This is a genomic window from Paenibacillus macerans (assembly GCF_900454495.1).
In the GTDB taxonomy this organism is placed as follows: Bacteria; Bacillota; Bacilli; order Paenibacillales; family Paenibacillaceae; genus Fontibacillus; species Fontibacillus macerans.
The window spans coordinates 2,998,466-3,056,136 of sequence record NZ_UGSI01000001.1 but is presented as its reverse complement, the minus strand read 5'-3'; the positions used below and the strand labels follow the sequence as shown (position 1 = coordinate 3,056,136).

The 57,671-nt window shown below is 44.2% G+C and carries 64 protein-coding genes (3 of these 64 only partly in view); 57 read left to right on the top strand and 7 right to left on the bottom strand.

Annotated features, from left to right (window positions below):
* From DYE26_RS33150 to DYE26_RS13800, 5 genes are all read left to right on the top strand, one after another.
* Positions 1–208 carry the 3' portion of a hypothetical protein gene (locus DYE26_RS33150; protein ID WP_127463469.1) on the top strand. 113 nt of this gene lie to the left of the window's left edge, so the window shows 208 of its 321 coding nt (coding positions 114–321); its start codon lies off the left edge, out of view; the stop codon is at positions 206–208.
* Positions 209–247: 39 nt separating this feature from the next.
* Positions 248–469 carry a hypothetical protein gene (locus DYE26_RS13820; protein ID WP_036624726.1) on the top strand — a complete coding sequence of 74 codons (222 nt, stop codon included), beginning with the start codon at positions 248–250 and terminating at the stop codon, positions 467–469.
* A gap of 243 nt (positions 470–712) precedes the next feature.
* Positions 713–871: a DUF3970 family protein gene (locus DYE26_RS34860; RefSeq protein WP_115311225.1), complete on the top strand. Its 159-nt coding sequence runs from the start codon at positions 713–715 to the stop codon at positions 869–871.
* A gap of 41 nt (positions 872–912) precedes the next feature.
* A complete protein-coding gene (locus DYE26_RS13810) occupies positions 913–1,164 on the top strand; it encodes a hypothetical protein (RefSeq protein WP_036624723.1) in 252 nt (83 codons plus the stop codon).
* A gap of 388 nt (positions 1,165–1,552) precedes the next feature.
* Positions 1,553–1,834: a hypothetical protein gene (locus DYE26_RS13800; RefSeq protein ID WP_036624717.1), complete on the top strand. Its 282-nt coding sequence runs from the start codon at positions 1,553–1,555 to the stop codon at positions 1,832–1,834.
* Positions 1,835–1,866: 32 nt separating this feature from the next.
* Here the strand turns inward: DYE26_RS13800 and DYE26_RS13795 are convergent, their stop codons facing one another.
* Positions 1,867–2,532, bottom strand: a complete 666-nt coding sequence (locus DYE26_RS13795; RefSeq protein ID WP_036624714.1) for a hypothetical protein — start codon at positions 2,530–2,532, stop codon at positions 1,867–1,869.
* 182 nt (positions 2,533–2,714) lie between these two features.
* Between DYE26_RS13795 and DYE26_RS13785 the strand changes: the two genes are divergently transcribed.
* The 23 genes from DYE26_RS13785 to DYE26_RS13660 all read left to right on the top strand — a co-directional run bounded on the left by DYE26_RS13785 (position 2,715) and on the right by DYE26_RS13660 (position 20,392).
* Positions 2,715–3,443, top strand: coding sequence for a Rha family transcriptional regulator (locus DYE26_RS13785; protein WP_051985624.1), 729 nt, complete (start codon positions 2,715–2,717; stop codon positions 3,441–3,443).
* 70 nt (positions 3,444–3,513) lie between these two features.
* Positions 3,514–3,840: a hypothetical protein gene (locus DYE26_RS13780; RefSeq protein WP_036624712.1), complete on the top strand. Its 327-nt coding sequence runs from the start codon at positions 3,514–3,516 to the stop codon at positions 3,838–3,840.
* A 218-nt stretch (positions 3,841–4,058) separates the two neighbouring features.
* Positions 4,059–4,457 (top strand): hypothetical protein, encoded by a 399-nt coding sequence (locus DYE26_RS13775; protein WP_036624709.1) that lies wholly within the window; start codon positions 4,059–4,061, stop codon positions 4,455–4,457.
* Positions 4,458–4,761: 304 nt separating this feature from the next.
* A complete protein-coding gene (locus tag DYE26_RS13765; protein ID WP_051985623.1) occupies positions 4,762–5,808 on the top strand; it encodes a replication protein in 1,047 nt (348 codons plus the stop codon).
* Entirely contained in the window at positions 5,777–6,124 is a 348-nt protein-coding gene (locus DYE26_RS13760; RefSeq protein ID WP_036624706.1) for a hypothetical protein, read from the top strand. The genes DYE26_RS13765 and DYE26_RS13760 overlap by 32 nt, the downstream gene beginning before the upstream one ends.
* Positions 6,093–7,460: a replicative DNA helicase gene (gene dnaB, locus DYE26_RS13755; protein ID WP_036624703.1), complete on the top strand. Its 1,368-nt coding sequence runs from the start codon at positions 6,093–6,095 to the stop codon at positions 7,458–7,460. Before DYE26_RS13760 ends, dnaB begins: the two co-directional genes overlap by 32 nt.
* 86 nt (positions 7,461–7,546) lie before the next feature.
* The gene (locus DYE26_RS13750; RefSeq protein WP_036624700.1) at positions 7,547–7,900 is read left to right on the top strand and encodes a hypothetical protein; all 354 of its coding nucleotides are present in this window, start codon (positions 7,547–7,549) and stop codon (positions 7,898–7,900) included.
* Between the two features lie 9 nt (positions 7,901–7,909).
* A complete protein-coding gene (locus DYE26_RS13745; protein WP_051985622.1) occupies positions 7,910–9,130 on the top strand; it encodes a DNA methyltransferase in 1,221 nt (406 codons plus the stop codon).
* A gap of 12 nt (positions 9,131–9,142) precedes the next feature.
* Positions 9,143–9,544 carry a hypothetical protein gene (locus DYE26_RS13740; protein ID WP_051985621.1) on the top strand — a complete coding sequence of 134 codons (402 nt, stop codon included), beginning with the start codon at positions 9,143–9,145 and terminating at the stop codon, positions 9,542–9,544.
* On the top strand, positions 9,541–9,774 hold the full coding sequence (locus DYE26_RS13735; protein WP_036624698.1) for a hypothetical protein: 234 nt from the start codon (positions 9,541–9,543) through the stop codon (positions 9,772–9,774). The genes DYE26_RS13740 and DYE26_RS13735 overlap by 4 nt, the downstream gene beginning before the upstream one ends.
* 265 nt (positions 9,775–10,039) lie before the next feature.
* Positions 10,040–10,657 carry a hypothetical protein gene (locus tag DYE26_RS34210; protein ID WP_240534169.1) on the top strand — a complete coding sequence of 206 codons (618 nt, stop codon included), beginning with the start codon at positions 10,040–10,042 and terminating at the stop codon, positions 10,655–10,657.
* Between the two features lie 30 nt (positions 10,658–10,687).
* A complete protein-coding gene (locus DYE26_RS33145; RefSeq protein ID WP_127463470.1) occupies positions 10,688–11,008 on the top strand; it encodes a hypothetical protein in 321 nt (106 codons plus the stop codon).
* 910 nt (positions 11,009–11,918) lie between these two features.
* A complete protein-coding gene (locus DYE26_RS13715; protein ID WP_036624692.1) occupies positions 11,919–12,593 on the top strand; it encodes a hypothetical protein in 675 nt (224 codons plus the stop codon).
* A 57-nt stretch (positions 12,594–12,650) separates the two neighbouring features.
* Positions 12,651–13,226 carry a hypothetical protein gene (locus DYE26_RS13710; RefSeq protein WP_036624690.1) on the top strand — a complete coding sequence of 192 codons (576 nt, stop codon included), beginning with the start codon at positions 12,651–12,653 and terminating at the stop codon, positions 13,224–13,226.
* Between the two features lie 67 nt (positions 13,227–13,293).
* Complete coding sequence (locus DYE26_RS13705) at positions 13,294–13,590, top strand: hypothetical protein (RefSeq protein ID WP_127463471.1); 297 nt, start codon at positions 13,294–13,296, stop codon at positions 13,588–13,590.
* Between the two features lie 109 nt (positions 13,591–13,699).
* Complete coding sequence (locus DYE26_RS13700; protein ID WP_036624684.1) at positions 13,700–13,993, top strand: hypothetical protein; 294 nt, start codon at positions 13,700–13,702, stop codon at positions 13,991–13,993.
* Between the two features lie 150 nt (positions 13,994–14,143).
* Positions 14,144–14,833, top strand: a complete 690-nt coding sequence (locus DYE26_RS13695) for a DNA-methyltransferase (protein WP_051985620.1) — start codon at positions 14,144–14,146, stop codon at positions 14,831–14,833.
* 142 nt (positions 14,834–14,975) lie between these two features.
* Positions 14,976–15,962: a hypothetical protein gene (locus DYE26_RS13690; protein WP_036624681.1), complete on the top strand. Its 987-nt coding sequence runs from the start codon at positions 14,976–14,978 to the stop codon at positions 15,960–15,962.
* 20 nt (positions 15,963–15,982) lie between these two features.
* The gene (locus DYE26_RS13685; protein ID WP_036624679.1) at positions 15,983–16,768 is read left to right on the top strand and encodes a metal-dependent hydrolase; all 786 of its coding nucleotides are present in this window, start codon (positions 15,983–15,985) and stop codon (positions 16,766–16,768) included.
* A 16-nt stretch (positions 16,769–16,784) separates the two neighbouring features.
* On the top strand, positions 16,785–17,249 hold the full coding sequence (locus tag DYE26_RS13680; RefSeq protein ID WP_036624677.1) for a hypothetical protein: 465 nt from the start codon (positions 16,785–16,787) through the stop codon (positions 17,247–17,249).
* 24 nt (positions 17,250–17,273) lie between these two features.
* Positions 17,274–17,597: a hypothetical protein gene (locus tag DYE26_RS13675; RefSeq protein WP_036624675.1), complete on the top strand. Its 324-nt coding sequence runs from the start codon at positions 17,274–17,276 to the stop codon at positions 17,595–17,597.
* Positions 17,594–20,170: an MFS transporter gene (locus tag DYE26_RS13665; RefSeq protein ID WP_036624673.1), complete on the top strand. Its 2,577-nt coding sequence runs from the start codon at positions 17,594–17,596 to the stop codon at positions 20,168–20,170. Before DYE26_RS13675 ends, DYE26_RS13665 begins: the two co-directional genes overlap by 4 nt.
* 3 nt (positions 20,171–20,173) lie before the next feature.
* A complete protein-coding gene (locus tag DYE26_RS13660; protein WP_036624671.1) occupies positions 20,174–20,392 on the top strand; it encodes a hypothetical protein in 219 nt (72 codons plus the stop codon).
* Between the two features lie 24 nt (positions 20,393–20,416).
* Here the strand turns inward: DYE26_RS13660 and DYE26_RS13655 are convergent.
* Positions 20,417–21,567 (bottom strand): IS3 family transposase gene (locus DYE26_RS13655; RefSeq protein ID WP_248931314.1). Its coding sequence is split into 2 segments (ribosomal slippage): positions 20,417–21,312 and positions 21,312–21,567, totalling 1,152 coding nucleotides; the frame shifts between segments, so codons are not numbered across the junction.
* Between the two features lie 228 nt (positions 21,568–21,795).
* On the opposite strand from DYE26_RS13655, the gene DYE26_RS13650 reads away from it, so the two are divergent.
* The 20 genes from DYE26_RS13650 to DYE26_RS13555 all read left to right on the top strand — a co-directional run bounded on the left by DYE26_RS13650 (position 21,796) and on the right by DYE26_RS13555 (position 42,940).
* Positions 21,796–23,412: a hypothetical protein gene (locus tag DYE26_RS13650; RefSeq protein WP_127463443.1), complete on the top strand. Its 1,617-nt coding sequence runs from the start codon at positions 21,796–21,798 to the stop codon at positions 23,410–23,412.
* Positions 23,409–25,256 carry a VirB4 family type IV secretion system protein gene (locus DYE26_RS13645; protein WP_036624668.1) on the top strand — a complete coding sequence of 616 codons (1,848 nt, stop codon included), beginning with the start codon at positions 23,409–23,411 and terminating at the stop codon, positions 25,254–25,256. The genes DYE26_RS13650 and DYE26_RS13645 overlap by 4 nt, the downstream gene beginning before the upstream one ends.
* Before the next feature lie 14 nt (positions 25,257–25,270).
* Entirely contained in the window at positions 25,271–26,395 is a 1,125-nt protein-coding gene (locus DYE26_RS13640; protein ID WP_051985619.1) for a M23 family metallopeptidase, read from the top strand.
* 5 nt (positions 26,396–26,400) lie between these two features.
* Positions 26,401–26,661: a hypothetical protein gene (locus tag DYE26_RS13635; protein ID WP_036624665.1), complete on the top strand. Its 261-nt coding sequence runs from the start codon at positions 26,401–26,403 to the stop codon at positions 26,659–26,661.
* 8 nt (positions 26,662–26,669) lie between these two features.
* Complete coding sequence (locus DYE26_RS13630; RefSeq protein ID WP_051985618.1) at positions 26,670–28,913, top strand: FtsK/SpoIIIE domain-containing protein; 2,244 nt, start codon at positions 26,670–26,672, stop codon at positions 28,911–28,913.
* Positions 28,914–29,417: 504 nt separating this feature from the next.
* On the top strand, positions 29,418–29,837 hold the full coding sequence (locus DYE26_RS13625) for a hypothetical protein (RefSeq protein WP_036624662.1): 420 nt from the start codon (positions 29,418–29,420) through the stop codon (positions 29,835–29,837).
* The gene (locus DYE26_RS13620; RefSeq protein WP_036624659.1) at positions 29,834–30,226 is read left to right on the top strand and encodes a hypothetical protein; all 393 of its coding nucleotides are present in this window, start codon (positions 29,834–29,836) and stop codon (positions 30,224–30,226) included. Before DYE26_RS13625 ends, DYE26_RS13620 begins: the two co-directional genes overlap by 4 nt.
* Before the next feature lie 48 nt (positions 30,227–30,274).
* Positions 30,275–30,538 carry a hypothetical protein gene (locus DYE26_RS33440; RefSeq protein ID WP_051985617.1) on the top strand — a complete coding sequence of 88 codons (264 nt, stop codon included), beginning with the start codon at positions 30,275–30,277 and terminating at the stop codon, positions 30,536–30,538.
* A 28-nt stretch (positions 30,539–30,566) separates the two neighbouring features.
* The gene (locus DYE26_RS13615) at positions 30,567–32,645 is read left to right on the top strand and encodes an ATPase, T2SS/T4P/T4SS family (protein ID WP_164815254.1); all 2,079 of its coding nucleotides are present in this window, start codon (positions 30,567–30,569) and stop codon (positions 32,643–32,645) included.
* Positions 32,642–33,523, top strand: coding sequence for a type II secretion system F family protein (locus DYE26_RS13610; protein ID WP_036624653.1), 882 nt, complete (start codon positions 32,642–32,644; stop codon positions 33,521–33,523). The genes DYE26_RS13615 and DYE26_RS13610 overlap by 4 nt, the downstream gene beginning before the upstream one ends.
* Positions 33,524–33,559: 36 nt before the next feature.
* Positions 33,560–34,444 (top strand): type II secretion system F family protein, encoded by an 885-nt coding sequence (locus DYE26_RS13605; protein WP_036624650.1) that lies wholly within the window; start codon positions 33,560–33,562, stop codon positions 34,442–34,444.
* A gap of 24 nt (positions 34,445–34,468) precedes the next feature.
* Positions 34,469–34,702 (top strand): hypothetical protein, encoded by a 234-nt coding sequence (locus DYE26_RS13600; protein ID WP_036624647.1) that lies wholly within the window; start codon positions 34,469–34,471, stop codon positions 34,700–34,702.
* Positions 34,703–34,713: 11 nt separating this feature from the next.
* Positions 34,714–35,139, top strand: a complete 426-nt coding sequence (locus DYE26_RS13595; protein ID WP_036624644.1) for a DUF4320 family protein — start codon at positions 34,714–34,716, stop codon at positions 35,137–35,139.
* 4 nt (positions 35,140–35,143) lie between these two features.
* Positions 35,144–35,563, top strand: coding sequence for a hypothetical protein (locus DYE26_RS13590; RefSeq protein WP_036624641.1), 420 nt, complete (start codon positions 35,144–35,146; stop codon positions 35,561–35,563).
* A gap of 11 nt (positions 35,564–35,574) precedes the next feature.
* Positions 35,575–36,264: a Flp pilus assembly protein CpaB gene (gene cpaB / locus DYE26_RS13585; protein ID WP_036624638.1), complete on the top strand. Its 690-nt coding sequence runs from the start codon at positions 35,575–35,577 to the stop codon at positions 36,262–36,264.
* 43 nt (positions 36,265–36,307) lie between these two features.
* On the top strand, positions 36,308–40,474 hold the full coding sequence (locus tag DYE26_RS13580; protein WP_036624635.1) for a fibronectin type III domain-containing protein: 4,167 nt from the start codon (positions 36,308–36,310) through the stop codon (positions 40,472–40,474).
* 668 nt (positions 40,475–41,142) lie between these two features.
* Positions 41,143–41,373 carry a hypothetical protein gene (locus tag DYE26_RS13570; protein ID WP_036624629.1) on the top strand — a complete coding sequence of 77 codons (231 nt, stop codon included), beginning with the start codon at positions 41,143–41,145 and terminating at the stop codon, positions 41,371–41,373.
* Positions 41,374–41,419: 46 nt separating this feature from the next.
* Positions 41,420–41,734: a type II toxin-antitoxin system PemK/MazF family toxin gene (locus tag DYE26_RS13565; RefSeq protein ID WP_051985616.1), complete on the top strand. Its 315-nt coding sequence runs from the start codon at positions 41,420–41,422 to the stop codon at positions 41,732–41,734.
* A gap of 142 nt (positions 41,735–41,876) precedes the next feature.
* Positions 41,877–41,990 carry a putative holin-like toxin gene (locus DYE26_RS13560; protein ID WP_115311221.1) on the top strand — a complete coding sequence of 38 codons (114 nt, stop codon included), beginning with the start codon at positions 41,877–41,879 and terminating at the stop codon, positions 41,988–41,990.
* 266 nt (positions 41,991–42,256) lie between these two features.
* Positions 42,257–42,940 carry a SprT-like domain-containing protein gene (locus DYE26_RS13555; protein WP_036624627.1) on the top strand — a complete coding sequence of 228 codons (684 nt, stop codon included), beginning with the start codon at positions 42,257–42,259 and terminating at the stop codon, positions 42,938–42,940.
* A 178-nt stretch (positions 42,941–43,118) separates the two neighbouring features.
* Here the strand turns inward: DYE26_RS13555 and DYE26_RS13550 are convergent, their stop codons facing one another.
* Positions 43,119–43,901, bottom strand: a complete 783-nt coding sequence (locus DYE26_RS13550) for a BRO-N domain-containing protein (protein ID WP_051985615.1) — start codon at positions 43,899–43,901, stop codon at positions 43,119–43,121.
* Positions 43,902–44,028: 127 nt separating this feature from the next.
* The gene (locus tag DYE26_RS13545; protein WP_036624625.1) at positions 44,029–44,211 is read right to left on the bottom strand and encodes a hypothetical protein; all 183 of its coding nucleotides are present in this window, start codon (positions 44,209–44,211) and stop codon (positions 44,029–44,031) included.
* A 145-nt stretch (positions 44,212–44,356) separates the two neighbouring features.
* On the opposite strand from DYE26_RS13545, the gene DYE26_RS13540 reads away from it, so the two are divergent.
* From DYE26_RS13540 to DYE26_RS13515, 5 genes are all read left to right on the top strand, one after another.
* Positions 44,357–45,268 (top strand): copper amine oxidase N-terminal domain-containing protein, encoded by a 912-nt coding sequence (locus DYE26_RS13540; RefSeq protein WP_036624623.1) that lies wholly within the window; start codon positions 44,357–44,359, stop codon positions 45,266–45,268.
* Between the two features lie 82 nt (positions 45,269–45,350).
* A complete protein-coding gene (locus tag DYE26_RS13535) occupies positions 45,351–47,663 on the top strand; it encodes a CARDB domain-containing protein (protein WP_036624621.1) in 2,313 nt (770 codons plus the stop codon).
* 270 nt (positions 47,664–47,933) lie between these two features.
* On the top strand, positions 47,934–48,332 hold the full coding sequence (locus DYE26_RS13530; protein ID WP_164815255.1) for an A24 family peptidase: 399 nt from the start codon (positions 47,934–47,936) through the stop codon (positions 48,330–48,332).
* Between the two features lie 623 nt (positions 48,333–48,955).
* On the top strand, positions 48,956–49,618 hold the full coding sequence (locus DYE26_RS13520) for a nucleotidyltransferase family protein (protein ID WP_240534167.1): 663 nt from the start codon (positions 48,956–48,958) through the stop codon (positions 49,616–49,618).
* 6 nt (positions 49,619–49,624) lie between these two features.
* The gene (locus tag DYE26_RS13515) at positions 49,625–50,380 is read left to right on the top strand and encodes a Panacea domain-containing protein (RefSeq protein ID WP_036624614.1); all 756 of its coding nucleotides are present in this window, start codon (positions 49,625–49,627) and stop codon (positions 50,378–50,380) included.
* A 356-nt stretch (positions 50,381–50,736) separates the two neighbouring features.
* Here the strand turns inward: DYE26_RS13515 and DYE26_RS13510 are convergent, their stop codons facing one another.
* Positions 50,737–52,350 carry an SIR2 family protein gene (locus tag DYE26_RS13510; protein ID WP_036624612.1) on the bottom strand — a complete coding sequence of 538 codons (1,614 nt, stop codon included), beginning with the start codon at positions 52,348–52,350 and terminating at the stop codon, positions 50,737–50,739.
* Between the two features lie 767 nt (positions 52,351–53,117).
* Between DYE26_RS13510 and DYE26_RS13495 the strand changes: the two genes are divergently transcribed.
* Positions 53,118–54,014, top strand: coding sequence for a tyrosine-type recombinase/integrase (locus DYE26_RS13495; protein ID WP_036624608.1), 897 nt, complete (start codon positions 53,118–53,120; stop codon positions 54,012–54,014).
* Here DYE26_RS13495 and DYE26_RS13490 read toward each other — a convergent pair.
* Complete coding sequence (locus DYE26_RS13490; RefSeq protein WP_036624606.1) at positions 54,007–54,870, bottom strand: ATP-dependent DNA ligase; 864 nt, start codon at positions 54,868–54,870, stop codon at positions 54,007–54,009. The two genes, DYE26_RS13495 and DYE26_RS13490, sit on opposite strands and share 8 nt — an antisense overlap.
* A gap of 205 nt (positions 54,871–55,075) precedes the next feature.
* Positions 55,076–55,399, bottom strand: a complete 324-nt coding sequence (locus tag DYE26_RS13485) for a hypothetical protein (protein WP_036624604.1) — start codon at positions 55,397–55,399, stop codon at positions 55,076–55,078.
* Positions 55,400–56,077: 678 nt separating this feature from the next.
* On the opposite strand from DYE26_RS13485, the gene DYE26_RS13475 reads away from it, so the two are divergent.
* Positions 56,078–56,980: a tyrosine-type recombinase/integrase gene (locus DYE26_RS13475; protein ID WP_051985614.1), complete on the top strand. Its 903-nt coding sequence runs from the start codon at positions 56,078–56,080 to the stop codon at positions 56,978–56,980.
* 304 nt (positions 56,981–57,284) lie between these two features.
* Positions 57,285–57,671 carry the 5' portion of a hypothetical protein gene (locus DYE26_RS13470; RefSeq protein ID WP_051985613.1) on the top strand. It continues 21 nt past the right edge of the window, so the window shows 387 of its 408 coding nt (coding positions 1–387); its start codon is at positions 57,285–57,287; its stop codon lies beyond the right edge, outside the window.
* On the top strand, position 57,671 holds a 1-nt sliver of the coding sequence (locus DYE26_RS13465) for an ATP-binding protein (protein WP_218568198.1). It continues 764 nt past the right edge of the window; just 1 of its 765 coding nucleotides falls inside the window; only part of the start codon is in view: it crosses the right edge, with 1 base visible at position 57,671; its stop codon lies beyond the right edge, outside the window. Before DYE26_RS13470 ends, DYE26_RS13465 begins: the two co-directional genes overlap by 22 nt.

Sequence of the window (57,671 nt, the reverse complement as noted above, 5' to 3'; positions counted from 1 at the left end):
AAGATATTCACATCAAACCGTTAAACGAAAGGAGAAGAAGATGGAAAGGGAGTGGGAAACGGTTTTAACCATCAATGGATTTGAAATAAAAATGCTGAATGGCGCAGAGGTCGGTGATTGTCAGGATTATATTATTGAACCGGCACTTGGGAAAGGCCATACTTACGCGACTGTAGCAGATGCTATCAAAGCAATTACGGGAGATTAGGACTGATTTCTTATCACTACAAATAAAGGAGGACAGACTATGTCTGCGCTAAATTCAGCGGCTCCGATCTTATGCCAGAAGTGTAGGAGAAAACATGACCCACAGCATCCACACAATCAGGACAGTCTTTACTGGAAGTTTACATTTTTTGAAAAGCATGGTCGCTGGCCGACCTGGACAGATGCAATGGAGCATTGTTCTGATGAGGTTAAAAGCCAGTGGATTAAAGCCCTGAAGCAAAAAGGGATTGAGGTTTCCTGATTCTTTGTCTTACATGCCAGCATTAGCGCGAGGGTTACATTTTTTGTCGTTGTTGACTCCCTCATTAAAAGGACGAAGACAAACGGCTGGTTCGTCATCATCCACATAACCGCCTGTGGGATGCGTGGAGGCATAGTAGGGGCGCGCACCGAAAGGCCAAGACGGTCCATATGGGTCAATGGGTTGGGAAAATGGCAACTCTCGCGGTAATGCCGGCAAAAATCACAAAGGAGGAACGAGGGAGTGCTGAAAATACGGGTTGAGGGTTTACCCAGGGAAATCGATCGGTTCTTGGAGCATTTTCAGGATTATTACAGAGTTTTGCAACGTTCGAAGCCTTACCCAAACAGAAACAGTGAATACGTTCGTGTTTATGTTGAAATTGGCAGTATTAGCGAATAACAGTCTTGATCATGATGAACCCGTGAATAGGGGGCATGCATATGGGTTTGAAACGGACTCGAATTGTTGATGGAGTAGAATGTTCAACACCTGAGTTTTTTGAAGCAATACGAGCAGTGAATTTTATTACTCGATATAAGTTTAACTGGGCTATCAATCCGAAGGAAGTTCGTGATTACGATTTGGAGCAGATGATTGAACACGCCAGGATTATCGCATCGGAAAGAGGGTTGAGGCTGGCTCAAAAAACAGGACTTACCGGTTTCATCCAACTGGATGTTATCAATGAATAAAGGAGTGTATGACTGTGTGGGGCGTTTGTAGAATATGTGGCTGCACAGATAATAATGCCTGTGTGAATTCTGAAGGTAATGCTTGCTTCTGGGTAGATAGTGAACATAACTTGTGCAGCGCTTGTGTCGAAGAACGATCGGAGGAGTGGGAGAAGAAGCTAAGAGCCGCCAGCTACGAAATGGTTGCTCCAGACGGTGCAATATGGGAATTTGCACAAGGGGAATGGACTTCCCGGTCTTACCCAGATGCTGTGTACGATACGGAGGACCTAGCTTACTTACTCGCCAATCTAGAGATTACCGAATAAGCCGAAACGCCCTTACCTGGGCGTCGCGGAGAGATGGCCTACTCCGCCCGAAGATGGCAGGCCAGAGGGAGGTGCTCACTATGGAAACTACTCCGGATATAAAGAATGTAGTAGCAGAATCAGGGCTTCGAATGTACAAGACAGATCCCATCTCCTTTTGGAAGATGATTTCTAAAGCTACATCGCGATTAGAGGAGTTGGTCTCGGAAATGTGTTCAGACCTAATGCTACTTCAGAACAAGACTGTCGATACTTCTTCAAAAGTGTTCGTAAACGCCATGCAAGCCAAGTCGGAAGTATCTCAAATCGTAATCTTGCTTTCTCAGTTTCCAGCAAAAGAATCCGATGAGTCACTGGCTTAAAAAAGGCCAGGGGACTCCCCGGCCAGTAACATTCAGAAGTATCGATCAGCTCTCTCTTGCCATTGTTGTTGATCGTAAGAACCTGATGATGCTTCATCAGCAATTGATTTGGCGATCTTGGCCACAGCTGTGAAATCCTGTCCCTGAATAGCTGCATCATAAGCTAGTTCCATGTAAGATCGCCAAGTACTATATCCTGGTGACTTTTCACTTGCTAGGTCAAGAGCAATTTGCTTGATGCTGGAGAAATCCTTTAAAAGTTTTGCTGATTCCAACGCCCGTAAAGTAAAGTTTTCCCAACTGCTATAACCTTTGGATTCTTCGCTTGCCAAATCAAGAGCGATTTGTTTGATCAAAAAGTGATCTTGGAGTCTTTCGGCAGCTATCAATGCTTCTAGCGTAAAGTTCTTCCAGCTGCTGTAACCTTTTGATTCTTCACTAGCAAGAGCAAGGGCGGTTTCAATAATACATCGATCATCTTTTAGATTTTGGGCGGCCTCGAGGGCGGTCAGCATGAAGTTCTTCCATTGGCTATAACCTTTTGATTGATACTCGGAAAGTTTTTGAGCAATCGAATACACAGCTTTAAATTCTCTTGAATTCTTGGCTGCATTGAGAGCATCATCAAAACAACTTTGCCAAGGCGAAGAACCTTCAGAATACTGTTGGGCATCTTCAATGAATTTTCTGTAATCCATGAACTTGGTCTCCCTATGTATATTTTTGTAAAAGTATTTTTCTACCATTATATTATCAGAAATTGGAATTCGATTGTAGTTATGTTCCGTAGTAATTAGCCGAAACGCCCTAGATAGGGCGTCGCGGAGAGATGGCCTACTCCGCCCGAAGATGGCAGGCCAAGGGGAGGTGTGAGGTAACGATGGGAAATGAAGAAACATGGAAAGGGGAGGGAGCCATGGTGGAAAACAATATTGTATTACCTGCAGCACAAACTCTGGCAGACGAACACTTTGTTTATGTAGAAAATGGCGTCATCATGACGGATAGTCGCAGTATCGCTGATAAATTTGGCAAGCGGCACGCGGACGTCCTTCGAAGTATTAAAAATCTGGAATGCAGCCCAGAATTCATTTTGCGCAATTTTGCGCCCAGTGAATATATCGATCGTTCCGGACGTAAATTGCCAACTTACAAAGTTACGCGTGACGGATTCACCTTCTTGGTCACCGGATTTACAGGTAAGGAGGCTGCCAGATTCAAAGAAGATTATATAGGGGCATTTAATAGGATGGAGCAGCAGCTTCAGATGGAATACAAGCAGCCCGAGAATCCGCTACTCCTTCAAACTGTAAAACAACTTGAAGAACGGATTCAGGAGGTAACCGAACAAATGGAAAACACAGTTACGCTTAAAACTTCTGAGCAGAAAGTCATTCAGCAGGCCATCGGCCGGCGAGTCATTGTATTGACAAAAAACGAAAAAGAGCGCCCGGAATTATTTCGACAGTTGTATCGCGCCTTGTATGTCAAATTTGAAGTTAATAGTTACCGCGATATTTTAAAGAAGGATTTTGAACAAGCCTTGAAGTTCATCGCTTTATGGAAGCCAGTCCTGGCTACTGAACGCAAGAGCGCGTCTAGTAACTAAACGCAGCATTGCGTTCAATAGATGGACGCAGATATGCGCTCAGTATTTTAATCCGGTGGGAGGTATTAAGATGGCAAGAAGTCGAGACGAAGTACGGGCGGAATTGCGCCGTCTTTTTCAGGAGGGCGAACAGGATCGTGTTGAGCTTGAAGATATCCTTCTAGAACATGACGGGAAACTACTTGTTCGGAAAACCTCATTGATGCGTCTAGGTGATGCACGATTCTGGGGAGAATGCTTTGAAATTTGGACAGATGCCAGCAAGTATAAAGGCCAGCCCCATGGGGATGCCATTCAAAGTTACTGCACCCATCGCGAAACTGCGTTCAGTGTGGAAGGGGGTGAACTGAGTGGAACTCGATTGGACGCTTCCGTTAATGGCGAGAATCTGGTTTGACAAGAGTGTAATGCAGCATCAAATTTTCGTTCGCATTATCCTACGTATGGAACGTAAAAAGGGTACATCGCCCCTTCAAGAACAATGTACCCCACACTCAGAAACATAAAGTTCAGACACTTTATTATCCCATGTTTCTGAGCGGATTTCAAGTTGCTATTCCCCAAATTTTAACTGAACGCATATTCGCGTTCAGTTAAGGAAAGGAGAGGTGAGATATGACGGTATCGGAGGAACGATTAACGGAACTGAACGCAAGTCTGCGTTCAATCAGATCCGTTTCCATACCTGGGGACGAAAACCGTAAATGGAGTGCCTTGATATATATTTTAGTGCATCACCCAAAATGTAAAGGGCTTAACGAAGTGGTGAACTTTGCCACTAAACAGATTGACAAATCGAAAATTGAAATCAGGTTGAGAAAAGAAAGATGGAACTTTGAGGAACGGATTCTTCTCGGACTGGCTCTACACCTTTACGACCTTCAGCTTGATTTTGATTTTTCACAGTTAATGGCCCTGGAGCTTGTAAAGCGGCAGATTGCTTTTAATGCCATCGAAATTAGATTAGGACTATGCAATTTTGAAGACGTCCTGCTAGGGGATTTAGCCTCATGACGCAGACATCTGGTTGGAGTGAAATGGATGAACTGTTAGGTCCGCCGCTCTTAATGAGCATGGTAGGAGAGCGGATTTGGGACCTGCATCGAAGCGGGCAGCTTAAAGCGTTTGACAGGGAACTGACAGACTATTTTGCAAGAGCCTATCCAGACTGGCGCATTGTGAGCGTTGAATATCCCATTGTGTACCTCAGAGACCAGAGAAGATAGGGCGTGAAAAAATACCGTGAAAACTACGGCTGGGGTAGAGTCGCTCTCGGGATTGGCTAGGCTGGAAAATTGACTACTAGGAGGTGATGCCGGTGGATTCTAACGTCAACCCCCAGCCGGATAGTCCGCACTTACGAATCGCCCATGACATACATCGTGAATTGATCCGACGTAAAATATCTTTACTCGAGAGAGAGGTTCTAAACATGATCCTCACCTTAAGTTGGGGGTGTGGGAAGCCATCGGCGATCATCCCTCAGATGAAGGATTTTGAACTATGCGGTGTCGGAAAAGGGCATATCCGTAAAACAATTCAAGGGCTTGTTGACAAGCGGGTCATCTTTTGGGAAGAGTCAATGAATTGCTATCAGTTTAACAAGCATTATGATCAATGGCAGTTGGAAGCGATCGCATCGTTTGATGGAAAAAGAATGAACGAGTTGATCCGGTTAAACTTGTTACAATCTTCGCCCAATCTTGCAAAAAAGGTTCCTGAAAATGAGAGAGGGTTCCTTAAAGCTGATTCAGATCAACAAAAAAATAACCCGGTTACAGAAAAAGGAACTGAGTTATCAAACAGGGAAGCAGACTCGCAAAAAAGGGAAGAGGTTCCCGAAAAAGGACGTTACTATCCAAAAATGGAACAGGGAAGTTCCCGAAAAAGGAACTCCACAGTTACAAAAAAAGTAACTCTGACTCGTGAATTTCCGCGTAATATCAAGGGAATTGGCGACTCTAAAACAATTATTAAAGCTATTAAAAGAATTACTAGTGGTACTAGTAGTGATTCATCAGATCAGAAAAACCGGAGTTATGATCACGGTTTGAAATTAATCACTCAAGCCTATAAAGAGAATTTCACAGAAACTGGATATATCACACCGTTTGAACGAGCTGATTTGGAGGAGTATTATCACGATTTCGGTGAAGCGTGGTTGTTATCTGCCATGAGAGAGGCGGTGCGAAGGAAACAAAGAAATCTGGCATACGTTGGCGGTATCCTGCGGGGGTATCAGGCTCGGGGAGGGCCAGGTCGAAATTCAACGGCATCGAAACAGTCACAGAGCTTGGAAGATTTGGATCGACGGATTGAGGAGGAACGACGTCGTGAACAAGATCGAAGTGCTCATGTTGGTTAGAGAACTGGTAGAGAATTATCCTGACTTTGACCAAAGCGAAAAGAACATTTCTCGATTGCAACGTCATTTGGAGGATTTTCCTTATGATCGGGCTCTAAAAAATGTCCGACAGCATATCCTCACAAAAAACTATCCACCTACCCGTATTGCTGAATTTAGGGGTGGAATCGGCTCATTACAGGACGCGGAGCGGCTAAGGGAGTCGGGAAGGGCTTACTTGGAACAAATGGAACAACAACGACAACTGGCTTCGCCACCCCCTCAAGGATTGAAGGAGGAATTGTATGCAAAGCTATATCGAAATTCCGAAACTTGATTTGCCTTGGGATGGTCCTGCAGAAATGGCTAGTTTAGGAGCCGTGCTTATTGATCGCACTGGAGAGGCTGCTGAAATAGTTTGTTCTCATTTGCCGGATTTATTTTGGGATCCGCGGCATCGTACTATTTTTGAATCTATGGTGGAAATCTTGAAGGCAAAACAAGCGATAGATTTAGTTACCTTGACCTCTAAGCTTAAGAGTAAAGGCAAGCTTGAGTTTGTCGGTGGAGCAACATATTTGTACAAGTTGGCCCACCTCGTTCCTACCGCCAAGAATGTAGGCCAATATATTTCTTCGTTACAAGATAATTACCTTTTACGGCAGATCATGCAGTATGGTGTGGAATTTGTTACGGAAGCCTCTCAATATGGGGGGGCGCAAGAAATCCTGGGTCGCATGCAAACGAGAGCAGCTCAGTTATCTGATCAAGTTGGAGCCGAGCAGGACTTTAAAAGCATTAGAGATGTCGGAATGGCTGTGTTTGAACAGTTTGAGCAGAACTTTTTTTTAAGATGCGATGGAAAAATAACCGGTCTTCCCAGTGGATACGTAGACTTGGACAAAATGACTTCGGGTTTTCAAAGACAGGATTTGATCATTGTTGCAGCTAGGCCATCTGTTGGGAAAACAGCCTTCGCTCTGAATATTGCCCAAAATGTCGCTCTAAGATCCAAAGAAACCGTGGCGGTATTCAGTTTAGAAATGTCTGCACAGCAACTTGTTCAGCGTATGGTCAGCGCGGAAGGTAATTTGGATGCCGGGAAAGTGAAAAACTCGGACTTCTCTACGGAGGATTGGACGAAGGTAGCTATGACGATTAGCAAGCTGGCTGAGGCGGGAATCATGATAGACGACTCTCCAGGACTCACAGTTCAGCAAATAAAAAATAAGTGTCGCCGGCTGAAAAACCGAATGGGGCTTGGGTTAGTAATTATAGATTATCTTCAATTGCTTCGAAGTTTATACCGGGGAGAAAATCGGCAACAAGAAGTTTCGGAGATATCCCGAACGTTAAAAGAAATGGCTAGAGAACTGAATGTACCTGTCATCGCTTTGTCCCAGCTCAGTCGGGGTGTCGAACAGCGGCAGGACAAGCGTCCGATGATGTCCGACCTACGGGAATCTGGTTCCATCGAGCAGGATGCAGACATTGTGGCGTTCTTATACCGAGACGATTATTACAATCAGGAATCCGAGAAGAAGAACATCATCGAGATTATTATCGCCAAACAGCGAAACGGCCCAGTAGGAACGGTGGAACTCGTGTTTCTTAAAAACTTCAGTAAATTTGCGAATTACGAACGAGCCCAACAAGAAGCACCAGCAACGTAAAAATTGCTCGGTAATGTTTACTGGGCGTACCATTTTGCACGCTTTGAACCGAACGTACATTCTGTTTTTGGGGTGGAGGAATCATTATGTCAGTGCTATTAGCAGATAACGTAAGTTATAAAACTGCAGCAATACTATTCGGCGGAATCGGTGGGGAAACCAAAGGCTTGAAACGATGCCAAATCGACTATGGAGGTAAAGTCTACCGTTTCAAAATCCTTTGCTCGATCGACTATGACCCGGTAGCCTGCCATAATCACGATTTAATAACTGGAGAAAAGACATCCGTTATCATGGACCTTTTCACACGCGAGCAATACGTTGCGTGGAATGGCCATGAGCCACCACCCGAGTGGAGGGAAATGACCCCATGGGATATGTGGGTGGCGCTTAAATATCAGGTACCTTTCTTTCTGTTCACAAGATCAACTTACGGTTAGAGGAAAGAAGTGTTCCGGGTGATTAAGCCAGGCGGACATGCGCTTGTGTTCGCTGGTACACGAACCCAAGACTTAATGACAATTTCGCTCCGTCTTGGGGGCTTCGAGGTTCGCGATGTTATTGAGTGGCTATACTTTACGGGATTTCCGAAATCGATGGACATTGGGAAGGCGTTTGATAAACGTGCAGGAGCAAAGCGAGAGGTCTTACGCGTTGGACCGACTGTTAAACGAATGATACCGGGAGCAGATCAAGTAAAAACTGGATCGTGGATTAAAGATAACGGGCGAACATTTACTCCGACGATAACCGTTCCAGCTACTAACCTCGCCCGCAAATGGAATGGATGGGGAACTGCACTCAAGCCTGCGCATGAACCGATTATCGTTGTCAGGAAGCCACTCGCCGGAACAACTGCCGATACTATCGAAAAATACGGAACAGGTGCGATTAATATTGACGGGTGTCGTATTGGACGGACAGCAGAGGACCGCACTGAGTACGGCATAAGCGGAGATGAACCTTCCTCAGTGACATCGGGAATTTATGGGAAATTCAGGGACCGTATGGCATATATACCGCACGAATCAGGACTCTTTCCAGCGAATTGTATCACACTCGACGAAGAAGCGTTTTACTCTCCATATTTCTGCGTAACGCCTCGCAATGTCAGTAAAAAGGCGGGTAAGGCAGACCGTGGCGCGGGAAACACTCATCCAACCGTAAAGCCGACCGACCTCATGGCGTGGCTCGTACGATTGGTAACGCCGCCGGAAGGAGTGGTCCTCGACCCGTTTGCTGGATCAGGAAGTACGTTGGTAGCAGCGAAGCGAGAGGGGGTCAAATTCGTGGGTGTTGAGATGGAACAACCCTATGAGATTGCGATTGAACGATTAAAAAATGTTTCAGAAACAATTCCGAACGATTTTAAAGGCAAAGGAGAAACCAATATGATTCGGCAGCTAACACACGAAGAATGCATGTCACTTCTGGACAGCATCAGATCATCACCGCCAGGTGATTGGACGCACGACCTTCATACGATTGAATCGGGGCCGGCCAGATTTGTAGATCGTGTGCTGGTGCCATCCGGGCACGAGACAGTATATTTCCGGGATGAAAGCGGGGCAGGTGCGATGCAAGGTGCAAATTGGGATCGATTTGCGGTGCCTCGGGCACATCAGCAGTCTCCACAGCGGACCGAGTATGAGCAGTTGACGTTATGGTAAGGAGTGATCAATTTGGAAGACGACAAAATCGTTGTCCTTGACATTATCCGGATCGAGCACAATAGGCCTCGCAAATGTATCTGCCAGGGACATCGTAAATACACCGTCGATCCGATCAATCGGGAAATTATATGCGCCTGCGGGCTTGTGGTAGATCCGTTCGAGGCCATGCTGGACTTGGCAAATCGTTATGAGGAGATCAGTCGGAAGCATCAAGCCTTATTTGAGCAACGAAAGGAATGGACTAGTCAAAAGCCGCACTCTGTTCTTTTTAAGCGCCTTGAACAGTCTTACCGGCGCGGTACAATGCTCCCGTTCTGTCCGCATTGCGACAAAATGTTCAATTTTAACGAGTTAGTCAGTTTCGGAAACGCAGAATTTTATAAAAAGTTGAAAGGAAGAGATAAGAGATGAAAAAAGGATCAGCCAATAAATCTGGATTAAAGCCCGGCGATAAAGTGATAATGCACACTTGCTATGAGGCTAGGAAAGAAAAGAATGCCGGCAAGGTTTGGACGGTGGAATCAGAGCCTTGGGATGTGTGCGGCGCAGAAGTGGTAAAGCTGGAAGGCTACAGCGGTGGATTTGCTACGGAATATCTGAAGAAGTGGGAACCAGTGCCTGACTCGGTAGGAAATGGTTGATTCTAACCAAGGGTTTGATAATTGAACTTATAATTCAATATTGACTATATGTTAAAATTACCGTAGATTATATACATGGTAAATATAGGGAGTTGTAATCCGCGGGGACCACTTGAACCCAGTGTGGACCTAGGTGACGAAGCAGGCGCCGAAACGAGTTATGAACTGAGTGGTACGAGTGAGGATAACGGGCGAAGTCAGAATGATGCAAGGAATAGCCGGATGCGTGATTGACTCAAAATGCGAAGCAAGGAGTTGATAAAAGTTGAGTGATGCGATTAATTTGTACGAAATTTCTTACCCAGGATATTTTGATGATTGCCCAGATTACTCGGCTTTAAAAAAAGGCAATACTCCAGGAGCAGCAAAATACGCAGCTTTCCTTGAATTTAGTGATTGTGACCCTGACATTACATTTATTGATTATTTGAAAATCGTTAGAGTTCGGAAAATCGGACAATCTGAACCTTTGCCCGGTGAGCCACCTTTTCGTGAACAACACCGTATAGACATAGTCAATGAAATCATCAGAGAAATTGGCCGAAGGGGCCGACGATTCCTATATTCCATAAAACACGATCGATTTGCCTATTTTTTCGGGGCTTCAAACAAACTTTGGCTGATGGACGACTACACAGGTGAGTTACTGCTAATGGATAAATCGATGCCTGGCGAACACTATCATTTCAGTCATGGAGGAACGCTGTGGGGCTTGATGTGCGATTTCAGGGATTATATTAACGGGGACGACGATGCTAATCACAATAACGGGTACTGTGGCCTTTACTGTGGGCATTGGGGTTATCCTGATGAAGATATGCAGGCAATACGGCAAAAAGCGATAGAACTGGGGTACTTAAGGCCGGCAAGTATGCAAATCTGAAAACATAGTAGATTGAAGGGAGTTTTAAAAATGCCAAATGCCCAAGGTAGATATACAAAAGAAGAAGTGATTCAGACGGGGTTGCCATATTATATTCCAACGTCGAATCGTTGGACCCATAAACCCTATGAATTTGCAATTCTGCTGTCCAAAACTAGATGCAAACAGTTGGGAGTTCCTATTTTATCCAGTGGGCGAGAAAAACCATCGGCATTTCTTTGGTCGCCCGCAGCTGGCACTGGAACATCCGATCTTACACATAGATACGTGCCACTTTATGATCGCACAGATGCTTACAACGAGATCAAAGACAAGCTGTACCCGCGTGAAATAATGGGCACGCCTATGTAATAGACACAAGGAGCGAAGGAGGAAATTGCGTGGGATGTTCTGCATTTAACGGTTCAATATGTTCGGTGACTGGCGACTCTTGCATGTTCCTTCTCCCTGACAGCAAGGCTTGTGCTGAAATATACGGCGAAGGCCCGGATGCTACTCAAAACAAATGCGAGGATTGTAAGTTCTTTTACGCGAAAGACGGGAAACGTTGCTGCACGATAAGACCTTATTTTCCAGAGCCAGAGTTTGAAGGAGATCCACCTAAGACAGATTTTCTGGAAGATGACTTAGTTTGTTGCGGTGGATTCGAGAACGATTAATGCACATTTCGAAAATTTAGCGCAGCAAGCAGTAATAAGGATGGTGAATTATCATAGTCAAATTTCCAAAAGAAATGCCAAAAAAACTTGAGAAGCTAATTGACATACACGCTGATCTGGCTGGAAATATTGCAAACTTAAATACAATGCATCCTGAAGGATACTGCATTGCCGCTTTGATTGAAGCATTAAAAACAGTCACAAAAGGCACTCGATTGGAAGGAGAAGCTATGGCATTGATTGAGACATGTGAGGAAGTCTTTAATAATTCCGATTAATTTATGTTCTGTTTAAATCAAAATACGGTGAAAGTAGGAAATGAAAATGGGATGTGCCTTATTTAACGGCTTTAAGTGCCGTTTTATCCTCCAAAATATCGCTGGTGCGGAATGGGCAGACGTACGCGCGGGGATTGATGAAGCGAATGATTAAGCCAAGGATGCTGGAATTTAGTCATGCTCTGCACGGAATGTGATAGTATTTGCCTCCCGACGGAGGAAGGCTATACCTGCCCAGAATGCGGAGCTTCATTCGAACAATGTGTCTTACCGTTAATCGTTGAAACCATTGAACCACCAGCAAAGGCTAGAAAGGAGGTCAAAATGAAAAATATTTTAGTTACCCAGACGAATATCTCCTCCGTTCCAATTGATTGGTTATGTGCTCGTTATCAAAGGCTGAAGCGCAGACGCAAAAATGGTAATCCGCAAGAAATCAAAGAAATGGAGCTTATTGAAAAATACTTACAAAACATTGGAAAGGCTGAATTGATCGGCCTTTATTCTACCGTCGAACAGTTGGAGATGGACATACCCGTAGCGATGAGACAACAATATGCTCCGATTGTTGAGCATCGGCTTAAGGAACATTATCGCCACCGCCAGCGGAAAGTATGGATCGAGGCGGCGATTCCAAAAGCAATAGCTAATTTAAGAGCAGAACCTACGAAGCTCACTGCAACCTATGGAAACCTTGCTGGAGTGACAGGGGGCGGAGGTATTCATAATCCTATAGAAGCGTCATTTATAAGGGCGGTAGAAAAAATTGAACGGTTGGAACAAGAACTGCGGGATTTAGAGGAGCGAATGGATCCGATGAAGAAAGCTCTACTTGAACTTGATTTTGAGCAGCTATCACTTGTAGAAGCCAAATATTTTTGCAGGGAAGAGCCTATAGATGATGCTCTTATCAATAGTTTTGGCTGGGGGAGACAAAAGTATTACACGGTCAAAAAAACGGCGCTAATTACTTTAGCTACATCCTTGAGAGTTATTTAAAATGGAGCCCCGTGTTCGCGTATGACCACGGGGTCTAATAACAAAGGGGGGCAACAAATGTCCTTATTTTTTCTAGTTCTAGCGGTAGTTTTATTCTTTATTGGTGTTGAATTGATGTTCATCATTGGTCGCATCGAGGAATCTATGGAGATGTCTATTTTCGGCTTGTTCTTTCTTTTTTTCGGTTTTTGCGGCTTTTATTTTTCAGGAGTGTTTCAGAAAGTTCTTATTGGGGATGACAATATTTTTACAATAATCTTTGAAAGTTGGTTAGCAATGAAGCTTGGTATTCAGATACTTTTAGTCATTATGTGGTTATATATCCCTTTTTTCTTATATATCATACTGAAAGATATATTCAACTTTGTAGAACTAAAAACTTTTAATGATCCAGAAGATGATATTAAAGACAAACGGACTTTCACCCATTTTAGGAATGCCAACCCATATAGGGTACTTCACATTTTTATCTTCCTCTTTTTATTCCCCATCTGGGTGACTGAGTTGCTGATGTGGTTGATAGGTCAAATTATCTTTATTACTGGAAAGTTGATTTTTAGGGTAAGCCGTATATTAAGCAAGGGGGCCTCTAAAGTTTTGAATCTGCCTATTTCAAGGAAGGATAATGAATAATAAGGCCGCTTCGCTAAAACATTCAATCGTTAAAAAACGAGGATGGATGAACGGAGGACTAATGTATATGAATCATGACGTTCTTTATAGTAAAATCTATTACGTTTTAAATGAAGCTGTGCCCTTAATTACCAATGCGCCTATTTGGAAAATACAATCGGTCTTTGAGGGATTGATGAGTATGGGCAAAGCGGTTAAACAACCTGAGCTAACATCTGCAGGAAAAAGTTTTTTCTTCGTGATTCAGATGATGGAATTCTTTTCAACGTATGAATCAGATCAGTTATATACCAAAATTGAATACCAAATTAGGGCAGAGGGATACCAGGCTTACCTTTTAATTGGTGATTCTGGAAAGTTTTGAACAAACCATTATTTGTCCGCTTTCTTATCTGATTAAGGAGGAATTTATTTTTTATGTGAGGCTGAACGGAAGGCAAAAATAGAAGGATAACTGAAGGGAGTAAAAGAACATGGGAACGAATAGATTCGTTATAGAACATATGAAAAAACTTGAAGATCAATTTCATTTAACATATGAACAGAAAAATGGATTAGATGTAGTGAAAGAAGATATTGCCGATCTTTTGAACACTTTTGAATGGGCAATGTATGAAGGTGATGCCATGATTTGTACGAACGATCATCATGATAAAGAGAACTGGATAAATCGGTTTAAGACGATCTGTGAAGATCTTCAGGTATATTACAAAATCATTTATAAAGACGATGGAGTATACTTGGATTTACTTCCAGAAGATTCATAATACTCTAATATAAGACCTTCCTCCTCTTTGAGTGGAAGGTCTTATCATTTTTGGCTCCTAGAATTCGTAACATTTGCTTGCGGAAAACCAGGAACATACGTTCTTGTTAATCGTATTATTTGTATAGAAAATAAAAGGAGGAACTTATACATGTTGTACTTGGAAAGTTGCATAGATGGAGCTCAAAAATATATTAATGATGAAACAGTGGATTTAGTAATAGCAGATCCTCCGTATAATCTCAAATTCGGTGGAACGACTCAGACTAAATCCAAGCGCCCGAGATTTAATATTATCGCTAACGATGATTTGCCGCCAGCTGCATATCGTCGGTTTTCCCTTTCTTGGATGAGAGAAGCCTACCGCGTGCTTAAGCCTGGTCGTCATCTGTATGTCTGCATCGATTGGCGTACATACCCGGATATGGTTCGCTGGCTTAAATTGGTTGGTTTTAGTATTAAAAACTGCATCGTATGGGACAAGAAACAGATGGGGATGGGATGGCAATACCGTTATCGCCATGAGTTTATCATTTTGGCCGTGAAAGGAAAGAGCAAGGTAAGAAGGGTTTCAACGCGTAAGAAAAGCGATGTATGGGAGATCCCGAGGATTCCTGGGAACCTAACGATCCATCCAACGGAGAAGCCCATTGAATTGATGAAGACGATCATCGAGTGTAGCAGTGAGCCAGGGGAACATGTAGTGGATTTTTTCTCCGGCAGTGGTGTTGTGGCCACTGCAGCCGAAGAACTGGGGCGGATATGGGATGCGTTTGAAATTGACCCTCAGTGGTTTGAGATTTCAAAAAATAGAATTGCTACTCTCCAGCCTGGTACCTAAAATCATCATACTTTTTTCATACTTTTCGGGTACGTTTCTCTGGAAAAAAAGAGTTAACCTAATATCGTAAACAAATTGAACACGACAAGCTGCCCTCCAGGTAACCGGGCAGCTTGTTGGTTTGTAAGGGGGTGAAATAGATTTGCACGTCATGTTGTATGGCTTAGAGCCCAAAAAAATAACTCCGCCATGGCTAACGATCTTTTCCGATCAGGACAAAGAAAAGATGGAGCGAGCTCTTTTTGTGCTGCAGCCTAGTTTACTCTTGGTCCATGAAACGTTAGCACATGAAATTCTGGAGGATTTCGCAGTGGGGAAAACGGAGGTGATAGTTGTCAGTCCTGATGCTTCCTCACAAAACGTTCGCCGCTGGACCGCTCGAGGGGCCTCCTTGGTTTGGGCTGAGGAGGAATGGGAGGAAACCCTCTATTCCTCTAAGGCGACAAGAAACGAGAGTGTACTGGGTAACTTTCGAGAGGGGACATCTACTCATTATTCTTCAAATCGGGGCACGGTCCTAATTGCCGTTGGAGGTGTTTACGGAGGGGCTGGAAGCACCCATACCGCTCTATTGGTTGCTCAGTATTTGGCGAACGTAAGCCGAAGGAAAGTGGCCGTATGGGAAGGTGGGAATCACCCATGTTTTGATTTTTTAAGATATGTCGAACTGGGAAGTTATAGTGATGGGTCGTACTTTAACTTGGGCGGAAATTTAACACTATTTCGGCATGAAACCGATTGGAACTGGATTGATCATACTCAGCAGTTTCGCTATTTGATTTTGGACCTTGGAGATTTAACAGCGAGCGAAGAGGTACAGCGCTTGTTCTTTAAAGCGGAATTACCTATTCTGATCGGGTCCGGGAGCCTGTGGAGAATGCGGGAAATCGTTCAGTTTTGTCAAATAAATGCACAGGTACGACAAGATCGTTGGCGAATCGCCCTTCCACTTGCGAGCGCAACAGCCCAAGAGGAATTGGCTGAACTCTTATCCGGGCGTCCGGTGTTTGCAGTGCCTTCGAATCCCGAAGTGTTGGAAATTCGGTCTGAAACGGCAGAAGTTTTAGAAGGTATGCTGTCACCGGTCATGGAAAAACGGCCGAAAAAAAAGTTTGCCCGTCTCTTTTAAAAGAAAGCGAGGTAACATGATTGAACAAAAAAGGGCATGTTGCATTAGCTGTTGCTACTGGAACGGTAGGTCTGTACTTTATGGCTGATCCGGCCTTACAAAGCAGTATTTTTCCAGCAACCGCCATTGTTTTTGCCTCGTCAGTCGGCGGACTGGCCCCTGATTTGGATCATAAAACCAGTACAGCCAGCAAACATATCCAATTTCCAGCAAAGTACCGGCATTTATTAAGGTCAATGTCGGTGTTTTTTGGCGTCGTGGGGCTTGTTTTCATGCTTCTTTCATATGTTGGGAATGCTTCATCAACTCTCGGTGAATGGAGTCGAAGTGCTCCCTTGTGGTTAGGTGCAGCTGTTTTGAGCTGGCTTTTGGCTAGACTTAGAAGTCTGGTCCTTATCGGGATTGGTGCATTATTGCTAAGCGGTTATGCCATATATGATCTGCATTGGATCACAGCGTTTGCCGGCTTTGCTTTTTTAGTTTTGCCATTAGTCAGCCATCGCGGAGTGATCCATACCCCGGAATTTGCTGCAGTCCTGTCTGTCGGCCTTCTTAGTTTTTCAACTCAACAACCGGAACTGATTTATGCGCTGGCCTTCGGCTTTGTGTTAGGTTGGTGGGCGCATCTGGCAGGAGATGTTTTTGGCAGCGAGGGAATTCATTCCTTACTATTACCTAAGCTTAAAATTGCTCTCCATTGGTTTCACAATGGTGGATCAGCGGAGCGATGGATCGCACGAGTATGTTGGGGATGTAGCCTTTTGATTTGGGCGATGCTGATGTTTCAAAATCACTTTGTTTTTTAATGAAAGGATGAAATATATGAAAAAGTACCTTCTGACGCTCTTCATGATGATGAGCGTCTTTTTGTTTCCGGTTCTGGCATTTGCGGAAGAAGGGGGCGGGGAGAATCCCGTTGAAAAAATCGGAGGTTACATGAAGTGGAAGTGGAGTGTGCTAGATGGGCTGGATTGGCTTTTTAGCCCGATCATGATTGTGATATCCCTATTGCTTGCGGCCACCTTTGTACTTTTGATTTGGCGGATTATTGTTAAAATTGCGAAAATTACGAGTGGTAAGAGCAGCATAAAAGACAAGGCATTTTGGGTGGAAATAGGGGTTGTAATTTTGATTTTGTTTCTACTGTTCTCGGGCGCTTTGTTCAAAATTCTGGGGAACATTTATGAATGGACCAACAAACAGGATATCGGTGGAGATGGCAAAACGACGAGCCAAATTGAGCGATCCGTGGATGACGTGTATGAAGCTCGGACGGAAATCTCCTGATAAAGACTTTTTGGCGGTGATGCTATGATTGCGAATGCAGACAACCCATACATCCCTCAATTAAAAAAAATGTATACCATTGATCCAGGAGTTTTAAGTGAGCTGGATTGGGTTTTCGTTATGATCGGTGCCGTGGGTACCGTACTGTCAACTGCCGCATTTGTCTATTGGTTTTATAAATTACTAGTTTTTCTCGCAATGGTCGCTTCAGGAAAAGATTCAATTCGGAACAAAAAGGTTTGGAAAAACCTGCTCCTTGGTCTGCTATTGATCTTTCTATTTATTTCCGGTTCCGTGATTTTGATCATTAGCCGATTTTTTGACTTTATGTCGCTTTTGGGGTGGTGAACATCATAAAGCATATACGCTGGGGAACCGTTATTCTGATCGTAACGGTTCTCATTCTTTTTCGAGTGGTAGGGGCCGCAGAGGCGGCCCCTACACCTTCATCGTTGTATTTTGTTAGTTCGGCTACAGTTGCTAAAGCAAGTAACCAGGTGCCTACCGACAAACCAGAGCCAGACGAGGGAAAACAGGAAAAACCGGAAGAACCGGAAGAACCGGAAGAATCCGATGATTCGGATTCACCGAAGCCAGACGAAGAGGAAGAAGATGAATCCAATGATTCTGATTCAGGGGGACTCTTTGGCTGGGCTAAAAAACTGATCAAAAAAATTGACGATATGCTTCAGACCTTTCAGGACCTGATGAGCGGAAAGTTAATTTACGACGCGATTGAAGGGTTGACGGTAAGGGCCGTAGATGAAGTCGTCGCACCGCTCTATGGGGCTTTTGCCAAAAGCTATTTGTTTACTCCGCAACTTGCAGAGATTGATGTGATCTATAAAGGTTGGTCCTACGTCATGGCTTTAGGACTGGCTGCTTTGATCCTCGGAGTCATCTGGCTCACCTTTTCTGTTATACGGGGGCAAAAGAGTCTTAACAAATTGTTGCAAGCTTTTTTGATCTGTCTGCCAATCGTCTTTTTTAGCCTAACCATGCTAAACATACTCAATGTGCTGGCAAACTGGCTGACGCAGAATATGCTTGAAGGGGTTATCGGCACGTCCGGTATTTCGTATCAGGGACTCACCGGCGAGGAAATTTTGAAAGCCTTTATTGTAGGCGCAGACGCGATTACGGACTCGGTCTATGCAGCGCAGTCACTTGGAAACGTCGTTGTGCAGTCTCCAGGCGGCATGTTTATGTTGGTCACCTATCTGGCGTTTGTAATTGTTCCACTTTGGCTTGTCTCGGTGTTTAAAACATTGATCCTCATGGCGCTTGTTGTCTTCTTCCCGGCATGGATCGCATATATCGCCTATACCGGGAAAACAGAAACATTGGCGGGGTTCGGAAACCTTTACATTCGTACGTTACTCGTAGGGTTCTTTAGTGCGCTTCATTTTGGTGTCTTCGTCCGGATGCAGACAGACTATGGTACAGGTACTGGAATCGCAGCGGAACTGGGCGTTTCTCCAATCATTTTTGCGATCCTGTCCGTGATTGCTCTATTGGTATTTCTATATTTCTTCCATTGGCGTTCGGTATGGAGGGCCATCAAGGATCCGATGCAACTTGGCGGAGGGAATGTCGTGGAACGCGTCGGGCAATGGGGAGAGCGTGTCTCACTTGCTGCCAATATGCTTGGCAAGCGATTTGGAGCCAATGGATTGCAAAAGCGCTCATTATCCTGGGCAGAAAAGAGTCGGCGCATGCAGGAGGTCGGTAAGAAAATGCAGGCTCAGCAAGGAAGTACAAAGGCCCCAAGGGCTTTGTCTAAACTGACCAAGGGTGCGTCGGAAGCGATGCAGGGTGTGACCTATACACCACCGACCGTGTGGGCGACCGAAACTGGAACGATTAGCAACAATGAGGTTCCAGAGCTTGAGTTAGGCTTGTCGCAAATCGATACTTCTTCCACGAATATCCACGATATTCTGACCAATGAACAGGGATTCACCCCTGCCAAATATATGCCGTTGAACGCACAGCAGCGGACAAAAATGCAAAAGCTGGTGAAAAACTTGGATGCCCGTTATAAGGAAAATGTATTCTTGACCTCCAAGGGTTTATATGTGACGGGAGAATCAGATCAAACGACGAATGTGCTTTATTACTTGAAAAGCCTTGGCGTTCAAGTTGAAAAGATGGGCTCAGGGTTAGGCAAAGAAGGAGTTTTTGTGGATTTGAAGGATCGCTCTATCCATGTCCTCGATGATTATCAGGAGACGCAGGATGTGGTGGATAAGATTCAGGAGGAACTGCATACTCATTCACCGCTCATTTTGGATGCCAAAACAGCCCAAAGAGTCTATAACCAGTTGATGGAACGGGAGAGTGAACTACCTTGGGTTAAGGAGTTGAAATGGACATCGAGTCAGGGGGCAATCATTCCGAGCAAAGATGGGAACAATCAGTTTTTGGACCTGGGTCAGCAGCCGGTCCAACTGCTTGTCCCGGATGACCATATGAAAAAGGCCAAACCCTATATTGAAAAGATGTTGTCCAAGCAGAAGTCCAGTGTTCGTTTGGACTTGCCTCGCGGTTCTCGTTTTCTTGATACGATGATGCAGGACTGGGAGAAATCGGGACAATACAGTGAACTATTAAAGGCGCTAGAACCGGTACCGAAACAGAACTGCGTGTATGTGCAAAAAGAATCCAAAGAAGATTTTATGAAAGCATATGAGGATTATCGAAAAGATCGGAAGCCCTTTTGGCGAACACAGAGTGGTCAGATCAAGGTCATCATTGACGGCGTGCCGGTAGATCACGGAGCACCGCCGCTGGATGGCCTGGATATGGGAAGCTTTGAGGCATTTCAAAAAGAAATGTTTGAAAAACGGCAGGCATCTGCAACAAAGACGAGCCCTCAATCGCCGCGTTCGGAGGAAAGGAAAAAAGGAAAGGGGGATTAAAAGTTGGATGAATCAAACCGGGAACAAGTGCTTCAAGCCAGCATGATGGGGGATATCCGTGAGGATATTCAGTTTCTTGGTCTAACCATAAAAGATATCGGCTGGATCATTGGACTCACGCTTATCATTGGCGGCTTCCCCTTTACTCTGCCTGCGCCGTTTTGGCTAAAGTTGTTCTGGATGATCGTCGTTTTTATCGTCAGTTTGTACCTCTGTCAATAGAGTAGACACAAAGAATCGAGAAAATTATGCGGCAGATCGGTACATACGTTCGCACTCATTGGGCGTAGAATACCCAATCGCGGAATGGATTCGTTTTCCATTGTAGAAGCAGGTAATATATTCAAAAATGCGTTTCTTGGCTTGCTTGCGTGTTTTGAACTTCTCCAAGTAGACAAGTTCTTTCTTAAGCACACTGTGGAACGATTCAATACACGCATTATCGTAGCAGTTCCCTTTGCGGCTCATACTGCCTTTCATCTTGTAGGTGCGCAGCCGCGCCTGGTAGTCATGAGAAGCGTACTGGCTGCCGCGATCCGAATGATGCAGAACCTCTTCGCACGGTCGCTGCTGGCTGTGGGCGCGGTCCAGCGCCGTTAACACGAGTTCTTTCGTCATTCGCTCATCCATGTGAAATCCAACGATTTTACGACTGTACAGGTCCATGATGCTTGCCAGGTATAGCCAACCCTCATCGGTCGGGATATACGTAATATCAGCCACCCAGGCCTTGTTTGGAGCGGACGGATTAAACTCGCGGTTCAACACGTTCTCTTGGACAGGCAGGTTGTGCTTCGAGTTGGTTGTGGCCTTGTATTTCTTCACCGTGCGAGAACGTAAACCCAGCTCCTTCATGATCCGAGCGACTGTTTTCTCGGACACTCGTATGCCCTGCTTGTGCAGTTCTTTTGCTACTTTGGGGCTTCCATATAATCGACGGGATTCTAGAAAGATACGACGGATCCGCCGCTCCAGCTTGCGACGTCGCTTTTCACGTTTGCTGGCTTTTCGCTGGGTCCATTTGTAATAGCCGCTTCGGGATACTTCAAAGGCTTCGCACATCTTCGAGACTCGGCACTTGAAGCGATGATCGTGGATGAAGGCATAGATCAGCGCCGGTCTTTGGCGAAGTAGTGCATCGCCTTTTTTAAGATGTCGTTCTCCTCTTCCAGATCACGAAGGCGTTTCTGAAGATCTCTCATTGCTTTATCGTCGGCTTTCAGTTGCCCACTGCCTGGAAAGGCCTGTGCGCCGTCTTTCTTGTATTCCGCCATCCAACGATACAGGGTGTTGTCGCTGATCCCCAGTTCGCGGGCGACCTGCGCCACCGCTTTCCCTTCTTCCTGGATCATCTGAATCGTTTGCAGTTTAAATTCTTTATCGTATTTTTTCGTCATGGTAGCACCTCGAATTTGGATAGATTCATTTTACCCGATTCTCGGTTCTCCATGTCTACTTTTTAGTCTAGCAGCAGTTTGAGCGGTCGATGGCTTAAATGGCCATTTAGAATTCGGAGGATGTTTCACTATACCCGACATCCGAAGAGTGGAAGTGGAGAATCCATTGGGGATTTGCTAGGTGCAAAGCCTGATGGGTGGTTTTATCGGAGCGAGGGATGGGTCCATGTGGTGATCTCCGTGAATGCACCGCCCTGGGGAGTAGCGGTCCTTACCCAAAAAAAGCAGCGCCTAGCAGGGTATGAGAACTTTCTTCGCGCTTGCGCGCGGGAGGGCTTTGAGGCGTCTATATCCGCTGAGCAGATAGGAGATTACCAGCATGGGATATGGAATGCCAAACGAGAAACTGCTGCGGCCAGCGAAGGTATCGCCCATTTAAGAACTGCACGTCTCAGCCGTTGGCAGCAACTTGCCGAATCTGGGGAGGCGCTGCGTAGTGAATATATCCTACGGTTATCGATACCGGATAAGCGGATTACGATTCGGCAACGAGACGATGAGCCCTCCGAAGCAACGAAGGAAGAGCTTAAACGCTTTCGGATGATGACAGAGCTTCGCGAAATGCTGGGGCGTGTGATGCTCGGCTTTGAGCAAGGAGGACATACATGGACTATTCTCTCTGGATTCTCAGTCCCCGAAATATTGGGGCGCTGGTGGGATCCGATAACATGGGAGGATTGGAAAGCACGCCAGGGATCTTGGGAGGAGGATGATCCTTTGGTTGAATCAAAGGTAGCAATGACGCATGAACCGAAGGCGGATTCTGAAGGGTTCGAAGACGGCACCAGCGAGGTAGCCGACTCACATGGACCATTTGAACAGCCGGAGGAAACCGGGAAAGAAGTTCCGGAAGCGGCGATGAAGGACGAGTCTCCGGAAGAAAATGAACCGCACCCAATGGATTTGGTCCAAAGTGCAGTGCATCAAAAGCAAGGGCGGAAAAAAACAGGAAAATGGCGTCTAGCACCGAGAGCGGCGCTAAAAGTTGCTGAAAAGGGGCTCACCGCTTTATTGCAACAATTGAGTAAACTTTATACCTCTATTTCGAAAAGGATAAAAACACGTAAGAAGCAGGCCGAGACAACGGAGTCAATGGATGCCCCCACTTCAGCATCAAGTGAAGTTAGCACGTCAGATCGTCTTCCTGATAAAGGGCCAAATCCGTTCGATGGCGTATATGTTTTATCTTCACCAGCGCCCAGCGGGCAGTCTTTTGTCGCCGTGAATCTGGCTGTAGCCTGTGGTGAGACGATCACGTTGATCGATCTGTCTCCGGATCGGGGGTGCCATACACTGTTAAATCCTTTACCTTCGGAGTGCAATGTGTCAGGGTGGGAGACATGGGTTTCTAAACATGCACCGGCATGCACGTTATGGTTGCCTCAAAATTACCCGGAGCCTCACATCGTGCAGCAAATTGTGCAAGAGGCGCTGACAACGGGCCCGGTTATCATCGATTTACCTTGGGATTACCCAGGGGCAACAGAAATTTTCCAGCTTGGTAAAACTGTTGCGGTAGTAGATTGTGACTATCACCACTGGCTCCATTGGGAAAAAGCGGGGCTGGATAAGGTGGATGAGGTGTGGCTGAATCAAGCGGATCAGGAAATGCGGCGTCGAATGACCCCATTATTGAAAGAGCGGTTTGGGTTGGGCCCCGCTTTAATTTTACCCTATTTCTCGGATGCGGCCAAAGCTTTGTTTCATGGTCGTCCATTGGCAGCAAATCCTCAGATGGGTACCGCGTTTGATGAGATCATGGATAGAAAGCGGGTGAGTGCATGATCACTTATACCAAGCGGCTTTTGAAAAGATGGGATAAGCATAAAAGGCAAACGGTAGTAAACGCCCTTTCTGGTAGAGACGACAAGGGACACATGGTCCGTGTACTCATGATTAAAGGTTATCCTCCCATGATTCTCGCGGGGTATCTTGATCAATTGGATGAGCTGGTCCAACGGGAAGGGGCGTCTCTGAGAAAAACGATCCGATATGCGCCCAGTGAAGTGAAATTCAATACAGCGATGAAGAACAAATTACTTCGTCTGAATAAGAGCCTGGGGGAGGTAAGCGAAACCGATCCGGCCCGGCCAGCCGAAGTTGCTGCGAGAGATACAATTCTCGCTCTTCGGGATTCAACGCTGAACGGAAACAGTAAACTACTGGATGTCTTCACTTTTTTGACTTTGTCAGCACCCAAACAACATCAACTTGACGCGGCGGAAGCGAGTTTGCGGACCTGGTTTGATAATATGGATGGTCGACTTGATTCGCTTTATAAAGAGCAACTCGAAGCGATGAGGCAAACCTCGCCTGTCTTTGATCCTGAGACGTCAGCTAGCGGCTTTTTTGTCAAAGAGCATTACGGGCGAGTGACGACGGACGGAGTAGCCGCCAGAACCTACCCGATGACCCGAGGCTCCTTTTCGGATTCACGCGGCATTTACTTTGGTCGCCGCGCCGAGGATGGGGGCTTTTGTTTTATCAACCTCTGCGACCCCTCCGATTCGCGGGCGCAAAATCTGACCGTCTTCGGAAAAACCGGGGAAGGCAAAAGCTATTTTCTCAAGGCGCTGGTGGTATCGCTTTTAGACGAAGGCGTACATGTCTTTGTGTTTGACCTCGACGGGGAATGGCGTGATCTTTGTGAGGCCGTGGGAGGGGTTTATATCGACCATACGGCAGATGAAGGTCGTTATTTTGAGCCTCTTGCCATTATGCCGGCAATTCCGGAACTGGATGAGGAATGCGTGCGGTATAACCGTTCTCGGCTTTCATTAGCGATTGCAAACGGCATCCGTACTTTCTCTTTGTTAGGGGAAGATTTGAGCCGGGCGGAGATTTTTGAAGCGGGCGAGGCCATTCGTAGGGTCCTTGCGTCAGCTGGAATCGATAAGGACCGACTCGAGACTTGGGATGGCCCGTACCCAGGACCGCGTCCAACCATTCACCGTGCATTTGAGGAAATTCAGAAAGCAGCAGAATCCGGAAATCCGGACGCGCAAAGTCTGCTGAATAAAATCAAGATTTACTTCATCGGTATTTATGACGGATTGTTTCGCGTTGAAGAGCCGTTAACCGTCCAGCGGGCACCACTGGTGGTTTATAAAGTGGGATCAGGACAGGGAGCCGGGGAAAAGGATGAACGAGCCAAGCAAGCACAACTGAAAATGTCAATGGCGTTTGATGTCGTGAACGCCAACATTCAGGCGCTGCGTTTTGAAGGCGCCTATTTTAGTGCGGTGGTAGTCGACGAAGGGCAGCGGCAATTGCAGAACGCAGAATTGCGCCGAGCAGTATTTGACTGGTATACTGCCATCCGCAAATGGAACGGTATGATGATTTTGGCCAGCAATACACCGGCCATCATGCTCGACACAGCCGAGGGCATTGGGATGTGGGAAAACACCAGCGTCCGGGTATTCTTTTACATGGAACAATCGGCGGTACGCGCTTTGGCTAAAGCAGCGGACGTTCCCGAAGAAATTCAGGAGCGGATCAGTCAAAATGAGGGGAGCCTTAAGTTCGTCATTGAATTCCACAAGCAGTATGACGAGCTCTTTATGGATGTACCGGAAGAGGAAAGCAAACTTTATAAGACTCGCGGGCTGAAGCAGGCGGCCAGTTAGTGGGGGAATAAAGCATGTCGACGGTACAATCGGTGTCAAGCGCGGTAGACAAAGTTCAGAAGGCCCGTAAAATATGGGTGATCGTTAGCTCAACCGCCTTTCCTTACATCCTGATTGCTTTAATTCTGCTTTTCATTGGCGCGCTTGTGATTTTGCTGCTTTTTTTCCCTTTTCTTTTGTTCGCGGATGAGGACAATCTTTCCTGGGAGACCGAATCCGGAGATGGCTATGAATGGATGACTCCGGTCCAAATGGACGCGGATGGCTCAGCCTATTTTTGGCCCGTGCCATCGATCGACCGTATTACTTCCAGCTTTGGATATCGCGATCTTGACGGAATGGAGTTTCACAAAGGGATTGATATTGCGGCTGGAGCGGGAAAAACGGAGCTCCAGCCGGTTTACGCGATGGCGGATGGACAGGTTACCCTGGCAGGCAGTGCCTCTGGGTACGGTTACGCCATTTATATTGATCATGGAAACGGGCTCGTTACCAAATACGGCCATTTGGACTCAAAGATGGACGTTTCGGTTGGGGATACGGTCAAAAAAGGCCAGCGAATCGGTAGGATCGGGGCCGGTATCGTAGGACGTTCCACCGGCCCCCATCTGCATTTTCAGGTAGAAGTGAACGGGAAGCCGGTAGATCCCCTGTCTTATATCCAAGAGCCAGGGGCTGCGGTACCTGTGGAATTGTCTTACCGAGCACTCAATATCCCGGCTGTTCAAAAGTTCCTGGAGAAGCGGAATTCTGCCTTGGCCACGGAGGACATTTTGGTGATGATCGATGCAGCAGGAAAGAAAACGAATGTCGATCCGCATTTGCTACTTGCGATCACTGGACAAGAACAGTCATTTGTCCCGAAAAACAACAATCACGCGAGCGAAATCATTAAAAACCCCTGGAATGTTTTCGGCTGTTGGTGTTCCGGCAAGGGAGCCACGTTAAACACGGAAGAGTCAGCTATGATCGCAGCAAAAACCATCGTGAAGTTATCGCAGGACAGGCCAGAGGGGAGAAACCCCATTGAATGGCTGTCGGCAAAAGATAATCCGCGTGGATATTACGCCGAACATAACGGATGGTGGATAGGTGTCTCAAAATTTTATAAAGCACTACTCGAAACGGGAGGAGGGTAGCTTCGATGAATCTATTGGTTGTTCTCATTGGGCTGCTTCTTTTTTTTCTGTATAAGAAAGGGCCTGCGGGGATGAAGCTCCCTTCGTGGATTGCCACAAGCATTGGAATATTCCTGCTTTTTATGCTTCTACGTAATATTTCAGATGCTTTTGACTTCCTGGTGAATGAATCGGATCATTGGTGGCCGCTCATTAAAGAGAATGCACAGAATCTGTCAACCGGATTCCGGGAGTTACTGCGCAAGATCATGAACGAAGGAGGTTGAAAGAATCCATGAGTGGAAAGCAGGAAGGGGATCGATCAGAATCCTTCGCACAATTCGTGACTAAAATCGCTGGACCTGCCATGATCATTAGCGGAGCCTTGATCTATTTTCATGCAGCCCCCGAATTGGAGCCTCTTGCATGGCAGGTGATGAAATATGCTTTCTGGGTGTGGTTGCTGTTCGCAGCCATACCCTTTGTATTTCAAAATCTGTGGAGAAAGCGTAGTGGAAGTGATGGAGGGAACCCAAAATGGAAATGGCTATTGGCTGGAGCGGTTTTTGTTCATGAATTTCTATCTGCTCGAAAAATAAAAAGGCAGGAAACGCTCAATCCCGGAAAGCTCCCCGGAGGAAATGCCGTTGGTTCTGCCGGTCCCATTGCGCCTTTGGCACCTGCACCCACGGTTCCCCAGGCCAATCCATCAGCGAATCAAACCGTTGCTGTGGCCTCAAGGGAGTCGGGTGAAATAGCAGGATTGCCCGAGATTTATGATCTGCTGCCGCATAATCCGCGCCCAGTACCCTCGGCTGCAGTCACCGCCGACATGGCCGGCGAGGCGATTCAGAGGGCACTGGAAATGACGAATTTCACCGTGGAAGAAAAGCCAGAAATTCTCGCGATTGAGTCAGGACCGACTTTGCAAAAAATTTCGTTTACCTTACCTCCAAAGGTCCAGCTCAGTAAACTGGTCCAGCGTAAAGATGACCTGGCTAATCATTTAGGACACTCTCGGGGCTTCGATGTGGATTCGTCTCCTTTTCCGAGTTCCGCAGCCTTTGTTATTCCGCACAAGGAGCGGGCTTTTGTTTACGTTCGTGACGTAGCTTATGAGCTTCATCGGTTTGCGAAAAGCGCCAACTTGCCGGTCGTTTTTGGTAAGACGATGGTAGGTGAGCCCATATTGGTGGATTTGGCGCGGCTGCCGCATTTACTTGTTGCCGGAGCTACCGGTTCTGGAAAGTCTGTGTTTATCAATGGACTCATTGGCTCACTTTTGCTTGAACGATCGCCTAAGCAGGTAAGGCTCGTCATGATTGATCCAAAGCGGGTCGAATTTGCGGCATACCATGGCTCGCCGCACTTATTGTTACCGGTGGTGACTGATCCCAAGCGGGCATCGATTACTTTGCAAAAGGTCGTTGTCGAGATGGAGAAGCGCTATGATCACTTTGCTGAAGTGGGAGTACGTAACATCGAGCAATATAATCAAAACCACGAAAACCAGCTCCCCTACCATGTCGTCTTTATCGATGAATATGCCGATTTGATGCTGGTCGCTCGGGATACCGTGGAAGACACCGTTCAGCGGATAACACAAATGGGGCGAGCTGCCGGAATTCATTTGATTTTGGGAACTCAGCGGCCTTCGGTTGAGGTGGTTACCGGCACGATCAAGTCTAATCTCCCGTCCCGGGTAGCTTTTAGGCTTCCAAGTCCACATGATTTCAGGACCGTAATGGACGGTAGCGGCCCTCATCTGTTAGGGGCGGGTGACGGGATATGTGTGCTGAATGACGGTAGCCAGCAGCGATTTCAATCCGCAGCGATCACTGGTGACGATAACGAATCAGTCAAGTTCATCAGGAAAATGGGCGAATATTGGGAACAGCACAGTTGTTCTACGGGGCAGCCATGGACTGAAGAAGAGTCAGACGAACGAATAGAAGATGAAGATGTGGACGATTCGGATGACATGCAGCAGTTGAGTGGAAAGAGCGTTCATTTCGAACCTGACCCTTCTGAACCGAATCCGCCGGCTGTGGTTGAAGCATCCAAGGTACCAGAAGGATCCAATGGGGATGGGGCGATTTATCAGGCAGCTCTGAGGTATGCTCAGCAAAACCAAGGGGTGAGTCCCAATCACTTAAAAGTTTTTTTAGGAATTGACTATTTGAAAGCTGCTCATTTGGTGGATCGAATGTTTCAGGAGGGGCTGATCGGCGAGATGGATTTTGGCCGCGGATTCCGTCCGTGGCTAAAATCAGAAACGAAAGAAACGGAGGAGGAACTGCTTCGGCGGATGAAGTATCATATCTGCAAAACTCAAACAGCCCGGGTGGGGGAACTTCAAATGATATTTAGTATCCGTCGCGAGAAAGTGGTGCAGCTTATGACAAAGCTTTGTGATGAGGGAGTGCTCAATCCGCCGACCAGTTCTAAAATCGGTTATACGATTGCCTGGGATATCGAGCAGATTAGCGAATTTTTAGAGCAGCATGCCGAACTTGAAATGAACACATCTTGTTTATAGTTCCCGTTTACAGTTCCCAAAGTTAATGTAGCTGAAATAAACGGAGATCCGTTGATTTTGCGGGCTTTTTAATTCAGGAGAAGGCCCGGAACCAAAGTGGGAACTGTAACGGGAACCATAATGGGAACTAAAAATCATCATACTTTTTTCATACTTTTTAAGCACGTTTGGATAGATTTATCCTGATATGCTTATATCATGAAAAAGGAATCAAAGATGCATCACAATCAAATCGCTACGAAACATGGGCGTTTTTTTTATTTTGAAAGGAGGTTATGACCGTGTATAAAATCAAGGGCAAGTATCAGGATCAGCCATGGGAAGACATCGACGAATTTGATACTGAAGCTGAGGCCATCTCTATGCTCGGAGAGTATCGTATGGCCTATGGGCCTGGGTGAAAATTCAAAATTTGTGCTGAGTGATGCTTTATGCAAAAAATGCACTTCAATTAAGCCGCTCCTTAATCGAACGGCTTTTTGAGTATGTAAGGAGGGAGTGTGGGTGAACGAGGTATCATTTCACGAGGTATTGTTTAAGGAAGCTGCACAGTGGCTGGAAACGGCTGAAAGTACACTGCGTCGTTGGGTGTATTTGCTGGAGGAAAAAGGGTACGAATTTAATCGCGGTGGCAAACGCAGACAACTAAACATCCAAGATTTTGGCGTTTTGAGGGAGGTGAAACTGCTTAGTCAAAAAATGACCGTGGAACAAGCTTGCCAGCAAATCTGTGATGAATTGAACAGTTTGCGTCAAGTGGAGTCCAGTAGACCTACCGAAAGAAGCGAAGCTTTTGCAAACTTGGATCGGCTTATACGGGACTTTCGGGAACGTTTATTTTGGCAAGGTCAAAACGCGGTTGTACAAGAATTAAGTGTTCGCTGGCAGGAGTACAAAAATCAAACGAAGGAGACAAATGAATGACGAAGCTGGAAGAGCTTATTAAGCAACAACAGGATTATGTAGCTAAGAAGGGCGGATTTCACGAGATACTCGAAGCAGACACAACCTATAACGACCTTAACCGGAAGCAAATCGCTGCTTTCAAAGAACAGTATGGAAGTGCTTATCTCGGAAGTATCAACTACTACGATGAGCAGCGAAAAAAAATCCTCGCCGGCACCGAGAGCATTTTCAAGGAATACACGGGGCAGATGGTATACAATTTCGGCTGTGCCTTTTGTGTTCCGAGGCGTGACATGGAACTGGAGTATCTAGTGCGCTCATTTCTTGAAAGCAATGACCAAAAAACGATTGATCGGATATTTGATAGAATCGAGCGGCTCGGCGGCCTTATCATTACCTGGTATTGAAGACGAGTCGGAAACTGTTTACTGGCAAATAATCGAAAGGACAGTGTGATGAATATGGCAGTAAAAACATTCGCAGGATGGAAAGGCGAAATTTTTGATGAGTATGTTCAGGTGGGGGATGTGGTTGATCAGGAGATGATCGATTACTTCATGAATTCATTGCCACCTGTGGTTTATGGTCCCCGTCTTTGCCAAGCCGGATCGGTTGAGGATTATGTGAATGGCAGAGCAACGTACCTTACCTTTGAGCATACGGCCGAAGGTTGGGTATATCGCGGGTATTGTTATCGCGGCGAAACGACTGCCCGATAAATTTAGTTGCAGAAAGGAGAATTCAGGAGTGGTCGAAACTACAAGAATCATTACATTCGCGAATCTTGGCGGTGGGGATGTCACTCAAGGGATAATCAAAATACTGAGCCATATGCCGAAGAATGCACGTATGGCCGTTGTGGAGTTCCCTTGCCTTGGGACCCCACGATTGGGGTACGCGCTAAGCGCTGAGAATATAGCTCGGCTTAGCAAGGAGCAGACGATCGATCAGTTGCTGCTGGATTATGAGCGGAAATCGCCCAAGTCCATGAATCATTACATGATGCAGCATGCTGGTGTGGATTATCTGCTTATCAATCCGAGATCCCTTCCGGAAACACCGGTGATTCGGAAGTTACAGTCTAATCAAACGCTCATTGAATTACCGATTTATTTGAGAAAACAACTAGCTAATTACGAGTTCGTTTTCTTTGTGACACAAGGAACCTTGGTTCATCCAACCACCCACTTTTCGATCCGTTGTGCGGATGCGACAATATTATACAGCGCGGATGCCGTTGATTTTGTGGGGAATTTTACGCATTTCAAAAAGCTCCAGGAGATTTTCGGAGTGGAAGCAGAGCGGTTGCTTTTGTTCTCTGCCGACCCGCATTTGAAATTGGATGAAGCAGAGGTGTTTACGAAACTGCCGGAGCTTGCCAAGCAAATAAGCCGGGTGTCTTCAAAGGAAATAACGATCCATACCGGGAGATATAACGAATCCGAAAAAAAGGAAGTGGTTGGGCTAATCGAACCGCTGGAATATCTACACTACCAGGCGCAATTAAGTCCCCATACAACGGAATTTTCCAAGACGGATTCAAAGAAGCTAAACGATCTGACCAATCTGATTCGTAGCCGCCTTCAGCAAAATCATATGGACGATTACATCAATTCATTGACGAATGAGGCAGCAAGACAAAAAATTCGATACCTTATTTCCGACTATGTTCGGGAGCAAATCGAGTATACGTTCAACATGAAGATCAATGATCTGGTGGAATGGGTACAGAAGGAGATTACGGAACTCGGTGTGATACAAGAAATACTGGATGATCCGACGATCAGTAGCATCGAGATCAACGGACCGGACCAAGTTATTGTTGAACAGGATGGACGGGACGTTCATCGTCAGGATGTCCGTTTTAACAGCGCCCGACACTATCATGAAGTGATTAACAAGATTTTAATGCCAATCGGTAAACCCATATCTAGTACGGAGCCGATTGTCGATGCGAACTATCGGGGATTTCGGATTTGTGTGGTAGCGGACACTTCAGAATATCAAGGTATCAGTGCTAAGTACCCTCTGGTTTCGATTCGGAAATTTCCGCCGGCCGTTTATACGGATGAGGAATGTATCCGTTATGGTAATCTATCCCGGGAAATTATCGACTTCCTTAAGTTCATTGTTCCAAAGGGGGCCAACATCATCATTTCCGGTGGAACGAATTCCGGGAAAACGGCTCAACTCATCCGGCTCCCGCTTCGTGTGGACCCGATGACTCGGATTATCAGCATTGAGGATTCGGAGGAAATGATGCTTGCCTCGAAAGAACAATACAAGCATTATCCGAACCTGCCGTCACTGCTTGTCAAGGAAGTTGAAGACGAGAAAAAAAGCTATGGGATCGACCGACTGATCAAAGCTTGCTTACGGCTTAAACCAACCGTGATGTGTATCGGGGAAATCCGGGACGAAGCGGCTGCTAAACAAAGCCTGATCGGGATGAATACGGGGCATACCGTATGGACAACGATCCATGCCAATAGCGCCAAAGAAGCCGCCACACGTTTTTTGCAGCTCAATGGGAATACGGTGGCAGCGGCCAGTCAAATTGCCAGCAGCATCGATATTATTCTGTTTCAGAAGAAGCTGCCGGATGGACGGCGTACGGTGACGGAGATCAGTGAGGTACTCGGATATAACGGAACCGAAGAACCGATTCTCAATCCTATCTTTAAGTACAACTACCAAACGAAACGACATGAGAGAGTAGGGTATATCCGGTCGGAATCTCTTCTGGAAAAAATCTATTTGAAAGATCCAGAGGTGGATGAAATTGCACGTTGGTGCGAAGGGCGAAAGGAGCTGAGTGTTATATGACCCCTTTGCTGCTTTACGTCCTTTCTGGTTTTTTTGTGGCTTTGGGGTTATCGTTTTGGCTGCCCCCTGTGAGCAGTACCCGTGTTCGTCGGTTGCGCATTACTTTTGGACTTGACCAGACACAGGCTGAAGCACAGGCGCTCGGAATCCGGCTTAAAGCCAAACACTTTGCTTTGTTAATTACCATCTCGCTTGGAGCCGGCGTGGTCATAGCCAATCTAACCAAGAACGCTTTGTTTGTTGCGTTTGGAGTTGGCTTAGGCTTCATCGTTCCCAAGATTATCTTGTCGCAAATCAGGTATCGTCGCCGGAAGGAGGTTTTACTAAATCTTCCAGGCAATTGCCGACTGTTTACATCTAAACTCCGCGACTGTAAATCGGTGCAAAAAGCGCTGGAAATGTCACTCCCGGTCATGAATGGGGTGACGGCTCCTTTTTTTGAAAAGGCGTATCAGTCATTGCGTTTGGGAGTGGACTTGCCTACGGTCCTGGAACGATTAAAGGCGGAAATAAGTTTCAAGCAATTTGACGATTTCTGTGAAAAAATTCTGATGGGCTCCCGGGATGGTTTTCATGCCCGGGTGATAGAAGGGATCCGGGAAACGATTGATGATATCTACGAAGACATGCAACTGCTGCAAGAGATGGATATTAAGAATCAACGAAAAAGGCTGGAGGTCTATGTGATCTTCGGCTTTTGTTTTACCTTCCCTTATCTGTTCAGATATATGGAAAGTCAAATGGCTCAAGAGATGGGACAAGCAATTACGTTGGACAGTTGGATCGGAAAAATTCTGATCGTGAGTATGGCGATTGTAGCATTGGTAGGACTTTGGAAAAAGGACGCCTATTTACGGCTAAATTTAGACGACTTGTAACACTTAATCCGATAATCCGGAGGAAGGAGGTGTGTAATGTTATCATCCGTTGCTTTTGGGATTGCCGTAATGCTCATTGTTATTCCTTTGCTTGCTCTCACCTTGCCTGGATTTAGGCGACAAAAGAAGCTCGCCAACGTCGCTTCTTTATTGCAAAAGTCGGAGTCAGAGCTTATGTTGATGGGACAGAACCCGTTGATTCGTTCTTTTGCCGTCAGCTTGTCCAAACGTCCGTGGCTGGATGTTGTGTTTGGCAAAAAGCTACGAATCATGTACCACAAATTAGAGCGGAAAGAAAGCTACGAGCTCTTTATGGCAAAAACGTTGGTACAATCAATACTTCCGTGTTTGGGGATTCTTGCACTGGCAAATGTGCTGAAGCAACCGATACTTTATGTCATGGCCCCTGTCTCTGTCGTATTGTTTTTTTCAACAGCATTAAACGGGATTACCCGTGACTTCAAGCAGCGTAAAAGTCTGTTGATCCGGGACTTGCCAAACTTAATTAACAAAATGATAACGGCTTTGGAGGTCGGAAAACCGCTGACATTAATATTCACAGAAGTGAGTGAACGCTGCGGGCCACTCTTAGCCGGAATGCTACGGAAGCTGGTAGCAGATACAAATATCATGTCCATGCGTGATGCGTTGCAAAATTTTGCGAAGCAGGTTGACCTTCCCGTGATGTACGACTTTGTCTCGGTGGTCAACATTATCATGGAAAAAGGGTTCCGCGAAGCGGAGGCGGATCTGAACGGCATCAAGAATGATCTTCGTGAGCTTCGAAAGCTGTCCTTAGACGAACTTACCAAAGGTTCACCGACGAAAATGAATTGGTTTTATTTTATCATGATCGGCCATGTGCTGATCTTTTTCTTTTTGACCATGATCAAAATGTTTAGTGGTCTGAATTCACTTTAATTTAAAACGAAAGGAAGCTGCCAAATGAAAGCTATAAAAAAAATGTTGAAACAATCTTTTTCCAAAGGGTGTACAAAGGTCTATACGAAACTGCAAAAGTTTAACCGGGATCAACGAGGTGCTGGCGATGCGATGGGCTGGGCGATGGGAATCTTTTTCGCGTTACTGTTGCTGATTATCGTCTTTAATTTGTTTAAAGATCAACTTCCTACATTCATAACCGAAAAAATCTTTGGAAAGATGAATGGTCTTAATTAAGCGGTGATGACATGATCCATAACCTTCGCAAGTTTAACCACAGTGAACGAGGGGATGCTCTTTTTGGCATCCCCTTTGCTGTTCTTATCTTCATGATTCTGGCCCTGATTGCGGTTACGGTAATAGAGTATTCTATTCTGCGTGCCAATATCCGGACAGCAGCTAATGAAATGCTGCAGGTCATGAAAGTCGAAAATGGAGCAGATTCCAAAACAAGACAACGGTTTAACGAATTGTTAACGAATATGGGACTTGACCCAGCCAAGGTTACTTTTCAGGCCACTCCTAAATTAGTTCAACGCGGAGACTTGGTTGAGGTGACGGCTACCCGGGAATACGATGTATTTGCCTTAAAAGCGTTAGGTGTTCATTATACGACAACCATTCGCGTTCATGTGTCTGGGCTGGCTCACAAATACATTCGAGAGGGAGGGTGATGTCATGTGGGTAAAGGTAATGGGCGTCATTCTCTTCGGTGTTTTAGGGATTGCATTATTAACTGACTGGTACGTGATCGACGGGGTTTACGACGCTGTGGGTCGGGGAATTGAGCATTCCATAGATGCTGGTATTGTGCGTTCCGGCATAGTTACGGATGCTCAGCAAGGGGTTGTGCAATTGGAGCCGGAGGCACTTAAGGCAGCTACAAAATCGGAATTTATTCGGTACCTGGGACTGAGTACTAATCTGGAGAATGCCATCATGAAAGACAGCAGCTTCGACCTAAAACTGGACTATGACGATAACGGGGTTCCGTGGGTTCAGGTGGAGTTCCATACAAAAGTTTCGTTTTCATTTCCGGATATTGAATATCCGGTTACGGTAAACCGAAAGGTTGCATACGAGAGTATTTATAAATAGGAGGCTTCTTGATGAAGAAGTATTGGAATAAGTACACGCGCAGCGGGTTGATCATCCTGGTAGGCGTGCTTCTTGCCTTGGCTGCATTCAGTATCAATAACAATATGATTTCTGAGCAGGTTCACACCAAGAAGATTATTGTTGCCAAGGGTGACATTGCGCCGTACGAAGAGATTACAAAGGACAAGCTGGACTATAGAGATGTGGTCATAAGTGCGGTGCCGGCTGACGCGGTTCTGGACCCGGGGGAAATCAATTTTGGAGATGCTTTTGCTTCTCAATATGGATTTTTGCAAGGGATGGCTATCCGAAAGGAATACATTACAACCGCTGCAAATTCCGTCTTAGGTACAGCGGTTGGATTAAAAGAGGGTAAGCTTCATATCGGAATAAAAACGGATTTAGCCATGTCTGCGGGTGGGGAAGTGAAGCCGGGCGTCCTGGTTAACGTGAACGCTTTTATTCGGGATGAAGCAACCGGCCAAACCAAGACCATCATTGATAATGAATTGAAGGGACTGCGTGTTGTTGGTTGCTTGAATTCGGAAGGGACGATTCCGGATCCTAGCGCCGGGAATAGCTTAATTCCGGCTGTTGTCGTACTAGAGGTAACGGAAGAGCAAGGGAAAAAGCTGACGGAATATCAGGAAAAAGGTAAGGTCTATTTATTGCCGTCGGGCACGGAGCCTCCTATCAAATGATAGGGAGGTTTTTTAATTTGGTTAAAGACAGGAGGGATTCTAAGTGTCCGGGTTCAAAAATAAGGTCACGAGTTTAGTATTGTCAGTCGCTTTGGTGTTAAGCGCATTTAATTTTGGGGTTGGAACAAGTGAAGCTGCAGCGCATGCCTTCATTTACAAAAAATATGAGACATTGGCAGAACCTTATGGTCCATGGATTGATTCCTCTGGCATTAATGGCGATATTGAAGATGCTATGAGCAATGGGCTAATAACTTACACAGGATGGTCAAATTTCACCTTTGACGCAAGCACTGGTAGGTATTCACTAAATGGCAGTAGCAAAACATTTACCGTAGGTGACCATGGTCCATCTCCAATTTCAGAAAGTTTTGCATATATTTCAGAATATAAAATCTATGTGGGTCGGGAGATTACATTCTCTCCTCCTGAAAACACTCTTTGGGTGTATCGAGACTATAAATGGGATCGCGAGGGCACTCGGCTTTCTACTGGGATCATATATAATTCTTTTTCCGCTCAGCCATCGGGATACACTTATAGCAGGGGGGCGTTTATAGGTGATGTACAAGCCCCAGACGGGACCTACCCAAACAATGGGAGACACAGTGATGGATATTGGTATGTTAAGGGAGAGGTTATCAACACGTCCCCAACCCTAACAGTGACAACAACCGGGGATAAATACATTTCTGAAGTATCCGGTTACAACAGTTTAACTATATCTGGTACGGCTAATGATCCCGATGGAGATACGTTGACTATATCGGGTAGCCTAGGGGGAGTATCCAAATCAACGACTGTTACACCAGAGGGGTCATGGAGTCTGAGTTGGACGGCTGACGCGATTCCACAGGGGAATTATCCATTGACTGTATCGGTAGCCGATGGATTTGGCGGTTCAAACTCGGCCAGTTATTCGGGCACTATCTTTGTAGATAAGACGCCGCCGACAAAGCCGACAATTATCTTAAGCACATCAGATTGGTCTGGTGGAAAAATAACCGCCACAATCACGGCTGGTACGGACACTGGCTCTGGCGTATCAAAAACTGAGTTTAGAGTTGGAGAAGGGGATTGGACAACTTACAATGGCGTTGTGGAGATAAGCACAGAGGGCCAAACGGAACTCTACGCACGTACTGTTGATAAAGCAGGAAATGTGAGCGAAGAAGCATCAGTGATGGCAAAGGTTGATCTGACTGCCCCTACCATTACGATTTCGCCGAAAGATGTAATGGGATGGACGGACAAGCCGGTGGGTATCGTGGTCAAGTATGGGGATAATTTATCTGGCCTTTCATCAAACGGTAGAAAATACAAAGTTACTACTTCCCCAGAGGATCCGGCCAGTTGGAATACTGCCGATAGCGATGAATTACGATTAACTCTGGCTGAAGAAGGGAAGTGGTATGTGCATGCTCAAGCTGTTGATCAGGCGGGTAATAAGGTAACGGTAACCAGCTCTCCGTATCAAATCCAATTCCAACCGGAAGTGGCTGAATTTCAATCCCGTTCGGTAGGTCCAGATTGGGCCGAAATCAGATGGCTACTCCCGAATACTCCTTATACGGACGGTTACAAGTACGTGATAGAAAATACAATAACAGGCAAGACCTGGTTACTGGATTATCCGGAGAATAAAATCAAGGAGGAAGGACTAACTGCCGGATCAACATATAAATATCGGATTAAGGTGCTCAACCACGTCGGGGAAACGGACTGGAGCGAACAGTTTGAAGTACTCACGCTTCCTGCAGCCGTCGATAATCTTAGAGTGTCGTTTGTGACCAATAATAGTAAAACCGTCAATGTTTCATTTGACGAAGTCTCGTCGGCGGACAGCTATATTTTGCTTGTAAAAGATGCCGACAGGAACGTCTACGAAGAGGAATTAAGCGCAGCCGGAACGTACCAGGTGACTGGTCTTGAGCCTGGGAAGCAGTATACGGTTTCGGTCACAGCTAAAAATGCAAGCGGATCTGGTGAGAGTAGCATACTTGGTTTTTTATCGCTTCCTGCTGCGCCGGGGGAATTCCAGTCGGCTCAAATTCGGGAGACAGAGGTTGAATTGACATGGAGTGCTTCTGAAACGGCTTCTCTCTACGAACTGCTTCGTGATGCAATAAACCGCTATAGTGGGCCTTATTTATCATCATATACCGACACAGGTTTGGACAGCGGTACGGAGTATGATTACCAACTGGCCGCCAAAAATGAGTCTGGATTCGGCGACATTGCGTACTTGAATGGAGTCCTAACACTGCCGGGGAAGACGGAAATTGCCATTGAAGAAGTCGGTAAGAACGAAGTTACCTTATCTATAAAAAATGCTGTACGCGGGGCGGAAAACTACATGCTGCTGGTTAACGGTGTGGAGGAGAGAGAATTATCTGCTGAGACGAAGCAGTTCACGGTAACTTCATTGGAACCGGGAAGCCGATACACCTTTGAAGTCTACGCTAAAAATCGGAGCGGGACTGGTGCGGCCGGGAGAGTCAGTGTCTCTACGCTACCGGACATGCCACAAGGTATAAACGTTAGCGAAGTTGGAGAAACACAAGCAAAGCTTAGTTGGGATCCTGTAACCGGAGCGGACAAATACAAAGTGTCCGTTACTGATACAGTGTATTACGAGATATCCGGCACCGAAATGGTCCTTGCTGACTTGTCTGCCGGTACTCTCTATCAGCCGAAAGTCGTTGCCGGCAATGCATCCGGATATGGTGAGGCAACTACAGGAACCTTTTTAACGCTTCCGGCCATGCCGGGTAACGTGCATCTCAAAGAGGTGAAGTCAAATCAAATGACCTTTGCCTGGGATGAAGTGACCAGTGCTAATAAATATGTGATTTACAACAATAACGGTGAGCAGATTGGCGATACGGCAAATACGAGTTATTCGGTTGGGGGATTAAAACCTGGGGAAACCATAACAGTTAATGTTTCCGCCGTAAACGATACTGGAGAGGGCCCAAAATCAAGTTTCTCACAGCGCACCCTTCCAGCAGACTTTGACGTTGACCCGAACGATCCGAACGGCCCGCCGATTACTATCGGAGATCGTGGTGAGCACTCGGTAGTGATCATCATTGAACCGGTGGATGGAGCGGGCTGGTACAAAGTGATCGATGGAGATGGAAATGTAGTCGGAATCATCACCACTCCGGAAACGGCGAAAGAGATAGAAGGTTTGGAAAGCGCTAAGGAGTATGATGATTGGAAGATTATCCCGGTCAATGACGCTGGTGAAGGTAAAGCTGCGCCAGTTCCTCTGTTTGTAACGCTACCATCTTCCAATTTTGAGGTATCGGTTATTGATCCTACGCAGAAAACGTTAACGGTCAAGATCGACAGCTCGCTTAGTAATGAAGTTTTCGTCTACGCAAGTGGCGGTAAAGTACTGTATCGAGGTAAGGATAAAGTGATTACAGTAAGCAATTTAGTGGCGAATCACCCTTACACTTTCGATGTTTGGACAGAAAACAGTATAGGTGAAAAAACGGAGCCCAAAACTGCTTCCGGGCGCACTCTGTCTTCGTCGTTACCAAGCGGATCTGGAGGATCGGGCGGAACGAATCATGGAGGCAGCGATCTAGTGACGCCAGACCAACCCCCAGTTCATGAACCGTCATTGCCAGAGAATGAAGAACCTAAAAGCGTTGATAATAAGCTCGGATTTAGTGATATTGATAGATCTTTCGCTAAAAATGAAATCCTTGCATTGTACGATCAGGGAATCGTCAAGGGAGTGGCTGATACGAAATTTGAGCCGGATCGGGAAGTGACTCGTGTTGAATTTGCATCTATGATGGTGCGTGCGTTAGAATTGCAAGCCGCTTCGGACGTGCCCCTTACTTTCGAGGATATTCAGCGGACGGCTTGGTATGCCCCGGAACTGGGAGCTGCGGTTCTGAATGGAGTAGCTCGTGGCTTCAGCGATAAAGAGTTCCGCCCGTACGATCCGATCAACCGTGAACAGGCCGCAAAAATGATCGCTAATGCAGCGTATAAAGGGATGCTCCCTGCTGCTGGGATCAGATTTAAGGATGCCGACATGATTGCTTTCTGGGCAAAGCCGGAAGTGGCCGCCCTGACATCAGAGCAGGTAATCAATGGTTATCCGGACGAAACGTTCAAGCCTAAACGAAAATTAACACGTGCGGAATGTGCAGCCTTGATATACCGAACGCTTGGATTGATGGAATAACTCGGCAATAATAAGGCCATCCAGATGAAAGGATGGCCTTATTATGTTGTTCATGAATTACTCTCATAATGAGGAGGGGAAATGAATTGCATGAACGGATCTCGAATTGGGATTATCAAAAGATGTTCCAAATCGCAAGATATTGGATGTATATAAATGTTAGCAGTTTATCAATTCTTTTTCTGATTGCGGCTATCTCTGGGTATAAGAATGTTGTGATAACGATATCCGAATCGAATCTAACGAATCAAGAAATAATAAATTCTTTTCCGGCTTTAGCGAAAATGATGATTACGGCAGCTGTTATTTTGTTTATTATATTTTAACTTTAGGTCTTTTTACTAACTCAGTTAATAGAACAGAACCCATGTTATCATTGTTAGTCAAATTGGTTACAAGGTCTATAATTTTTGGAACAATCTCGTCTGCATTACTTCCTATATTAGTCATAATCAATTTTTCAATGATCACTATTATTAATGAATTCCTATATATGATTCTTCTAGTATCTACTGTGCTAAACATTATCTTATATAGGGTTCTTAAGGGTGAATTGAAAACCAAGAACTGAATTTTATTTAGCGCAAAATTGCGTTAAGTGGCCGTTCGCTGCTTGAAGCGATTTGTGGTATGATCAAGTAAGAAACCATCTGGGGAGGGTATACCACATGAACCCATCTGATGAAAAACGAACGGAGATTCTGCAAAATTTTGAACGGGCTCTTCCGAATATTTGGGAACAGGCCCGGAAAGAAACAGAAGATCTAATGGAGCCTGACAACTCTCTGCAGGAACGACTCAAAAAAGCTAACCAAGAGATTGATAAACACTTGCCGGATTTGTGGAAACGAGCTGAGCATAATTTAAAGGAAATGGAAAAAGAGTACTACAAAAAATAATAAGCAAGGGGAGAAGAGCTCATGAGTTGATCATGAGCTCGTTTTTATGCTGCATAATCGTGGAGACGTATACCTTGTTCTTTATCCCTTTGACGATCAAGAACGAGAAAAACTTAGGCCCGGGATCATTTTGCATACGGAAAACAATCGATCAATTGTGATCAAGGTAACCAGCCATGCTGAGCGAACAAATGATCCGGGAGATTTGGAACTCCGATATTGGCGTGAAGCCGGGCTGAAAGAACCATCAGTAGCAAGGTGTTCACAGTTCGCACCACTGGATCATAGCAAAATTCGTGAGTATATTGGTAAACTCCATGATGAGGATCTTGTTAATGTTCTGGAGCGAATTTATTGGTAATTTAGTGAGGGCGTCCAAAGGTGCTTTTTAATTTTGCTAAAAACCCTGATCCTGGACTTCCAAGTTCTGCTATAATAATGCTTGTACATGAAACTGGCTTATAAGGGCGGTCGGCTAATCTCCCGGAAGGGAGGTGATGCCCGTGGCGATTAATGAAGCTTTGACGATCATGATCAGTTTTGGTGCGCTTATTATTGCGCTGCTGACGCTGGTTGTGGCCATCGTCGTAGCGATTAATCAAAACACAAAGAAATAGACCGCCCCCCAGCGAAGGATGCGGTCTATTTTGATCCACCTTTGCACAGCCGACCGCTCTTTAAAGCGGTAAGTGTACATGAGGAGTCGTGTTACAGCACGGCTCCTTTTCTATTTTTATCATAGCACAAGCGTAAATATACCTCAATGAGATCTACCAATAGGTCAGCTTATCGAGGTTGCATCATTGAATGTAAACATTCAAAGGAAACAAAGCTCAAAGTTAGATTTTTGAATGTGTACATTCAAAAAAATGGGTGATCGATGATGGTTAACATCGAAGCAGCGACAGAGGAACTGCATAGGGCTTTCCGTTGCTTAAACGAAGCGTTTTTTGATGGTGAGTTGTCTGAACCGGCCATAACCATTCAAACGGGTGGTAAGCGAAGTACAATGGGGTGGTGCTCTCGTTCACCGATCTGGCTGGACAGTGAGGGAAAAATTCAGCTTTATGAGATCAACATCGCTGCAGAATATTTGAATAATGATTTTTATGAGACCATGGATACCATGCTGCACGAAATGGTTCATTTATACAATAAGATTCGCGGTGTTCAAGATGTTTCCAGAGGAGGGCAATACCACAATAAACGTTTTCGTGATGAATGTTTACGAAGAGGGTTTTACTATCCATCCAACGAACCGGATAAAAAATTAGGGTGGTCATTCGCAAAAATAACCGATGAAACCAAGGCTAAAATTGATCAGTTCAAGATAAACCGTGACGTTTTTGTGATCGCCCGTAACACCTTTGGAACCGTAGTGAGTGTCCCTGCAGCGGAAGGCGGACCTTCGGAATCGGGAGAGGTAGCAGGCAAGGGGGAAACTCAGAGAAAAAAATCCCATATCCGAAAGTATGTTTGCCCAGGCTGCGGAAACTCTGTGAGAGCATCCAAAGTGGTTAATATTCGTTGTGACGATTGTGATGAAAAGATGGTGGAAGTACCATAGGATTAATATTCAAACGGGGATCGTCATACTTTTATCGTACTTTTTGGATACTTTCAGCTTGTTATAAGGTGATAATCTATTAATGTACAGAAGGTCGCTAGTGTAATGATAGAATCAGGGGCGCTCAAATAAATGAGCGTCCCTGATTGGTATTCTGAACTTTGGGAGGGAGGTGTGGTTATGATTTTAACAATTCAACCACATGATTCACCAACAATTGTATTGATGATTTAGGTATGTAGTCAGCATATTTCTCAGTTAATTTCATGATGAGCTTTACTTGACTTAATCTGGTATTACGGAGGCGATTCTCTAATTCTAAGTCCTTTAAATTAAAAAGAGGCTGTATTGTCGATGACTTTGGGGTTTCAGCTAGCATATGTTGGAGTTGGCCTTTCCGTAATCCTTCAAGAACATCATATACCCAGTCATAGAAGGCATCTGCTTTGGGTTGTCGGCTCCACCGGCATATCTCGTATACACCTTTGGCAGAGTATAGATAGGTGTTATAGGCTTTTCCATCAGTTGTCGTCAGTTTGGTGACAACTGAAAACTTGTCGAGACGTTCTCTATATCGGCGATGGATTTTCTCAATTGCTTTTCTTGGCTCAGAATAGTCTAGTGCTGAACCAATCTGTTCGCGAGTTATCCAAATGTCACTTCCATCGGAATAAAAGTCGCATTGAACATTACCAAAGGATGCTGACTTAGCGAGGGAAAGGCTGTGTTGATGATATCTTTTTTCGAATGCTGAATGTAGAAGTCTGAGCTCTTCCTGAAGGGAAGGAAAATTGTGTTCGGCAAATCGAATCGTATTGTTAAGTGTATCATCAGATAATAGTTTAAAGATTTCAGTGAACATGTCCGAATAGGTTCTGGAAGGATCAAATTTTGTTCCTACGATATCACATAATTCAAGTATGGCATCATGAAACTCAATCAGATCGGAACGCTCTGACATTTATTTTCCTCCTTGCTGCCAACCCTTGCCGAGAGAAGGAGTCCTTGATACAATGTAAAGGATCCTCTTAGGAGGGTTGCATTGATTAAGGGAAGTCGACACTCTTGCGGGGTAAACGACTTCCCTTTTACTTTTCTTTTTTTGTAATGGATATTTTCACTTGTTTTTCAAGTATAAAATCTCCATTAACGTATCCTTGCATGAATGCTTCAAGGACATCGTTCATTTTTTCTTCATTGTCTTTACATGCTTGTTTGAAGGCTTTTTGAATCTGTTCCTCGATGCTTGTAGTAAAAGTTTTTCGAGTCAAATAACTAATCACCTCCTTGGCTAAATAATATATTTATAAAATAAATATTGTCAAGCTTATTTTGTCATTATATAATATAATTATTATATGAGTGATTTTTCACAACGTTCACTGGGTACCTGTATAAATTCTTAGGAGTGATAAAATGAATATTATGAGTAAAAAGTCTATAATGTGTTTGCTCTGCGTGCTGATGCTTTTCAGTATCACAACTACCTCAGTCTTGGCAGCTAAAGTAAACGTAACCGTTCAGGTCAATGGAAAGACGGTCTCTTTTCCAGATGCAAAACCGTATTATGAAGACAACCGGGTGATGATTCCTATCCGATTTGTTAGTGAGGCGCTTGGTGCGAAAGTAGGCTATAAGAAAACCGCATCCGGCTCTATCGTGAATCGGACAGTAACCATTTCTTTAGGGGATAAAAAAATTAGCATGAACATTAATAGCAAGAAGGTAATAGTCGGAGAAACTGTTGTAACTTTGGACGTTCCGGCCCGCTTGCAGCAAGAGCGCACTTATGTGCCACTTCGGTTTGTGAGCGAAGCACTTGGGTCGGATGTTAACTGGAATCAAAGCAAGAAATTGGTGAGCATTAGTACCGGTGCTAAAGTGACGGATCCAGAGCCGGTTCCAAGTGATGACAATTTGTACAACACGAATTTTGAATGGGATAAAGATGCGGATGGTTACGTGTATAATAAACTTGCAAAAGAGCTGTTTGTCAATAACATGAAGGTGTCCAACGACAAACTGACATTTACACTGCCAAAGGGAGCAGAAGCCGCTTATATGTCGGCTAGAGGAGCATTTACTCAATTGACTCCTGGTAAGACGTATACTTATTCGATTGGTCAGGGTCAAGGATCAATTGAATTTACACTGGTTTACCCTGGAAGGGATAAACAAGAAGCGTATAGTGTATTTCTGGACAGCAAGATTAATAAGGACTCGGAAGAAGTTTTCGGACAATATAATGATGCCATTGTTATTGTCGGAGGGAATAGCTCCGGGGCCCCATTGTCAGAAGTACAAAAAATTGCACAACAATTGAAGTAAGATATTCAATCAATGAAGTTGAAGAGTCTGCTAGCCGCAGGCTCTTTTTGTTTTTCCAAATTCGAAAGGAGAGAATGTGCAAGTGAAAAAAAGTATTTTGGTATTAACTCTATTTGTATCTCTATCCATGCTAGCAACTTCGTTTGTTACGGCAGCAAACACGCCAATGTTAAGCAAGTACGTTGAATGGAACTATGGAGATTCATGGAAATATTTTAGTGGCTATATTCCTGCCCTGGATAAGCGGGTAACAGGAAACCCATGGGAGTTATACCGATGGACAGGGATTTTTAATTTCAAAGATGGTGGAAGCAGTACAATCCGTAATTACGATGTGTTTAACGTGAAGGATACGCCAGATGAACCTTCTTTCAAAAAAGAAAACGGATTCGGGTTAGTTTATAAAAGCCCGGAAGCGCTGGGAGATTTGTTCGACGCGGTATGGTCTAGCCAGACCCTGGGGGCTAAACAGCGGGCTTATTTCAGGAAATCCTTTACGGCGAATGCCGACGATCCTGTATTCAAGAACGGGCATGACTACTATTATTTAATACAGAAACGTTTTGAATTTCTCCGCACCGCTGGCATTATCACCCGGATGGGGGCCAAATTTGACCAGACCAAGAAGCTTGGGGAGGATGACTACCAAGCTATTTATCAAGTCTCCAAATGGCCTACGATAAAGGTTACACAAGGAAATGCCCTGAATATCAGTTTTACTTCGTCCGGATATTCCGAACGTAACATTCGGCTTGTTGCGATTCCGAAGGGCGCATTTCCGGACTTCAGCAAGATCGTCAGTTTGACCGATGGAAAGTTGATTAATACATCGGAGGAGAATTATAGCGGTTCTGTTCAAATAAACGCGAACGATATTTCCAAGGTTCTTGGACCGGATGTGGATATCATCATTGATGACGGGTATGGCCGCACCGCAATAGAAAATATTAAATTACCGGATGCACAGCCGATGGATTACGTTCCAACCAAGCTCACACTGACCGAAGGCGGCCAGCTTTGGGTCAAATTCCGGTATGATGGAGAAGACATCGTCACCAGCGATTATATAAACGAACGTGGCATGCCGATGACCACAGCCGTAAAAATTGGAGGAGTAGAAACAAAGCAATTCAATTTGTCGTCCATGTATACTTCGCTACCGGCCACCCTCAAAAAGGGTCAGGAATTAAGTTGTATGTTTGGGAAGATTGAGTTAGGGGATACTCCGGGGAAATACTATATAAAGGTTGATACAACGATCAATAATCCAAACCATCCGGATCGCGCGTTAGAATCGCCGGTGGCAGCGTATGAAAACAACACAATTCGTGGTGAGTGGACGGTAGAGGTAAAAGAGCCACCGTACGATTTGATCGCGGAATCAATTACAGCCTCGCCGGACGAAATCGAAGTTGGGGGAAAAACGACGATTACGGCCAAAGTGAAAAATATCGGAAAATTTGATCAAAAAGATGTCCTGATCCGCTTCTCAACTGATGGTGAAACGATCTATGAGGCACGAAAAAAACTAACAGCAAATAAGACACAAAGTGTTGGCCCTTTCCAGTGGCAAGCACCAAAAGAAGGAATACACGGTCTAACCGTCCATGTTGATCCGGAGCATGAAAAGGAAGGGGACACCGATCCTGGAAATAATATCGCCTCGACGAGCTGCCTGGTTACGAATGAGAAAGATGTTCCACCGTGTAATAACGGGCCAAAAACAACGGAAAATTGGAAAGTTACTTACGAATATATTACACGAATTATACCGGAAAACACTCCGGTATGGAAAACTAAAACTGTGTATTACAATGAAAGACTAAACCTGGCCGCTGAGGTCAACACAAAGCAAGGTGTTAAAACGGATCCGGATCGTCCGAAAGAAAGCGATCGTGAAAGCCGAGGCAGTTGGGAAATCATCCCCTGGGCTAAGAAAAATAGATTAGATCCTAATGAGGTTACTCGTGCTGGGTATGGTTTTGAAATTAAGGCAACCACCTCGTATTGGACAGATTGGGAGACCGAGATTCCGAAGGGGCTGCGCAAAACAGCCAAGCCTTTCGGGGGAGAATACTATGGTCCGGACGAAGTAACGGCAACCATACGTGATACAAAAGGACGGCTGGTGAAAGTGGTTAAACTGGAGAAGACGAGTGGGGATCGGAATAACGCCACTTGGGAGTTGCCGGAACAGGAAGTAAAATCTGAATCCGGAAAGGTATACAAGGACCGGAAATTCTACACTGATATCAATGTACCGGACGGGAACTACACCATTACGATTACAACCAGCAGGGCCGGGATGCATGGGCTTGTTTCATGTGTAACGAAGAAAGTAAGAATATATGGCAGCATGTATGATGATGTGCAAAATTTACGGTCTGATAACTGAAAGATTGCCTTTTTGGCTATTTTAAGAGAATCTATATGTAGTAAAGGAGTTGTTGGCAATGTCGAGAAGTCCATTATGTCCAGAATGTGGACATGAAATGGAACTGGCTGATTACTTGGAAACTGAAGAAGGTCATGCTTCGGATTATATCTGTATGAATGAGAAGTGTCCAGGAGTTAAAACTGATAAAGATTGATGAAATAGAAGCACTTAAGCAATTAAAATGAAAGGGGGGCCGATATGGCTCCTCTATTTTTTAAGGAGACAAAAATGAATCTGTTTATTATGGGCTGTATGATTATTTACTGCTTGGTCTGCAGCTATACCGATCTCAAGGCCCGGGAGATTAAAAACAGTATCACTTACCCATTTCTTTTGCTAATGTTGATCCTAAGAATCCATGAACCGGCTTATTATGCCGCCCTAGTTCCGGCCCTTTTATTTCTTTTGATGTATCTGATAAAACCCCAATTTATTGGGGCGGGAGATATAAAAATGTTGGCCGTTTTAGGCCTTTGTTTAGGTGCAAAGATTGTTTTAGTTATCTTTGTAATGTCTGCAGGTGCCCTTGTGTATACGATTTATGAGAGAGTTAGGGGGAGGAAGGATCAAAGTGTCCCTCTAGCTCCTTTTTTATCAGTCGGCGCAGTGGTCGCAATAATTATTTAGACCTGTTAGGAGGACATATGAATAATAGAATCAGAAAATGGCTTGAGGAAAACATAGAAGGGTTCGAAATTTGCAAATCCGTGAGCGGAGGACACATCATATTCATTCCCATAGCTTTTGATGATCAGGCTATAAAATATTTTAAAAGATACGGATTTCGGTATGAATATAGAGCCGCTTACACTTGGATTGCTTTTTTCGCCGAGTGATGAACCCAAGGGATTTGGAGCGCGGAACATACCGGTTCTGTCGAGAGGACGCTGAATGGGAGTAATACCCTTTTTATGTAATCCGGTAGCACTAGTTCAAAAAGGCCTCGCCAGCTGGCGGGGCCTTTTTGAACTAGTTAATTTACAGTACTATCGTTAGAAGATTTTCAATCCAACTGGTTTCCTATTTTTAACGTATAGCTAAAAGGCACCTTGTATTACATAGATTATAGGTATATAATACAAACAAACGTTCCCGTTCTTTGATGTTTTTTTAGTTGAGTCAAATAAAATGTTTTTTAGCCGATATAAATGGGGAAAGGAGAAAGGGAAAACACTACTATTGACAAGTTATGGTATTATTAAATTGTAATAAGCGTCAGTAATATAAATCTAGAAGGGCGCATGTTTCAAATGGCTGCTAATTATCAAAGTATTGGGAAGTTAATCGAAGAAGTTTGTGATTTGCATGGAGATGTCTCGAGAGTATTTTTTAGTAAAGGTAATAATAAGTCGATTAATTTAAAAAAGAAGCAAGTGCGTGATGTTATCTTTGATGGCCCTAAGAATATCTCAAGTGACTTTCTTTATTCAATTGATCAATACTTGGAGATGTTAAATAGGCTGATTGTTCAAATGGAATACGAATATTACTACAGCCATTGGGATTTTAGATCGAGAATTAAACAAAAAGAGTCCGTAGTAAACAAATTATTTTATTATAGGTTTGGAAAAGATATATTAGGTGAAGTACCTATTAATAAATGCTTAAATGACTTGCTAGGTTTTAGGATTATAGTCGATGGATTTGAGCATTCAGACTGCAGGGAATTAGACGATATTTGCAATAGAATTAAAGATAAATATAAAATCAATATTATCGATTCTTCTAAGCATGGATATAAGGGAACCCACATATATTTTTATGGGGAAAACAACTTTTTTCCATGGGAGCTTCAAATTTGGAATCCTGCAGATACTAAGCAAAATGAACAATTACATAAAGAGCACAAAAGCAAGCGACAATACATATACTGGCCTCAAGAATACGTTTCGAATGACCCAAGAAAGGGGTGAGGATATATGGCATTTCATTTTATAGCTATTTCTAGTGATTATGCCTTAGGACGTCGTATAGGTTGGCATTATTCGTCAGATGAAAAGCTCGATATGCACTTTATAGAGCAGGCAATGGAGAGAATAAAGTTAGAGTCTGGAGACATTCATCTTGCAATACATAAATTATCAACGGACTCCATACTATGGGATTCAGTTGTCGAGAAGGATTCGTTTTTTGCTGATGTGATCATTACAGATAACCTTGGTCTTTTTATTGAACAGTTAACTAGAGGTACTGAATTAAAAGCATATGATGTTGCTAAATTTATTTTGTCGATAATGCCAACAACGCACTTAATGTTGCAAAAGTTACTGTACTACGCTTACGCAGGGTATCTTCTTAATACAGGAAAAAAATTATTTAAAGAGCCTATAGTTGCTTTTAAATATGGTCCAGTCGTAGAAGATGTTTATTATAAATTTCGGCATAATGGAGCATCAAGGATTGAGTTCGGTGAGGAAGATGAAGGTACCTTCTATCTACAACAAACTAAAAGTATTGTCCCACCTTCATTTGTTAGAATTTTAATGTCTGAAGATGGTATCACATCAGCCAAATGTATCATAGATACTTTAAAAGAGTATCATGCGTATTCAGCGGGGGATTTAGTTGAAAAAACTCATAGACCTGGAGGTCCTTGGGAAAGAGTGTACCGAGAGGGGCTTAATAGTATTATCACGGATGATTTGATTAAAGAGTACCATAGTTTGGTAGTCTAAGGAAAAAATAACGTAATCAAAATAAGCCCGGAAGAGTGTAATTGAGCTTCCAAGGGCTTATTTTGATTTTGTAATATTTTTGGTAATAAGCTAATCCTTGGCTACTGGCTAAGATCGGAATCATCAGTAACCGACGAAACGAACACGTTATGTCTGAATATGGTATATAATTTTCTCAACACATACGTAAACACCGTTGTTGAAGAAATCGGTGAAAAAAACGCTTGGCCTTAATGTTAATGGGCGCTGTTTGGATTGACTATTGGTTCTTCTAGATGGTAAAATTAGGTTAATAATAAGTGGACTGAGGATTTTTGGTGACCAATTAGTTTGGGGACTAGGATTCTAGGTCCACTTTATTTTTTGTATTTTAAATAATCAAGCATTTTAATAAGCTTTTTGAGAGTTGTTTTGGTATATTGATCGCTGTTTACCAGTATCTTTTCATTAGCTGTAAGTACTTCCTTCAAGTAAGATTCAAGTTTCTGAATATCGATATTTGATTCAGCCAGTGTTTGAATAAATGCAATCTGACGTTTTACATCGAGGCCCGCTTTTTCAATAGCTTCATCGATTGATGATAACCGTAATTTAGCTCTCGCTTTGAGGATTGAGTTGTTTGCTAAATTATTATCGAAGGTGTAAGTTGTAAATCTTTCAAGTTCTTCAGGAAGAGTTTCATAATCGAACTCAGCTATATACTTAAACACTGGAAGACTATAGGCAACTTGTTTAAGAAGAACCGGAAAAGTTTCATAAACAAGAAGCTTATTGTTAAAATTTTGAGTATCGAAAACAATATCCAGGTAGACCTGCTCTGGCGAGATTCCTCTGTAACCCTGCTTCCCTAATTCAACGAGTCCAAATCCAACAACTACTTCAACATCACTTGAGTTAATATCATCATCCGCCATTGGCATTACTAGTATTCTCTCAGGAGAATCACTGGTTAATGCTAGGCTATACATATCTTCTTTTAATCGGCGTATGAGCTTCGTCGGATACTTTGATTTATTTTCAAGTATCAGACTATATAATTCTTCGTATGAATCTGTGATGACCTTTGTCATACTTATGACTTTTCCATATCCAAAATCTCTTGAGTAAGGATATACACTCATTCCTAGATGGTCAGGAGTCCAGTCTACAAAAATAAGCCTATCCCTCAACATGTTTAGTTTCTCCTCGCTCAAGCAATCAACAATAGCTTTTATGATTGCCTGGACATTTTCATCATCAAGGGAATAGCCTAAGAAAATTATTGGATGTTCAACAAAAATTGTCATTAATTTAGCAGCAAGATAGGAATTCTTTTTTTCGAAGTTTTGATAGTCTTGGGTATTAATTATTATTGATGCTGGATTCGTGCTACAACCATGTATTTTATATAATTCATTTATTGCGTAGGATTGGGAGAAAATAAGTTCTTCTTGTCCTATGTATGTTGTGTAGTCAGGATATAGGGTATCCAGAAATAGATCGTAGTTAGTAGTTATTATCCCAGCGATAGATTTTTTTCCAAGACGTTTTAACAACGTTATTTCTTTTGAATATTTTTCTGGAATCGAGTCGAGGTTCATTTTTTTGAAATGTAACGCAATTTCTAATTTAAATGGTGATACTCCTGTTCTAATGATTTCGTGGTGATTTTTTCTACTTTCCTCAAATCGTGAATCAGTGAACCAATTATCATTGAATTCATTTTCAATTAGATCAGCTATTGTTGTATTTAGTGTGTTTTTTGTTGATTCCCTCCCTGATGCTTGAATATGTTGTCTAGCTTTGTTTAAAAATTTTTCATAAGCAAGGGGAGTTGAGTCAACGAAGGATGCAAAATGTCTCAAAAGACCTTCCCAGTTTTGAGTTGATAAATATCTCATTGACATGCCCGCCCCTACAAACAGAAACGGCAATGAAGTAGACCCTTTTAAAATCTCAGCTATTTTTAACTCATCAACTGACATCGCCATATTTCGCCCTCCTTCGAGTTAAAGATACTTTTACTACCAATACTATCATGTTTTAGGATAGTTTGCTTCAAGAAGAATAATATATTAAAGATAAAATTGGAATCATTTTTCTAGACGAATGGGGAACGAATATTCGAATATAATAAAAATAACTCGCGTTAGAGGTGATTACATGCTTAATGATACTGAGCAGAAATTGTTACATATCTTATTTAATTTTAGTTCTACGCGTCGGCGAATGCCTACGATGCCGGAACTCCAGAGAAAGACGGGGAGGAAGCGAGAGGACATTTATACTGGCCTAAGGGGACTTGTTGGAAAAGAATTTATCTTATGGCCCGATAATCCCAAACTGGAGACGACTGTGATCCTGAAACTTAGGAGCCGAAACAAAAAAGAAATTAATTAGATCTAGTTCAAGGAATAACATACGCTGGGATGTGCCCGTTCAATATGGTAAAATTTCGGTGAGGTGATCGATGATGAAACAAAGTAGCCGCTTTATGCGGTCGCTAACCTCCGATGTTCACTTTTATACTGCTCAAATGGGCCGCGTGCCGATTGTAGTATTCATTGCAGGTGAACTTATTGGAAGCGGAAAGATCATGGAGATAACGAAGGACAGTATTAAAGTTGGAAATGATCGATATTTTCGGTCTGCGTGTACGTTTAAGTATGCGATATAGATTATTTGACGATGGTTCCTTTGTCGAATAGTTTTTAATTATCTGAACTTTGTGGGAAATTCGAATAGAAAGTGGTATAAAATGATCGGAGCTTCTATTATTGCGTTTCCCAACTCAGCATGTATTCAAAATGTTATTGAAGAATTTAAAGCGTATCGAGCATCGGCTGGGCTTTCCAGCAGCACGCTTATGCTTGACGGAGTCGTATTGCGCGACTTTATAGCATTCTGTCATACTCTTGGTATAGAAACTTTGAATAAAATTGATCGAGAGTTGATTGATAGATACTTCAGATATTTATATAAAGATAAAATCAGCGTAAAAACAGGAAAAAACCTCACCTTTAATTCAATTCGAAAATATTACGATGTTTTGAGAATGTTTGAGGCATACCTGGTTCGCCGGAAGAACTTCACTCTCTTTATTGACATAAGAAAACCTCCAGTTACAGTTAAGGTAACAAAAACTTTTTCACTCGATCAGTTAGTCTACATAATTGAAAGAAGCAACCCGTTTTATGGCCTTATGTTTCGAGTTCTAATTAATACCGGATTGAGAATATCAGAGGTTTTGGGGTTAGAAAAAGAGGATGTATTTTTAGAAGAGAGTCAGCTTTTAATTACAAATACAAAAACGAAAAAGGATCGCGTGGTTCCGGTGTCGGGTGCATTAGTTCCGGAACTTCGATCCCATCTGCAACAAATAGAGTCCAACCGTGTGTTTCCAGTTTCTTCGTCTGCTGTACGAAAGTACTTAGCACGAATCAAACATAGTTATCCCGGCTTGTTTAATAACACAGAAGTTCGGCCGCACGTATTTCGACACACTTTTGCAAAACATTGGATTATGAACGATGGCGATCCGATCAGTTTGCAACGCATACTCGGACACTCTTCCGGGCACATGACATCCCATTACGTTCAACTTTTTAGTAGCGATCTACGCAAGAAACACGAAAAGTATGCACTGCTTATATGATAAACTTCTCAAACACTGGACTACGCAGCAGTCCCGCTTTAGTCCAGTTTCGCATTTTTACTCGGGCCCGGATTCTTGGCTCAAGATATACAAAATCTTGGGTTTCACCTGATATAAACCTCTTGGCTGCAGCATAGAAATCCCTCTTTATCTCTTTCCCGGGGCCGTGCTCAATAATTCCTGTTGGCCGCAGTTTGCCGGACTCGTCTAAAATCGCTGTAAGCCATCCAAACTCCTTCTTTTGGTACCCTATGATAAAGACCTCCGCATAAGACCAGTTAATAACTTTTTGCCAAGCCACGGAGCGTCGGCCTGTTTCATATTTGCTATCCATCCGTTTGCCGACAACCCCCTCCATGCCGCGTGCCTCGATCTGAGCAAACAACGCTTTGCCCGCGCCGGCGATATACGGCACAACGCCGAAACTCGCGCTGGGTAATTCTAGATTAGCGAGGATCTCTTTACGCTCCTTGAGCGGCAAACGACGAAGGTCCTCGCCTTTATACCGTAAAATATCGAAAATGACGTAAGTGGCTGGTTGTGTTCGGGTTAATCGGTTAATTTTATCGGTCTTTCCGGCCTTTAACCTTGCCATGACCGCTTCAAAGTCAGAAAGGCCGGTGGTTGGGTCAGTACAAGCAACCTCGCCGTCCAAGACAACATCGTCGCACCCAAATGGAAGCTGCAGTTCCGGGTACTGTCTGGTGCAGTCATTGTTATGACGCGTGTATAGGCGAATGACGCCGTTCTGTTGCGAGAATATTAACCGGTGGCCGTCAATCTTCGGCTCATAGATAAATCGTGGATCGGAAAATGGTCCAGGGGCTGTGGCAAGTAGCATTGGGTCTATAAACAAAAAACCACCCCCATACCGATTATAGCGCTTAGATTCTCGGTTTAGGTGCGGTAAGTTGTGGTAGATTTACACTGATAGCCCTTTTATACTCAAGCCGGATCCGCTATAATTTATACTTTGCTCGTTTCAGCATCTTTTCGTCGTGCGTCAATGGTTCCGGGGAAATATGATGAATAAATGGGGAATAGGGACGCATAAAATTAATTTAGAACCTTAATTTTCTAGAAATATAATTCTCGGTGGCTTTCGTTAACATATCTTCCCATGAGTTGAATTTAGTATGTTTAGAGATATGTTTATCAAATTCTTCATCCGGGATGTTTTCAAAGTCCTGTTGACTATCAACAACAAACCCTCCGGCAGACAATAATTCATCAAAATCAGAAAAATCAGTGTAAGTTTGCATGAAAGACGAAATAAATAATTCATCAAAAGGAATTTGTCCCGTCTGTTCAAGTTCTCTCGCATTTTTTTCAAACTTTTTTAATTGTTTTTCCATTTTATCCAATCCAGTAAATTTAATCTTCATTAGACCTCCAAATCTTGCGCCCCATTCCACCTTTTAACAGTATACTACAGAAAAAAGCCACTTTAGGTCATAAAGTGGCCAATTACTTTTATGCGGGTTCTTTGAACTTCCATGTCGGGTCAAACATATGATCAAAACACTAAACTGGCCCGCGCAGTTGCTAATAACATTGGGGAAATAAACATAAAAACACCTCTCTACGATTATAGCGCTCGGCTGTGTGGTAAAAGCTTATGACAAAATTTGTGATGGGTATTGGAGTAAACAGGTGAACGAGCAGTAGGGGAAAATTAATATGTTGTCGCAGAACCTCCTGGGAGTGATCCCAGGAGGATTTTATTATTGGCTTTAGGCCAGTTGAGCACGCGAAGCGTGGGAAAAAAAACCACCTGCTATGCGGGTGGTGTAGTCCAGGCTTATAGCAAAAAACCACCTGATGCGAACGTTATAATAAAGTTGTTCAAGCTACTATGGCTCCGGAATTTATCGAGCGAATCCGCTAGAGAAGGTCCAGTGATTAAATCTGGTTATGGGAGATCTCTCGGACTATTCGTCGTCTTCTCTATACAGAAGATGACGAAATGTGATATGATGGAAGAAACGAAGCCAGATTCTACCGTTTCGTAAGACGAGAAAAATTCGTCATCTTCTATAAAATGAAAATGAGGGAGTTACAAAATGACGCAAATGTTCGACGCTTTTGTTCAACATCTGGACCAGACAGGAATATCCGATCGGACAATTGCAAATTACAAAGCAACCTGGAGTAAATTTCAAAAGTGGATACTTCAGACCGATCCGGATTTGAAAGATGCCGGGCTGGCCACTCAAAAAGATATTGCCGATTTCAAACGTTACATGATCGATTTTGGTGGGAGGAGTGGTCAGCCGGCAAAACCCAGCACGATGCAACTAACATTTGTTCAACTTAATGCTATATTCAACTTTTTTGTTGAGCAAAAGTTTATCCCTGATAATCCGGTCGAGCGAGTGCAAAAACCACCAACTGCTCGACGCACTCCTAAATGGCTTTCCCGAAATGAGCAAAATGCGTTTCTTCGTGAAGTTCGGAAAGGTGGAAGTAAGAGGGATTACGCAATTGTTGTACTAATGCTTCGGGCTGGGCTCCGGGTTCATGAATTGTGCAATCTCCTGAAGACTGAAGTAACTATGAGTCAACGGGCAGGGAGCGCATATATTCGTGGTAAGGGATACAAGGATCGGGAAGTTCCCTTAAACGCAGAGGTTCGCTCAGCTCTGGAAAGCTATCTGGCCGATAGAATCGATGACAGCCCCTACGTATTTGGATCTCGACGTTCGAAAAAACTATCCGTTCGGGGTGTACAGCATATGGTTGAAAAATACCGTGATCGAACGAAAATTGGCCACTTGTCATGTCATAGTCTCAGACATACATTTGGGCATGATCTGGTGATGGCCAAAAACGATCTTCAGAAAGTAGCAATGTTGATGGGTCATTTTAAGGAAGATGGGACACCGAATATTGCCATGACGATGATTTATACGGTGCCAGGCGTCGAAGATCTGGAGGGGGCTGTGGAGTCGATCAGCTGGACCTAGAAAAAGGAGGGATGATTATGAAGCAGCGAGGAACTATATGGGTCGATGTACCGGACAGCCCAAGAAGACTCCAATTCAGAAAAAAGCTGAACGTTTGATAAATAAACGTGAGAGAACAGCCATTATTCAATGATTTGAGCTGGCCGTTTTTTCTGTTTTATGGGAAGTAGAGTGGGTTGAAGAAAAAGTGAATTGGTTGGTCATGAAGCAATTTGATTATATGTACCGAAAAGCTTATCCCAAAGCAAAGGCACTGTATACATCCTTAAAAAGGCGTCAGTTGGACTGTGGAGGAGATTAAACGATGCGCTCGATGAACTTAAAATCTTATGGTGATGTATTTCATAATCTGGATCAGGCCCGATTCAAAAAATACTTGGAGTACTTTGGTGTTAAAGTTAAACCACAGGAAGGCCAGGATATTTTTGAGTTTGTCAAAAAAATAGTCGTTAACGGACTGCGTTCCGATCAGTTAGACGAATTTTTTATTGGCTATGAAATTCCGCAAATATCGAAAGAATTTGATCTATTACGGTTTGGAAACAACTTTAATTTAGATATAGAGTTGAAAAACATCAGTACGACTGAAAAAATAACCAAGCAGTTAATCCAAAACAAATACTATCTAAGAGCGCTAGGCAAACCGGTAAAATCTATACATACATTGTACAGACTGAAGAAGTATTTGTAT

Coding starts and splice junctions, on each gene's coding strand:
- DYE26_RS13820 (WP_036624726.1), top strand. CDS start 248: ATGTCTGCGCTAAATTCAGCGGCTCCGATCTTATGCCAGAAGTGTAGG.
- DYE26_RS13810 (WP_036624723.1), top strand. CDS start 913: ATGGGTTTGAAACGGACTCGAATTGTTGATGGAGTAGAATGTTCAACA.
- DYE26_RS13800 (WP_036624717.1), top strand. CDS start 1,553: ATGGAAACTACTCCGGATATAAAGAATGTAGTAGCAGAATCAGGGCTT.
- DYE26_RS13795 (WP_036624714.1), bottom strand. CDS start 2,532: ATGGATTACAGAAAATTCATTGAAGATGCCCAACAGTATTCTGAAGGT.
- DYE26_RS13785 (WP_051985624.1), top strand. CDS start 2,715: ATGGGAAATGAAGAAACATGGAAAGGGGAGGGAGCCATGGTGGAAAAC.
- DYE26_RS13780 (WP_036624712.1), top strand. CDS start 3,514: ATGGCAAGAAGTCGAGACGAAGTACGGGCGGAATTGCGCCGTCTTTTT.
- DYE26_RS13775 (WP_036624709.1), top strand. CDS start 4,059: ATGACGGTATCGGAGGAACGATTAACGGAACTGAACGCAAGTCTGCGT.
- dnaB (WP_036624703.1), top strand. CDS start 6,093: ATGCAAAGCTATATCGAAATTCCGAAACTTGATTTGCCTTGGGATGGT.
- DYE26_RS13750 (WP_036624700.1), top strand. CDS start 7,547: ATGTCAGTGCTATTAGCAGATAACGTAAGTTATAAAACTGCAGCAATA.
- DYE26_RS13735 (WP_036624698.1), top strand. CDS start 9,541: ATGAAAAAAGGATCAGCCAATAAATCTGGATTAAAGCCCGGCGATAAA.
- DYE26_RS33145 (WP_127463470.1), top strand. CDS start 10,688: ATGCCAAATGCCCAAGGTAGATATACAAAAGAAGAAGTGATTCAGACG.
- DYE26_RS13715 (WP_036624692.1), top strand. CDS start 11,919: ATGAAAAATATTTTAGTTACCCAGACGAATATCTCCTCCGTTCCAATT.
- DYE26_RS13710 (WP_036624690.1), top strand. CDS start 12,651: ATGTCCTTATTTTTTCTAGTTCTAGCGGTAGTTTTATTCTTTATTGGT.
- DYE26_RS13705 (WP_127463471.1), top strand. CDS start 13,294: ATGAATCATGACGTTCTTTATAGTAAAATCTATTACGTTTTAAATGAA.
- DYE26_RS13700 (WP_036624684.1), top strand. CDS start 13,700: ATGGGAACGAATAGATTCGTTATAGAACATATGAAAAAACTTGAAGAT.
- DYE26_RS13695 (WP_051985620.1), top strand. CDS start 14,144: ATGTTGTACTTGGAAAGTTGCATAGATGGAGCTCAAAAATATATTAAT.
- DYE26_RS13680 (WP_036624677.1), top strand. CDS start 16,785: ATGAAAAAGTACCTTCTGACGCTCTTCATGATGATGAGCGTCTTTTTG.
- DYE26_RS13675 (WP_036624675.1), top strand. CDS start 17,274: ATGATTGCGAATGCAGACAACCCATACATCCCTCAATTAAAAAAAATG.
- DYE26_RS13645 (WP_036624668.1), top strand. CDS start 23,409: ATGATCACTTATACCAAGCGGCTTTTGAAAAGATGGGATAAGCATAAA.
- DYE26_RS13640 (WP_051985619.1), top strand. CDS start 25,271: ATGTCGACGGTACAATCGGTGTCAAGCGCGGTAGACAAAGTTCAGAAG.
- DYE26_RS13635 (WP_036624665.1), top strand. CDS start 26,401: ATGAATCTATTGGTTGTTCTCATTGGGCTGCTTCTTTTTTTTCTGTAT.
- DYE26_RS13630 (WP_051985618.1), top strand. CDS start 26,670: ATGAGTGGAAAGCAGGAAGGGGATCGATCAGAATCCTTCGCACAATTC.
- DYE26_RS13620 (WP_036624659.1), top strand. CDS start 29,834: ATGACGAAGCTGGAAGAGCTTATTAAGCAACAACAGGATTATGTAGCT.
- DYE26_RS33440 (WP_051985617.1), top strand. CDS start 30,275: ATGAATATGGCAGTAAAAACATTCGCAGGATGGAAAGGCGAAATTTTT.
- DYE26_RS13610 (WP_036624653.1), top strand. CDS start 32,642: ATGACCCCTTTGCTGCTTTACGTCCTTTCTGGTTTTTTTGTGGCTTTG.
- DYE26_RS13605 (WP_036624650.1), top strand. CDS start 33,560: ATGTTATCATCCGTTGCTTTTGGGATTGCCGTAATGCTCATTGTTATT.
- DYE26_RS13600 (WP_036624647.1), top strand. CDS start 34,469: ATGAAAGCTATAAAAAAAATGTTGAAACAATCTTTTTCCAAAGGGTGT.
- DYE26_RS13595 (WP_036624644.1), top strand. CDS start 34,714: ATGATCCATAACCTTCGCAAGTTTAACCACAGTGAACGAGGGGATGCT.
- DYE26_RS13590 (WP_036624641.1), top strand. CDS start 35,144: ATGTGGGTAAAGGTAATGGGCGTCATTCTCTTCGGTGTTTTAGGGATT.
- cpaB (WP_036624638.1), top strand. CDS start 35,575: ATGAAGAAGTATTGGAATAAGTACACGCGCAGCGGGTTGATCATCCTG.
- DYE26_RS13570 (WP_036624629.1), top strand. CDS start 41,143: ATGAACCCATCTGATGAAAAACGAACGGAGATTCTGCAAAATTTTGAA.
- DYE26_RS13565 (WP_051985616.1), top strand. CDS start 41,420: ATGCTGCATAATCGTGGAGACGTATACCTTGTTCTTTATCCCTTTGAC.
- DYE26_RS13555 (WP_036624627.1), top strand. CDS start 42,257: ATGGTTAACATCGAAGCAGCGACAGAGGAACTGCATAGGGCTTTCCGT.
- DYE26_RS13550 (WP_051985615.1), bottom strand. CDS start 43,901: ATGTCAGAGCGTTCCGATCTGATTGAGTTTCATGATGCCATACTTGAA.
- DYE26_RS13540 (WP_036624623.1), top strand. CDS start 44,357: ATGAATATTATGAGTAAAAAGTCTATAATGTGTTTGCTCTGCGTGCTG.
- DYE26_RS13530 (WP_164815255.1), top strand. CDS start 47,934: ATGAATCTGTTTATTATGGGCTGTATGATTATTTACTGCTTGGTCTGC.
- DYE26_RS13520 (WP_240534167.1), top strand. CDS start 48,956: ATGGCTGCTAATTATCAAAGTATTGGGAAGTTAATCGAAGAAGTTTGT.
- DYE26_RS13515 (WP_036624614.1), top strand. CDS start 49,625: ATGGCATTTCATTTTATAGCTATTTCTAGTGATTATGCCTTAGGACGT.
- DYE26_RS13510 (WP_036624612.1), bottom strand. CDS start 52,350: ATGGCGATGTCAGTTGATGAGTTAAAAATAGCTGAGATTTTAAAAGGG.
- DYE26_RS13495 (WP_036624608.1), top strand. CDS start 53,118: ATGATCGGAGCTTCTATTATTGCGTTTCCCAACTCAGCATGTATTCAA.
- DYE26_RS13485 (WP_036624604.1), bottom strand. CDS start 55,399: ATGAAGATTAAATTTACTGGATTGGATAAAATGGAAAAACAATTAAAA.
- DYE26_RS13475 (WP_051985614.1), top strand. CDS start 56,078: ATGACGCAAATGTTCGACGCTTTTGTTCAACATCTGGACCAGACAGGA.